Below are 56,995 nucleotides of genomic sequence, written 5' to 3'. Positions count from 1 at the left end.
ATCACCGTGGCCGCGCCGCTGGCCGTGCGCGAAGCCCGCGTGCTGCGCCGCGACCCCCACCGCACCGCCGCTGACGTGCAGGCCATCATCGGCAAGCAATTGAGCGAAGACGAGCGCCAGCAGCGCGCCGACTACGTGGTGCACAACGACGACGTGCAGCTGGTGCTGCCCCAGGTGCTGGCCCTCGATGCGCAGCTACGGGCGCTGGGGGCCAGCGGCCGGGTAGCTGGGGCCCCAGGCGCGGCTTTAGCGGATGATGGGGCTGCGCTCGAAGGGCCGGTCGCGGTCGAAAAGAAAGCGGTAGGTGGCGTGGGTTTTGCGGATTTTGGCGCCGATGGAACGCGTGGTCACCAGCATCCGCGGGTTGAAGTCGCCAATCCAGTTCATCTCAATATCGGTGTAGCCACCTGAGATGAACCGCTTTTGCGCATCCAGAATTAGCGCTGAGTCGAGGCCGGTGCCCTGATGGGCGGGTACTACGCCATAGATGATGCCGAGCATTTTCTTGTCGTGGCTGCGGCCGTAGCGCCACTGCTGCCACAGGAAGCGCACCTTGCCCAGCAGGTCGAGCCGGCGGCCTACGTGCTTGAAAATCTGGTTCAGCTCGGGCAAGCTAAGGAAGAAAGCTACTGGCTCGTCGTCGCAGTACGCGAAGGCTAACAGGCGCTCATCGAGCACCGGCTTCATCTCGCGCACCAAGTCACGGGCCTGGTCAAGGTTCATGGGCTTCACGCCCGCGTGGCGGCCCCAGGCCAGGTTGTACACGTGGTGGAAATCCTGGGCCAGCTTCTCAGGGTCGGCCTTGCGGCCGTAGTCGAAGCGGTAGCGCGCGTCGGCTTCAAACTTCTCCAGGCGCTGGGCAAAGCTGGGGTGCAGCTCCGTCAGCACTGGGCGGGCGCAGGTGTACTGCTTAAAATACACCTGAAACCCGTAATCCTCAAACAGTTGCTGGTAGTAAGGCGGGTGCCAGAACATGCCGTAGTTGGGCTCCCACTCAAAGCCGTCAATCAGCACGCCCCAAAACCGGTCGCGCTCGCCGAAGTTAATGGGGCCGTCCATGGCCTGCATGCCGCGGGCCGCCAGCCAGGCACGGCCCGCGTCGAAGAGGTGGCGGGCCGCCGCGGGGTCGTTGGGGGCCTCAAAAAAGCCCAGGCCACCGGTGGGCAGGTCGGGGTTTTTCACGTCCACGGCCTCGCGGTTGAGGAAGGCGGCCACTCGGCCCACGGCAATGCCCTCGGCATCGAGCAGCACCCAGCGGATGGCCTCGCCGGTGGCCAGGTTGGGGTTTTTCTGGGGGTCAAACACGACCTCAATTTCGTTGTCGAGCGGGCCGATGTACTGCGGGCGGTAGCCGTGCAGGCGCTGCGGTACCGCCAGAAACTGCCGGTGGCGGGCCGGCGAATTAACTTCGTGCAGGGTGTAGCTCATGAGGTAAAAGTAAAAGATGGGCCCGGGGCCCCAAGCAAAACGCCCACCCGGCCGGGGGGCCAAGTGGGCGTTTCAGTAACTGGTGGGAAGTAAAGGATTCGAACCTTCGACCTCTGGCGTGTGAAGCAAGCGCTCTAAACCAACTGAGCTAACCTCCCAGAAAAAACCGCCGGGGGGGCGGGGGGGGCCGCCGAAGCGGCCGGGGTGGGAGATACTGGGTTCGAACCAGTGACCCTCTGCTTGTAAGGCAGATGCTCTGAACCAGCTGAGCTAATCTCCCGGGATATTTTGTTTGGGACTGCAAAGATGGGGAATTTTATTTACCCGGCCCAAACCACAACGGCCCTGGGGCCCTATTCTGGGGCCAAAAAGCAGAAAAGGCTAGTCAACCAATTTATTTTCAGCCAGATAAATTTCACGATTTTTTTACTCAATCGGACTAAGAACGGGCCTCAAAACGTAATTCGCCCGCTTGCGTTCAAGGACCTGGCAATTCTGCCCACCTCCTTCCTTTCACCACCCATGGACACGCAACTCTTAAAAAATTACTCGGAAGCCGAAAAAACCGCCTATTTGAGCGCTATTGCCAGCCTAGCTACGGCCGACCGGCAGGCTTCGGACAACGAAACCCAGTTCTTGCAAGCCCTGGCCCAGCAGGCGGGCCTGTCGGACGGCGCGGCGCAGCAGGTGCTGGCGGCCTCCCAGGACTCGAATAACCAGACCATCCAGAGTAACCTGGACGTGCTAAAAAACAGTGATTTACGCTTCTCACTCATTACCGACCTCATCAGCTTCGCCCGCGCCGATGGCGCCTACTCTAACGACGAGGAGGCCATGGTGAGCAAGATGGCCGCGTACCTTGGCATCAACGCCGACCAGAAGCAGACCCTGGAAACGGTGGTGGACCAAGCCGCCAACGTGGCCCACGACCCGCAAGACCCAGCCAAAGAAGGCTTTTTTGACCGCATTGGCGATAAGCTTTCCGGCGTAGGCATCCCCAAAGGGGCCCTGATGGCGGGCCTGCTCGGCGTGGTCGCCCCGATGGTAATCTCGCGCATGGGCGGCAGCAATAATAATAACAGCAACCAATCGTCGGGCGGCGGCTTGCTGAGCAGCGTGATGGGCGGCAGCATGGGCGGCCTGCTGGGCGGTGCGACGCAAGGCGGCATGGGCGGCATGCTCGGCGGCCTGCTGGGCAGCGTGATGGGCGGCGGCCAAGGCAGCGGCCAGGGCTCGGCCATTGGTGGCGGCGGGCTGGGCTCGATGATGTCCGTTTTGGGCGGGTTGGGCGGCCAGCCTAACTCGCAGCCGGCCAGCGCAGGCGGCAGCGGCCTTGGCGGCCTGCTAAGCGGTGGCATGGGCAGCATGCTCGGCAACATCTTCGGCGGCAACCGCTAGGGCCTTTGGGGCCCCAGGCCCTAAAATTTTCTGACGTAAAAAAAGCGGCCGCCCCAATAGGAGCGGCCGCTTTTTTTGTTTTCCTGGGGCCCTACACGCCGGCTTTTACGAGGGTAGTGGTGGTGGTGCTGGCAAAAAAGCCGCCTTCCTTTTCTACTACTTCCACGAGACAGTAGTTTAATTCCTCCTTCGTGTCGAGGTACTCGTCGTAGCTGCTGGTTTCGATGAAGTACTGCACAGTTACCTCTTTGCCGTTGGGCGTGAGGGCGTTAAACTTCATTTGCACCTCCTGCGTCACGAGCGGGTGCGCCTGCACGGCGGCAATGGACCCATCGATGATGGCATGGAGCTGGGCGCTGGTGGTGCGCTGGTCGAAGACGAGCGTGAAGCCCACGCGGCGCGAGGTGCGCAGCGAGAGGTTATCCAACGGCTTGTCGATCATGCTCTTGTTGGGTACGGTGAGGTAGCTTTTTTCGGCTGTGCGCAGGCGGGTGCTGCGGAAGCCAATCTTTTCTACCGTACCGCTCACATTGCCGGCCGTCACGAGGTCGCCCACGCCGAAGGGCTGGTCGAGAAAAATGGTGAACGAGGCGAGCAAGTTTTCCAGGCTTTCCTTGGCGGCGAAAGCCACGGCCAGGCCCCCAATGCCCAGGCCCCCAATCAGGGCCGTCACGTTCACGCCAAATACCTGGCCCAGGGCCACCAGCAATCCAATAACGCCCACGAATACCTTGAGCAAATCTTTGGCAAAAGGCAGGAATTGGCTGTCGAGGCGGTTGGCCCCCACGGCTTTGAGAATGGCGCGGCGCTGCACTACCAGCAGCGCGAAATCGATGAGCCGCGTAATGCCCCACACCACGGCCACAATCACGCCCAGGTGAAACAGACTCAGCAGCGCCACCTTGGGCCAAGGATCAACGCTGGGCACGCCCTTGAGCGGCAGCGGATAGCGAATGAGGCCAAAGGCAATGTAAAACGTCACCAAAAACAGCAGGATGCTCAGGGGTTGGATGAGCAGGTCGTGCAGCTCCGTCTCGCTCACGCCGGCAGTGTAGCGCTTGGTAAGGCGAAAAAGCGCGGCGCTGACCAAGCGCGAGAGCAGCCGGTTCAGGCCTGCGCCCAGCACCAGCACCACCAGGGCCCACACGTAGTCGATCAGTTCGTTGCCAAACACCTCGCGGTGCAGAAAAGAAGGTATTTCCATACTTTATTTCGAAGCGAAAACTGTACCGCTGCTGGGCATTAGTACGGGCCAAGGCATGAGGCTGTTGGTTTTGGGAGCCGGCGAGGGCCCCGCAGCCGGGGCTTGCCCAGGCCTAGCCCGAATGTTATACCTGTTCATGCCTGAACCATATGGCAGAAGATATTGTATAAGGTTTATTCTAGATTAATAGAATAAATAGGCCCATTAAATTACTGCATGAAACCTCTTCTTTCGCGCGTTGAAGCGCAGCAGCTCGACCGCGCCGCGGCGATGCTAAAAGTACTCTCTCACCCCAAACGCCTGGCCATCGTCGACCTGCTCGGCAAAGGCAAGGGAAAAGACAACCAACTGTCCGTCACGGACATCTACCAAGCGCTGGACCTGCCGCAGGCCATTGCTTCGCAGCACCTCATCACCCTCAAAGACCGGGGCGTGCTGAAATCGACTAAAGTGGGCACCAAGATTTACTACTCGCTGGCCGTGCCTCAACTGCTGAAAGTTATCGATACGCTGGAAGACTACTCGGGCAAAGTTTAGCGCTACCCGCTCACTTTTCCACGCAAAAAGGCCACCCTTCGGGCGGCCTTTTTGCGTTTTACAAATTATTTTATGGAAGGCTGGCTAAGCGACCGGCTGGCGCTCAAGGTCGAAGAAGTTGCTGAGCAGTTCCATTAGCTGGCCGGCCTCGGCTTCGTCGCGCTGGCAGGCAGCCTTGAGGTGCAGCACCTGCTGCTTGAGCACTTTTTGCATCAGCGAGCGGGTCACTTCGTCGAGGAGCTTGCTTTCGGCGGGGGTGGCTTTTTTCTGGTAGCGGTCCAACTCTTCGAGGCGCAGCTGCTCCAGGCTGGCCTTCACCTTCTGGATGATGGGCGAAACCATCATTTCTTTGGCCCAGCTCTGCATGCCAGCGATGCTCTCGGCGATGATGGCGCGCACCTGGGGCACGGCGGCCAAGCGGGTTTCCAGGGCGGCGGAAGCTTTGCTCTGGATGGCGTCGACGTTGTAGACCAGCACGCCGGGCACCAGCTCCACGTCGGGGGCAATGCTGCGCGGCACGCTCAGGTCGATGAAGAACTTGAAGCTCAGCACGTCGAGGTGCTGCACCAGCTCGGGGGTAAAGAACGGCTCGCTGCGGTTGATGGACGAGATGATGACGTCGGCGTCGCGCAGGGCCCCGGTCAAGTCCTCGAAGTTGACCACTTTCAGGCCGCCGCACTCTTCGGCCAATGCATCGGCCTTGCTGCGGGTGCGGTTGCAGAGCGTGACGCCGGCGAAGGCCTTGCTGCCAGCCAGGTGGCGGCACACATCGGCCCCAATTTCACCGAGGCCCACCACCAGCACGCGGGGGTTGGCTACGTCGGCGGTCAGCTCCTCGGCCAGTTCCACAGTGGCGTAGCTCATCGACGCGGCTCCGTCGCGGAAGCGCGTTTCGGTTTGCACCCGCTTGTTGGTAAAGAAAATGGTGTGCAGCAAGCGGTGCAGGAAAGGGCCCGCAGCGTCGGCGTCAGCGGCCCACTGGTAGGCCATTTTCACCTGGTTGCTGATTTGCAAGTCGCCCACCACCTGCGCATCGAGGCCCATGGCCACGTCGAACAAGTGCTGCACGGCATCGTCGGCCACGGTCAGCAAGTCGAAATACGGCAGGAAGTTACTCACGTCGGGGCGGCCTTTTAGGGCCCCCAGCGCGAGGATGATTTCGCGGCTGCGGTCGTCGTCGGCCGCGTAGTATACTTCGGTGCGGTTGCAGGTGCTGAGCACGAGCAGGTCGGACAGACCCAATTCGTTGCGCAGCGCATTCAGAAAACGGCGACAAGCGGCTTCGTCCAAGGCCAGCAGCTCGCGGATGGCGAGGGGGGCTTTTTTGAACGAGAGGCTAACGGCCTTAAACGGGTGGGACATAAGCAAACCGGGAGGAGACCGGGCCACAAAATTACGGCTGGATTGACGAAGATTAAAACAGCTTAATTAGAGATACGGTTCGGAACCGGCAACGCATTTATTTACCAAAAGAGCCGCCGGATTTTCTGGTTGAACGGTCGCCGTACATTTGCACTATGCCCATACCCACCCCACCGGCAGCCCGATCCATTCTTGCGCCCCCCGCCGTGGCCGTCACCCCCCAAACACCCTTGGGGCCCCAGGCCGCAGCGCCCGCGCCCACGCCCGCCGCGGCCTGGGGCTTGCTGCTGGTACTGGCTGCCATTTGGGGCACGTCGTTCATCCTGATGAAGAAGGGGCTAGTGGTGTTTTCGGCCCTGGAGCTGGGGGCCTGCCGCGTGAGCGTGGCAGCATTACTGTTGCTGCCCTTTGCCCTGCGCCAAGTGGGGCGCGTCGAGCGCACTCGCTTCAAGTGGTTGGCATTGAGCGGCTTAGTAGGTACGCTGCTACCTGCGTTTCTGTTTGCCTACGCCGAAACGCGGCTGGCCTCTGGGCTGGCCGGCGTGCTCAATGCCCTCACGGCGGTATTTGCGCTGCTCGCGGGGGCCCTGCTGTTTGGGCAGCGCCTTACGGGGGCCCGCACGCTGGGCGTGGGCCTAGGCCTAGTGGGCACGGTGGTGCTGATGGGCCTGGGCGGGGCCGGCGCGGCCACCACTACCACCAGCGCGGGCAACGCCTGGTACGGCCTCTACATTGTGGCGGCTACTGCCGGCTACGGCCTGAGCGTAAACGTGATAAAATATAAATTAAGCGGCCTAACGCCTCTCACGGTCACGGCCATGCTCCTGCTACTCATTGGGGGCCCGGCGCTGGCTTACTTACTATTGGGTACCAGTTTTGTGCATAAGCTGGCGGTGGTGCCGGGGGCCTGGGCGGCGTTTGGCTACATTGCGCTGCTGGCCACCATGAGCACGGCGGTAGCCATGGTGCTGTTCAATAAGCTCCTCCAGCAGTCCACGGCGCTATTTGCCTCGTCCAGCACCTACCTCATCCCCATCGTGGCGCTGGGCCTGGGGGCCCTCGACGGCGAGGCCTTCAACCTGTGGCACGCGGCGGGCATGGCCATTATCCTGGCCGGCGTGTTCATCATCCACCGGGCGCGGTGAATCGGTGAGTGAGTGAATTGGTGAGTTAGTGAATGAAAATTTCTCTATTCACCAATTTACTCACTCACCGATTCACCACCTCACTCACTCACATAGGGCCACGCCTGGAAACGCGCCGGTTGGCCCGCGGCCCGGGCATTGCCGCGCACGTAGGCCAGGGCCCCAGTTAGCTCGGTGGTGGTGAGCAGCGGGACTTCGAGCCAGCCGGCTTGCCAGAACTCAGCTTCGGGTGGCAGCTTGGGGCGCACCAAGCGGCGGCAGGCGGCGGCGGTGCGCAGGTGCAGCAAATCCAGGGCTTTGGCGAACGACAGGCCGCTGCGGGCCGGCAGGTGCAGTACCAGGTGCGCGTGGTTGGGCAGTATGGCGAAGCCGTGCACAACGAAGCCGGTTTCCGCCAGCATCAGGATTTCGCCGGCCAGCGCTTCGGCTACCGGCTCACTTTCGAAGTAGCGCGGGCCGCAGGGGCCCTGGTCGAGCACGGCATCGAACCGGGCGAAGAACTGCTTCTGGGCCCGGTGGTGGTCGGCAGCCGGCTGGGCCCGCGCGGCGGCTAGCCCGCGGGCGGCGGCGGCCAGAATAGTGCCGTGCAGGCGCAGGGTGAGCAGGGCGGTTTCGCCGGGCGGCAGCATGGGGGCTAGGAGGCCACTGGGGCCCCGGCTTGCCCCAGCCGCGAGTGCTTGTGGCCGTAGCCGAAGTACACCACCAGCCCAATCAGCAGCCAAGCGAAGAACAGCACCCAGTTGCTGATGCCGAGCTGCGTCATCAGATAGAGGTTGATGAGCAGGCCCAGGGTGGGCAGCAGCGAGAGGCTTTTCTGGAACGACAGCACGGCCAGGCCCCCGCAAAACAGCAGGAACACGAGCATTGGGATTTGGTGGCGGAAGCCCTCGTAGCCCTCGCCGAAGCTGGCCATGTGAGCGAAGGTGCGTACCTCATCCTGGTTGTAGCGCCACAATAGGGCCCCACCGATAATCAGAATAATCATTACCAGCCACTTGCCGTTGATGTACGGCACCGTGAAGCGGGCCTCAGAGCGGCCGTAGGGGTCGATGATGAGGATGCCGCCGCAGACGAGCGCGAAGGCGAACAGCGTGCCGATGCTGGTGAGGTCCACCACCAGGTCCATGTTCAAGATCAGGGCCGGCACGCCCACGAAGATGCCCGTGACGATGGTGGCGAACGAGGGCGTGTGGAAGCGCGGGTGGATGCGGGTGAACACTTGGGGCAACAGGCCGTCGCGGGCCATGGTAAGCCAGATGCGCGGCTGCCCCAGCTGGAACACCAGCAGCACCGAGGCCATGGCAAACACGGCGCTCACGGCTACCAAGCCCGAGAGGCGCGGCAGGCCCACCCGGGCAAAAACGAACGAGAGCGGGTCGCCCACGCCCAGCTCCGTGTAGGACACCATGCCGGTGAGCACCAGCGTGATGACCACGTAGAGCACCGTGCAAATGATGAGGGCGTACATCATGGCCCGGGGCAGGTCGCGCTGCGGGTTTTTGCACTCCTCGGCCGTTGTAGAAATAGCGTCGAAGCCGATGTAGGCGAAAAATACCGCCGACACGCCCTTGAGCACGCCGCCCACCCCGTGGGGCGCAAACGGGTGCCAGTTGGCTGGCTTGATGTAGAATGCCCCCACGGCAATGACCACCGCCACCACAATCAACTTCAACACCACCAGCAGGTTAGAGGCGTACTTGCTCTCCTTGATACCGACGTAGACAAGTAGCGTAATGAGCACTGTGATGCCGAACGCCGGCACGTCGGCCACCAAGTGCCAATCGCCGAAAAGCACCGGGGCCGAGTTCCAGATTTTGTAGCCTTCGAGCTGGGCCGGTGTGGCCTGGGCCAGCGGCTGGTGGGCTTCCATGAGGGCCACCACGGCGGTGTAGCCCTGGTAGGCCCCCTGGGCCCCGGTGCTGAGGTAGGCCGGAATGTGCCACCCGATGCCGTCCATCAGCCCCGTGAAGTAGTCGGACCACGAGATGGCCACCACGATGTTGCCCACCGCGTACTCCATGATGAGGGCCCAGCCGATGATCCAGGCGGCCAGCTCGCCGAACGAGGCGTAGGCATAGGTGTAGGCCGAGCCGCTGACCGGGATGGTGGCCGCGAACTGGGCGTAGCACAGCGCCGAGAACGCGCAGGCCACGGCCGTGAACACGAAGAGCATCGACACGGCGGGGCCCCCGTCGAGGCTGGCCTTGCCGATGGTGCTGAAAATGCCGGCCCCGATGATGGCCGCAATGCCCAGCCCGGTGAGGTCGCGCACGGTGAGGTGGCGCTCCAGGCCACCGCCGGGCCCGTCGTGGTCGGCGGGCGGGTTTTGGAGGATGGCCGCGATGGTTTTGCGGCGGAAAAGGGAACTAGAGTCGGGCATTCGGCCAAGAAAAATTTGGAGCGGCAAAATAGCAAACGGCCAAGTTACGGGCTGGCCGCAGCTCTGCAGCCGCCTGGGCCCCAGGCCCGACGGCGGCCGGCCAGGGCTAGCCAACACTTGCACTATGGGCTAGCTTGACTAATTCACAGCTACTGAGCCATAGGAGAAAAAATTATATTGATAATCAGCATATTGATTCGTAAACACCTTATTTATAGTATTGTGATTTTTGAATATTTCATGAAAAATTAATCAACGGAAATGGAAATTGTCCTTCTAATTATTCGATTGTCCTACTATCAATATGTCAACGCATTCCACCCCACCTAAAACATTTTTTCCAAACCTCGACGGTCTCCGTACACTGGCATGCTTGGCCGTTTTCGGGTTTCATGCCTTCATTACCATCGGGCCCCAACACACGGTTATCCCCCGGGCCTTTTCCGTTTTGGTGCTGGGCGCGTTGGGCGTCAACTTTTTTTACGTCCTCTCCGGCTTTTTAATCACCTACTTGCTGCTGGAGGAAGAGCAGCAGCACCAGAGCGTTGACTTGCGCGCCTTTTACCGCCGCCGCGTACTGCGAATCTGGCCGCTGTTCTATGCGTGCGTGGCCTACGGTTTCCTGGTGGCGCCGCTGCTGATGCACCTGTTGCGCGTGCCTTACCACGAAACCGCCGGCTTGGCCCTGCACCTGGCCTTTTTGGGCAACCTGGACACGGTGTGGCGGGGCGGGCAGCCTACGTCGAGCGGGCTGGCGGTGCTGTGGTCGGTAGCCATCGAGGAGCAATTCTACCTGGTGTGGCCGGTGTTGCTCATGTTCTTGTTTCGGCGGTGGCGGCCCGGGGCCTTTTTGTTGGTCATTGCGGTCTGCCTCGCGTTCCGCTACCAGCACTACGCCAACGAAGCGCTGATTTACCGGCATTCCCTGGCCGTCATGTCCGACATGGCGATGGGCGGCGCGGCGGCGTGGGCCTGCTTCTCGTTCCCAGCGCTGCGGCAGCACATCGCCGGCTGGTCGCGCTGGACGGTGGCCGGCCTGTACGTGGCGGTGCTGGTCCTGATTGCGGCGCAAAGGGTGCTGCCCGTCACTCCGGGGGCCGTGGCCGTGCAGCGCATCACACGGTCGGCCCTGTTTGTGCTCGTCATTGTGGAGCAGAATTACGCGACGCACTCCTGGTTTAAGATCAAAAACAGCCGCTGGCTCACCTACTGGGGTACCTTCACGTACGGGTTTTACTGCCTGCACCCCATCGTGCTCGACTGGCTGGTTTTTGCTTCCGAGCACTTGCATTTGCCGCCTACGCTGCTCAATACCCTCGTGCGCGCAGCTGTTGGCCTGCTGCTGAGCGGTAGCCTGGCTTGGCTGAGCTTCACCTATTGGGAGCGCCCCTTTTTGAAAATGAAAAATCGGCGCCCGCCGGTGGCCGGCGCCACCACTGCCCCCCACGGCGACGCGCCGGCCGCGCCCCCCGGGCAAGAGGAGGCCAGCTTGCCGAACGGGGCGCAAGCCACGGTGCTGGCCGAAGTGGTGGCCGCGAGCTAAGCGAAGCGCACCGCCGAAAATGCGTAAATCCCGGCCGTGCGCGCGGACGGCCCCCACGCGGCGGGGCCCCCGCGATGGCCGCGCTGGTTTTGCGGCAAAATAAAGGATCGGTCGAAACGCAGGGGCGGCAAGCGGAGCGGGTTTGCGGGGCAAGAGGCAGGGCCTCGGGGCGGCTGGTGGCCCACCAGGGCCCCACCGCCGCTTCAGCGCAGTAGGCCGCGCGTCAGGCTGCTGCCTACGCTGCCGCCCACGCTCAGCACGGCCGAGCCGCTGCCAATCCGCACCGGCACGCCCACTGATAGGGTGCCGGTGCCACCGCCGTAGCCATTATACCCGTTATAATTTGGGTTATACGGCCCATTGCGCAGGGCCAGGGGCGCGAAGCCGGCATTGGCCGGCAGGGCGCCGCCCTCGGGGCCGTAGGGGGCCCCGGCGCCGTAGGCTGGCAGCCGGTACGGGGCAAAGGTATACTGCACAAAAGGCCGCGGCCGGCCGGTGGCACTCGTGCCCAGCTGGTAGCGCAGGTAGGGCTGCACCCCGTAGCCGTAGGCCGCAGGGGCAGCCAGCGGCAGGTAGCCGCCCGCTGCGTAGGCCCCCGCCAGAAAACGCCCCTTGCTGGGCGCCGCCGGGGCCGGCACTTCCAGCCCTATTCCGCTCGGTTGGGCATGGCCCGCGAAAGGCGTGAGCAACAGCGCAAGCGCCGCAATGCGGAAAGAAGGAGCCATAATGAGCAGGGGCAAGGGCGTGGGCAACACCGGTTCAACGCTGCCTAAGGTACAAGGTTTTGTAAGGATGGCCGGGCAAGCTATTGGGTAATTGTTGGGCCCCCGTGTGGAATTGGATAGGGCTCGGCATCAGTGGAGAAAGCTACTTTAACTTTCGTCCTATGGCAGCTCGCCGCACTACCGTTCACATCCCGCAGCCCTGCGCCGAGAGCTGGGCCGCCATGACGCCCCGGGGCCCCGGCCGCCACTGCGCCGCCTGCCAGCAAACGGTGGTGGACTTCACCCAGAAAACCAACGGCGAGATTCTGGCCATGCTAAAGCAGGCCACGGGCAACACCTGCGGCCGGTTCGCGGCGGGGCAGCTGGGCCGGCCCTTGCAGCCGCTGGCCGTAGGGGCCCCTAGCCGCTGGCGGGCCTGGCTGGCCGCCGCCGTAGCGGTGTGGGGGCTGCGGGAAGGCGTGGGGACGGTGGCCAGGGCGCAGGTGCCCACGGAGCTGCGGCCACTGCGGGCCCCAGCGACGGTACCAGCTACCACTGGGCCGTCGAAATACACTCACGTAATAAGTGGTGTCGTGACCGACTCGGCTACGCACGAGGGGGCCCCGGGCGTCTCCGTGATACTCATGGGCACCACGTTTGGCACCAGCACAGACGCCACCGGCCACTTCCGCTTGGAACTTCCAGATTCGTTGATTCGCAAAAGCAAGTGCATCATCGGGTTTAGCTGGGTTGGGTATGCCCGGCAAGAGCTGGCACTCAGCTCGTTTACGGAGCCGGTCGAAGTTGTATTACGACCCGACCAACAAGCACTCGGAGGAATTGTCGTCGTAGGCGATTACTCGCACAGACCCTGGCCCTGGCACCCGCGCCGCTTTTACTATTGGAGCAAATACTGGCTCACCCAAGCATTTCGCCAGAGCTAAACAGGCGGTTTCGGGCAAACTTTTCGGGCCCCAAAAGCCTTTTCCAGGGGTATGAAATTTCTGCCTTTTGCCCTGGGTTTGCTGCTGGTTTCCGCGTGTTCCACCTTTAAGCCCGTCCCTACTACCCGCTTCAACCCCACCGCCACCCGCGCCGAGCTGCCCCGCGAGGAGGCCGTGCACCCCAAAAACTCGCTGGAGTGGTGGTACCTCACCGGTCATCTCACCGATCAGGCTACGGGCGAGCAATTTGGCATCGAGTACGTGTTTTTCCACTTCAACCTGAAGGACGGCAAGGACGACTACCAGATGGTGAACGTGGCCCTGACCGACCCCGAAGGCCAGCAGTTCCGCTACGACTACAAGCTGGGCAAGATGCCGCGCCTGCTCACCGACTCGCTGCCCGTGCGCCTGCGCGAGCACAAAGGGAACGAGGTCTGGAAATTTGACGGGCAGGAGGGCAAGTACCAGCTACAAGCAGCCTTCACGGGCAAACAAAACGCGGGCTACGCCATCAACCTGAGCACGGTGCCCACCCGGCCCGCGGTGCTGCACGGCGGCGGCACGGGCTACGAGAACTACGGCGGCGGCATCACGGCCGGCTACTATTCCTACCCGCGCCTGGCCACCACCGGCACCCTTGTGGTGGGCGGCAAAACCCACCAGGTAACGGGCGAGCTGTGGTACGACCGGCAGTGGAATTGCACGGCCATCGTGAGCAAGGACATTGGCTGGGACTGGCTCAGCATCCAGCTCGACCAGCCCCGCGAGGAGCTTATGCTGAACACGCTGCGCAACCGCGCAACCGGCGAAAACCTCAACAACGGCACCTTCAGCGCCGACGGGGGCCGCAACCTGCACCTCTCAGGGCCCGACTTTCAGCTCACGCCCCTCACGTACTGGACCAGCCCGAAATCGAAGAAGAAGTACCCCGCCAAGTGGCGCGTGCAGGTGCCCGGCCAGGGCTACGACCTGACGGTGGAGCCCCTGGTGCCCAACCAGGAGCTGGCCCTGCGCTTCTTCCACGCTTTCACCATGTACTACTGGGAGGGCATGTGCCGCGTAACCGGCACCCACAACGGCCAACCCGTGACGGGCAACGCCTACGTGGAAATCACGAACCGATAGGTCATTTACCAGCTGTCCATCAACAGTTAACAGCCGTTCTGGGGCCCTAATTGGCCAGCAGAACGGCTGTTAACTGTTGATGGACAACTGTGTAGGCGGTGGTCTGAAACGAGGTGGTCCAGCAAATTGCCCGAAGGGCTTCGTTGGGCCACTCTCACTACGAAACAGCGGCTTCGAGCAATCGCAAGAGTGGTCCGACGACTGAAAAAGTCGCCGGACCACTCCGTTTTAAACCACCGCTAACTGTTAAATTACCTTATGGGCGTGGGGCCCCCAGCGAATCGGGGCGGGTGGTGCGCTCGTTGATGAGCTGGCGAGCCGTCACATCTTTTTCAACGGTGATGTAGCCGGGGCGCTTGACGGTGGTGCCGAGGATTTTGACGGTTGGGCGAATGGCAATCGTCACGCGGGTGGGCTGGCGGTTGCGGTCGGCGAGGCCGAGGGCGAAGTTGCCCACCGACTCCAGGCCGCCGTCGGCAATGGCCTTGCGCACGTCAGCGTTCACGGGCACCGTGGCGATGGCCGTGCTGTTGGGGCCCACCTCAATGCGCTGGGTGGTGGCGCCGGTGGCCACCTCGTTACCGTCTAGCAAAACCTTGTATTCCAATGTATTGAGGGCCGCTACGTCGTTGTTAGGATTTGTCACTTGCAAGTTCACGCGCATATTCAGGGGCAACGAACCGGTAGCGTAGGCGGCCACGATGCGGGCGCGGTCGCCCCCGCTCAGGTCAGCGGCCGAGCGCACGTTGGTCACGTCCACACCGCCAAGCGTGGCCTGCTCGATGGATTGCAGCTTGAACTCGCACTCCTTGAAGTTCTGGCCCTCCTCCTTTTGTTGGTTGAGGCCGGCGCAGCTGCTGACACATAGCCCAGCCCCGAGCAGCGCGGCGAACAAGCAGGGGCTCGAGAGCCGCAAAAGCAAAAAAGTAGCCACGAGAAAATGGGTGGGGAAAAAGAATAAGATGAAAAGAGAAAGCAGTCGAAAGCCAACAAAGAGGGCGTAAAAAAACGGCCTCTCCGAGCCGAAGAGGCCGTTCAACTTTAGGTAGTTACGCGCGAACAACCAGGCGCTCGTCGGGCGTGGCCTGGCGGCCACCGAAGCCGGCGGCCGCGGCCCCCAGCACCATGCCGATGAAGGCGAAGATGGCGGCCTTCGACAAGCCCGAGGCGGCGGCGTCGCCGGCCTCGCGGGCCTTGCGGGCGGCGGCGTCCTTGGTTTCTTTCAGCTTGGCCTGGGCCTGCTTGGCGGTGCTAATCCAGTTATCTACAACCTGCTCCGACTCGGCGCGGGTCTTGCCGGTGCGCTTCATCACCACGTTCACGGCGGCGTCACGGTCGGCGGCGTTGCCAATGTTGTCGGCTTTCGACGTCAGGTTGTCGATGAGTTGATCGAAGTTGTTACCGGCATCCTGGGGGTTGGCAGCGCTTTGCTCGGCTTCGGCTTTGGCGGTGCGGCCGGCGGCGCGGGCCTGGCCTTCGAGGGCCCCGGGCTGGAGGTCAGCCTTGCCGGTCTGGTTCAGCAGCAAGCGGGCTTCGCGCTTCACGTCGTTCAGGTCGATGCCCTGCTCTTTCAGCTCGCCCTTGATGGCGTCGCCGGCACCGGGGGCCACGGCGGCAATGCCGCTACCGGCAGCGGTGAGGGCCCGGCCAGCCACGCCGCCCACGCCGCTGATAATGCCGCCCACGGCCGTGGTGAGCAGGTAGAAGGTAAACAGCGTCACTAGGCCCCAGCTCAGCAGGCCGTGCAACAAGCCATCCACGCGGCGCGGGGCCCCGGCCAGGCGGCCGGCCACCATGCCGCCCACGTACAGGGCCACCAGCGTGCTGAGACCGTACCAGATGATGGCGCCCGTGCCGAGGCCACTCACCGGGTTTTGCTCCTGCATGGGGTCCACAGTGCTCAGGCCAATGCCGGCCCCGAGCAGGCCGAGGCCCAGTTGGGTAACGAGGGCCAGCAGCGCGCCAGCAAACACGGCGCCCCAGGAAATGCGCTTGTGCGGCGCGGCGTAGGCCGGGGCCAATTGGGTGGGATAATCAGGATTCATAATGAACAGTATGTGCAAACGTCAGGGGTTTGCTAATGAAAAAATCCACTTCGAAAGGGAAGTCCGATGAACTGGCCCCGCTTACGCTGACATCTCGGAATAGTTATTCATTTTCTTGATAAGCTCCACAATTACCGCAATAACTTGCCCCTCGGAGCGTTTGCCCGGATCCTACTTCGCCGGGCCCCAATCTTGGAAACGCGTTGCGCCCGGCCGCAGCACCGCCCGGCAGGCACGCGGTGCCCGGGCCGCGGCGGCGGCCGAATTTCTCCCGCTATTTTACTTATTATCGCTGGTTAATACTCACTGGTTCAGCACGATGCGGAACGTGGTGCCGCGGCCCAGCTCGCTCCACTTCACAAAGAGCTTGCCTTCGTGGTAGTTCTCGATGATGCGCTTGGCCAGGGCCAGGCCCAGCCCCCAGCCCCGGCGCTTGGTGGTGAAGCCGGGCAGGAACACGCTTTCGAGCTTGTTTTTGGGAATGCCCTTGCCCGTGTCGGTGATGTCGACGGCCACTTGGCGGCCGGGCGCGGCGCGGCGGTACCAGCTGCGGCGCACCCGCACGCGGCGCAGGTGCAGCGTGATGGCCCCGCGGCCCTCCATGGCGTCCACGGCGTTCTTGCAAATGTTCTCCACCACCCAGTCAAACAGCGGCACGTTCACGCGGGCCGGCGTGTCGAGTGGCAGGTCGGTTTCGATGGTGAACTTCACCTTTTTCGACACCCGGCTCTGGAGGTAATCGATGGCGTTGCGCGTCACTTGCAGCAAGTTTTCGTCGTTGAGCACCGGCACTGAGCCGATGTTGGAAAACCGCTCGGTGATGATTTCCAGCCGCCGGATGTCCTTGCCCAGCTCCTCCACAATGGGCTCGTTGGCGAAGCGCGCCGACTCGCGCAGGTAGCTCTGCCAGCCCACCAGGCTGCTGAGCGGCGTGCCCAGCTGGTGGGCCGTTTCCTTGGCCAGGCCCACCCACACGCGGTTTTGCTCCGAGCGCTTCGAGTAGCTGAAGGCGAAGTAGGCCATCACGGCCAGCGAGGTGATGACGCCGAGCTGCACCAGCGGGTAGGTGCGCAGCTGAGCCAGCAGGTGCGAGTCGTTGTAGTAGATGTAGTCGCGGGCCCCGGCGGCGTACTCCACCACAATGGGCGGGTGGCGCTCCTTCATCAGGGCCAGCTCGCGGTGCAGGCGCGCCACCGAATCGGCGGGGGCCAGGTGGCGCGGAATGTCCACGTTGCGGGCCCCACCGATGACGCCCGCGTCGTTGGTGAAGATGATGGGAATCGTCTTGTTGACGTTGATAATCTGCTCCTGCACGAAGATGAGGCCACTCTCCTCTTCCGAGTTCACGATGTAGCGCTGGGCCTTGGCATACAGCTCAATCTGCTCTTGCTCGCGCCGGGCCACCTGCCGCACCAAGATGTTGGTGTACACCACCGTGGCCGCCCCGATGAGCAGGGCCCCCACGGCCACCAATATCTTCACGCGGGATTTCTGGTCGTAAATCGTAATCATTCAGGGGGTTGAATTGGCCGTTGGGCGGCGGCAATGGGCGGGCGCGGTGCCGGCTTTTTCGCCGGCAGCCCGCTAATCGTAGCCAAAGATCAGGGCCCCCAGGTGTGTTTTTCAGCGATTATCGGGCAGCTGGCGGAAAAGCCAGCAGCCCGGCCCGGGGCCCTACCCCACCAGCACGGCCTCGCTGCGGGCAATTTCGGCCATGATTTCGTACACCGCCTCGGGCGTTTCGGCGTCCACGAGGCGGGTGCGCCAGGCCTTGGCGCCCTCCAGGCCGCGGAAGTAGTGGGCGTAGTGGCGGCGCATTTCAAAGATGCCCACCCGGGGCCCCTTCCACTCCACGCTGCGGTCGAAGTGCATCTGGCACATGGCCACCCGCTCTTCCAGCGTGGGCGGGGCCAGCAGGGTGCCGGTGGCCACGTAGTGCTTGATTTCGCGGAAGATCCAGGGGTAGCCGATGCTGGCGCGGCCCACCATCACACCGTCCACGCCGTAGCGGTTTTTGTACTCCAGCGCCTTTTCGGGCGTTGTAATGTCGCCGTTGCCGAAAATGGGGATATGGATGCGCGGGTTGTCCTTAATGCGGGCAATCAGGCGCCAATCGGCCTCACCCTTGTAGAGCTGCACCCGCGTGCGGCCGTGCACCGTGAGGGCCGCGATGCCGATGTCTTGCAGGCGCTCGGCCACGTCCTCCACGTTTTTGGTGCCCTCGTCCCAGCCCAGGCGCGTTTTCACCGTCACCGGCAAGTGGGTGTTGCGGATAACGGCGGCCGTCATCTCCACCATCTTCGGAATGTCGCGCAGCAGGGCCGCGCCGGCGCCGCGGCAGGCCACCTGCTTCACCGGGCAGCCGTAGTTGATGTCGATGAGGTCGGGGCCCGCCTCGGTGCTGATGGCGGCGCACTCGCCCATCGTTTCCACGTCGGAGCCAAAAAGCTGGATGCCGATGGGTCGCTCGTAATCAAACACGTCCAGCTTCTTGCGGCTCTTGGCCGCGGCCCGGATGAGGCCCTCCGACGAGATGAACTCGGTGTACATCAGGTCGGCCCCATTGGCCTTGCACACGGCGCGGAAGGGCGGGTCGCTCACGTCCTCCATGGGCGCGAGCAGCAGCGGAAAATCAGGAAGCTGGATATTGGGACCGATGTTGACCACGGGAATAAGGGGATTAAGTTAGGACGTCATGCTTCGGCTGCGCTCAGCATGACGTCCTTAGTAGCTTGCTTTAAAGCAAGCCTAAATTAAATCTGGGGTAAATTTACGACCTCCCGAACTTGCCCGCCGCCATGAAAGGTTTCCCCGCCCGCCCCATGCACCCGCTTTTGCAAATCCTGGTGCTGGTGGGCCTGGCCTTCGCCGGCCTGTGCCTGGGCAGCTTCGTGGCCCTGCTGCTCATCACGCAGGTATTCGGCTACTCGCTGGCCGCCTTCGGGCAAATCAGCGCCAACCCTGCCGGCAGCCCCCAGGGCTGGGCCGCGCTGATGCTTTTGCAGGGCTGCTCGCTGGCGGGCCTGGGGGCCGGCGCGGCCCTCATGCCGGCCGTGGTAGGGGCCCCGTGGGCCGGCTACTTCGCGCCGCGCCGCCTGGGCAGCGCGGGCTGGCCAGTGGCCGCAGGGGCCCTCATTTTGGTGCTCATTCCGCTCATGTCGGTGCTGGTGGCGTGGAACGCGGACGTGCACTTCCCCGCGTTCCTGCACGGCTTTGAGGTATGGGCCCGCGCCAGTGAAGACCAGGCCGGGGCCCTCACCAAGTTCCTGACGCAGTTTGGCACCGTGGGCCGGCTGCTGGTGGGCGTGCTGGTGATTGCCGTGGTGCCGGCCGTGGCCGAGGAACTGGTGTTCCGGGGCGTGATGCAGCAGAACCTGGTGCGCTGGTTTGGCTCGCGGCACGCGGGCGTGTGGGCGGCGGCGGCCATTTTCAGCGCCATCCACTTCCAGTTTTTTGGGTTTGTGCCGCGCTTCGTGCTGGGGCTCGTGCTGGGCTACTTATACGAGTGGAGTGGCAACATCCTGGTGCCCATGGCCGCGCACTTTACCAACAACGCCTTCCAGCTGGTGCTGCTGTACCTGGTGCAGCGCGGGGCCTTTGGCTGGAACACGGCCTTCGACCCGGATAGCACCGACGCCCTGCCCTGGCCGCTGGCCCTGGTCTCGGCCGTGCTGGCGGGCGGGCTGCTGTGGGGCCTGCGCCAGCGCATGGGGGCCCCGCGCGCGATGCGCACCGTCAGCCGCCAGGGCGTGGCCGTGGGCCCGGGCCAACCCATGCCGTAATTTGGCGTCCTCTCCCCCGCCCTTCTTTCACTCCTGCTGTTGAACCCCGACCTGCCCCCCGCCGACGCCCTGCCCCCCGCCACCAAGCGCGCCCCCAGCAACCTGCGCCTGCGCGTCATCTGGGGCACCATCGCGGCGGCGCTGCTCATCGGCTGCACCTACGGGGGCCCTATTTCATTCGGGCTGTTCTTCGCGGCGGTGCAGGCGGTGATGCTCAAGGAGTTCTACCGGATTACGCGGGCTGCCGGATACGCGCCAGCCAAGTGGATTGGCATTGTGGCAAGCGTTGTCTTGTTCGCAATCGTTCACGCTTGGCTAGCGCTACCCCATTATTGGCACGCCTCAGCCAACAATACGACGCTTGTGATAGGGGGCGTGGACGTTCGGGTTGGAGATGGGGCGACACTTGAGCATCAAATCATATTCTCAAACTGGCTCGCAGCTGGAGCACTCACTGCAATTGGGTGTTTGGCATTTGTCGTGATGGTCTTGCTCTTGCTACGTGAAATGCGGCAATGGCCAAAACACGATAACCCGTTTGGCAACGCTGCAATGACGTTTTGGGGCCTCCTATACGTCAGTTTGCCGATGGCTTTGCTGCAATTTCTGGCCTTTGCACAACCGCTTCTACACGGCATCCGGCATTACGACCCGCACCACGTTTTCTGCCTCATCATCCTCGTGTGGGCGGCCGATACCGGGGCGTACATCGCCGGCAAAAACTTTGGCAAGCACAAGCTGGCGCCTAGCATTTCGCCGGGCAAAACGTGGGAGGGCTGGGCCGGCGGGGCTTTGCTGGCGCTGGCCACGGGCTGGGCGTTCGGGCAGTTTGTGCCGGATATTCCGCTGACGCACCGGCTGGTAGCGGCGGGCGTGGTGGCGGTGTTTGGGCCCCTGGGTGACCTGGCCGAGTCGATGCTTAAGCGCAGCGCGGGGGTGAAGGACTCGGGCACGTTTTTGCCCGGCCACGGCGGGTTGCTCGACCGCTTCGACGCCTTCCTGTTGGTGCTGCCGGTGCTGGTGCTGCTACAATTGCTGGCGGGATAATTGCGGAGCGGCGGCAAAGAATACAAAACTAACAATTGTTCGTATAACGGGGCAAAATCAATACCTTTGCGCCGCTAAAACGTATTTGCTTTATCCCACCTAACAACTCCCATTAACCTCATTATCAACCATGGCTGCCCACACCGTTTATAAAGAACCTGCCCCGCTCACCGACCGCGAAAACCCGCTGGAATCGATGATGTCCCGTTTCAACGTCGCCGCCGATATCCTCGGCCTCGACGAGGAAACCTACAACGTGCTCAAAGCCGCGGACAAGCAGGTCATCGTGCACATCCCCGTGACGATGGACAACGGCAAGGTGCGCGTGTTTGAGGGCTACCGCGTGATTCACAACACTATCCTGGGGCCCTCGAAAGGTGGCATCCGGTACGATAAAAACGTGTACCTCGACGAGGTAAAGGCCCTGGCGGCTTGGATGACCTGGAAGTGCGCCGTGGTGGACATTCCCTACGGCGGGGCCAAGGGTGGCATCATCTGCGACCCGACCACGATGAGCGCCGGCGAGATTGAGCGCATGACCCGCGGCTACACGCTGGCCCTCAAGGACGTGTTTGGCCCCGACCGCGACATTCCGGCCCCCGACATGGGCACGGGGCCCCGCGAAATGGCCTGGCTGATGGATGAATTCTCCAAGACCGTGGGCATGACCTCCCCGGCCGTTGTGACGGGCAAACCCCTGGTGCTGGGCGGTTCGCTGGGCCGCACCGAGGCTACCGGCCGCGGCGTAATGGTGTCGTGCCTGGCCGCAATGGCCAAGCTGGGCATGGAAATCGAGGATACCTCGGTGGCCATTCAGGGCTTCGGCAACGTGGGCTCGTGGACGGCCAAGCTGATGTTTGACAAAGGCTTGAAAATCAAGGCTGTGTCGGATATTTCGGGTGCTTACTGGAATGCCGACGGCATCAACATCGACGAGGCCATTGCCTACAAAAATGCCCACGGCGGCCGCCTCGAAGGCTTCGCGGGAGCCGTGTCGATGGACGCCGAGGAGTTGCTGACCGCGCCCGTGGACGTGCTGGTGCCCGCCGCCATCGAGAACGTTATCACGGAGCACAACGCCGGCCAGATCCAGGCCAAGCTGATCGTGGAGGGCGCCAACGGCCCTACTTCGGCCTCGGCCGACCCCATCATTTACGAAAAAGGTATTTCGGTGGTACCCGACATTCTGGCCAACTCGGGCGGTGTGACGGTGAGCTACTTCGAATGGGTACAGAACAAGCAGGGCTTCAAGTGGACCGAGCAGATGGTGACCGAACGCGCCGACCGCATCATGACCGACGCCTTTGAGAAAGTGTACCAAACCAGCCTGAAATACAACATCTCGCTGCGCATCGCGGCCTACGTGGTGGCCATTGATAAGGTGGCCCAGACCTACAAGTTCCGCGGCGGTTTCTAAATCGCTGATTTTGACTGATTAACCGTAATTTCACTGATTTATCGGTCAATTTTATTAGTTGCTGTTCCGCGAGCTGTAATTGATTGTTTTTCGTTGTAAGGAAAGGCACGGGCCGCTTGGTCCGTGCTTTTTCTGTTTCTAACCGTAATTTGTCCCGGCTGCCATTCCCAGCCGCTCTATTTTTTGTACTGGTCAGCCCCGCTGGAATCAGCGGAACCCCGGTTAATCAGTCAAAATCAGCGATTTATGAAAGTACACAAAGAAGGCCGCCGCATCCTGTTCGTAACCATTTTGGTGCTGCTGGCCCTGAATTTGGCCCTCTACCAGTTCAACCGAGGGGCGGTGCTCTTCAACCGCATTTTCGCCGGGGTTTCGGTGGTGGCGTTTTTGGCGCTGCTTCAGTTTTTCCGCAGCCCGTTCCGCCACCTTTTCACCCACGAAGACCTGCTGCTGGCCCCGGCCGACGGCAAGGTGGTGGTGATTGAGGACGTGTACGAGCCCGAGTATTTCGATGATATGCGCAAGCAGATCAGCGTGTTCATGTCGCCCATCAATGTACACGTGACGCGCAACCCGATTTCGGGCATGGTGAAGTACTTCAAGTACCATCCCGGCAACTACTTGGTGGCCTGGCACCCCAAAAGCAGCACCCAAAACGAGCGCACCACCGTGGTGGTGGAAAGCGACGCGGGGCCCCTGGTGCTCTTCCGGCAGATTGCGGGGGCCATGGCTCGCCGCATTGTGTGGTACGTGAACGAGGGCGACGAGGTGAACCAGGGCGAGGAGTTCGGCTTCATCAAGTTCGGCTCACGCGTGGACCTGTTCGTGCCCATCGACGCTGATGTAAAGGTGGAGCTAGGCCAGAAAGTAAAAGGTGGCGAAACCGTAATCTGCCAGTTGAAGGTCTGAACCGCAGATTAAGTGGATTTAGCGGATAAGAACGGATTCTTGACCGCAGATTATGCAGATTTAACGGATAAGAACGGATTCTTTAGGGGTCGTTCTTATCCGTTTTCTGCTTTTATGGGTCTATGCTTTGCAATTCGTTTGCTTAGGAATCAGTAGACGGGGTGGGTTTTTACGAAGCGCTTGTATTGGAGGGAGGGGGCCCCAAAGTTGATGAGCAGGCCGATGGGCAGGCGGTAGGCTTCGAGGTAGTTGATAATTTGGGCGTGGTGGGTGGGCGTGAGTTCGTGTAGCGCTTTCAGCTCCAGCAAAACGGTTTCTTCAATCAGGAAATCAACGCGGCGCGAGCCGACTTCTTGTTGCCGGTAGTAGATCGGCATTTCCAACTCGCGCTGGGCATTGATACCGCCCTGAGCCAACTCCACAGACAGCGCCCGCTGATAAACAACCTCTTGAAAACCCGTACCTAACACGCGATGCACCCGCATGGCGCAGCCAATCACCTTACCCGTCAACTCCTTATAATCCTCTAATTTAACAGTAGCCTTTTCCATCGATAACAAGTAGAATAAAATAGTAAATGGACCAAACAAAAAATCAAATATAGACGCAAATAGCAACTAGAAAATCATAAAGAAGGCATCAAAGTAGGGCCCCAAGGAATCCGTTCTTATCCGTTAAATCCACTTAATCTGCGGTTCAGACAAGCAAGTGCGGCACGAACTCCGATAGGTTGGTAATCAGGCCTGCGTCGCGCCGGAATCCGATGGCGCAGGCCTCGCCGGCCCAGAATACGCCGGCCTGGTAGCGGCGGCCCTGGGCATCGTTGGGCAGCTCGGCCCAGCGTTGGTAGAGCATGGGCTGGTTGCCAAATTCGCCGGGCACTTCGGCGGCGGGGCGGCCGGCGGGGCCCACTTCGGTTACGTTTTGGCCTTCGCGGCCCAGCAGTGGCTTGCGCACGTGGTGGCCGGATAGGGGCCCCAGGCTGGCTTCGAGCAGCAGCGGGTGGTGGGGAAATACTTCCCAGAGGCGCGCCAGCAAGGCCTTGCTCTGGAACAGCAGCGCGTAGGCGGGGTTGGCAATAACGACGTCGCGGGTGAGCAACAGGTGGGTAAGGTCGGTGGTGAGGGCCGGCTCTTCATCGGCCAGAATTTCCCAGGGCACGAGCTTAAATAGGAAGTCGAACCGCTGCCACTGCCCGGGCACGGTTTCGGCCCACACGCCGCGGTCAGCGCCATCCACTGATACCTTCATATCGTCAACTGAGCACACATAGGTATCGGCGAAGCCCGCGGTGCGGGCGGCTTCGGCCAGCACGCCGCAGTTGGCCTCGTCCTCGGCGCTGCCGGGCAGGTGCACGAGCAGCAGGGTGGCCTGGCGGTCGTTGTTGAGGGCGCGCCAGTGGCGGAACTGGTCTTCGAGGCCCTCGAACAGGCCGTTGGCTTGGCGGTCGTCGCCCGACTGGCCGGCGGCCACCAGGCTGGCCCACTGCACTACCGCGGCTTCGGGCAGGCCGGTGGCCGTGTCGGCGTTAAACTCTAGCAGCTTGGGGCCCTCAGCGGTCAGGGCCAGGTCGAAGCGGCCGTAGAGGTGCCAGTGGCGCTCGTCGTTCCAGGAATGGCGCACGGCCTCCCATAGGTTGGGCGCGATGGCCAGCTGCTGCAAAAAAGCGTCGGGAATAGGGTCGGGAATCGCGGCCACCAGCATGTCGTACAGCGTGTCGGCGGCCTGGAGCAGCGTGTCGGCGTCGGCCTCGGCAAGCTGCACGGCTTCGCGGGCTACGTAGTGCTGGCAGGCATCTTCCAGGGCCCAATCCCAGCCCAGGGCGCGCACGGCGGGCGATACATCGCCGGTGAGGGAAAGGAGATTAATCATTTTTGGTTGAGCGTATTATCATCATAATAGAACGTAATGCTTCGCTGCGCTTTGCATAACGTTCTATTAATTAACTGCGTCTAAACCAGGGGCCCCAGCGGCATCACCCCCCAAACCCGCGGAAGCCGCCACGGCTGCCGAAGCTGCTGCTGCGGCCGGCTGGGGCGCTGCTACGGAAGCTGGGCCGCGGCGAGGCACGCACCGTCGAGCCGCTTTCGCGAATGCCGGCGTTGGCCGAGGTGCGGCCCCCGCCGAAGCCGCGGCCGAAAAAGCCGCGGCCCTGGTCCTGCCGCTCACGGGCCACGTTGGCACGCCAGCCCTGGTTTTGCTGGAGCAGGCCGGGGTTGGCGTAGTAGCCGGGGTTGGGCGTGGTGTAGCGGCCGGCCATGTAGCCGATGCCGCTCCACATCAACACGTTCATCAGGCCCGAGCTTTGGGCGCGGTTCTCGGGGTTCTGGCGGCTGTAGTCCTGCATCTGGCGTTGCAGGGCTTGGCCCTGAAGCGTGTCCACCTTGCCGTCGAAGTGGTGCAGCACGGCGGCTACCTCCTCCTTGCCAGCGGGGCGCTCGGCGGTGATTTTCCACTCGCCGGGCTGCACCTCGGTCATTTCCGTGACGACGCCCTGGCTATAAGTTTGACCGCTCCAACTGCCGTCGGCGCCGTTGTTGTCGGCGCGGCGGCCGTCATCGCCCGAGCAGGCGGGCAAGCTGAGGCCAAGGCTGCCGGCGGCGGCCACCAGCAGCACGTTGCGGCGCCAGTCGCCGAGGGAGTGAAAGTGTTTTTTCATGGCGGTGGCTGAGAAAGGAACCGGCACCGAAGGTATTGCATGCGGCCCAAAAACCGCCGCGTTGACCTTAGCAGGGGCCCCGTCAGCGCCCGTGGCAGCGGGTGCAAGGCAGCGGCCACTCACGCTGCCCGACAAGGCTTTTTTATTCGCCGCTCGCCCTGGCCGGCCTCGCGGCGGGGCCCTGCTGCTGCCAGGTGTGCACGGGCAGCAAGGCTGGCTCGCGCATTGCGGCGGCAGAATAAAGCGGGGCCACAACCCCGGTTCGGCGGGCCCGTAAAAGGAAGCCGCGGGCCCCGCTGGCCGCTCGAATCGATTCTTCTACCCGTTTTGCCCTAACCCTATGGCTTCCGACGACCTCGACATCCAACTCGAAAAGATTCTCCCCGAAGACCTCGTGCGCACCTTTGAGAGTGCCTACCACGTGTTTCAAGGCAAAACCGAGCACATGGACGACCTGCTGCAAAACGGCGGCATCCTGCTGCGCAAAGCCGCCAAGAAGTTCACCTCCACGCAGCTGATTCTGGGCATTGCTGCCGTGGCCGCCGTGGCCGTGGTGCTCATCAGCCGCAACGACGACTAAGCAGCGCCCCGCTGCCAACAAGGCGCGGGCCCCGGTGGGGCCCGCGCCTTTTTTGTAGGGCCCCGGCCAGGCGTGTGGGGCCCCGGACGGACGCGGACAATTTGGTACGCGCGCCGTTTGCTTAACTTGCCGGCTATGAAAAACCTGCTGCTGGCCGCTGGCTTGCTGACCCTGGCCGCGCCTTCCCTGCCCATCATTTCCGTGCCTACTCACCTACCCGCGCCCGCCCCGGCCGCCGACCCGAATACCACCGACGAGGTGCCCCAGGACAACAAGCTCGTCATTTACCAGATGATGACGCGGCTCTTTGGCAATAAAGTAGCCCTGAATAAACCCTACGGCACCCTAGCCGAAAACGGCTGTGGCAAGTTCAACGACATCACCGACAAAGCTTTGGAGGAGATTAAGACCCTGGGGGTGAGCCACGTGTGGTACACCGGCGTGATTGAGCACGCCACCATGACGGATTTTTCTGCCCAGGGCATTCCGGCCGACGACGCCGACGTGGTGAAGGGCCGCGCCGGCTCGCCCTACGCCATCAAGGATTACTACGACGTGGCCCCCGACCTGGCCGTGGCTCCCAAAAACCGCATGGCCGAGTACGAGGCCCTCATCCGGCGCACCCACGCCCACGGCCTGAAGGTGCTGATGGACTTCGTGCCCAACCACGTGGCCCGCTCCTATAAGTCGGACGCCAAGCCCGCGGGCGTGGTAGACCTGGGCGCCACCGACGACAAAACCCAGGCCTTTGGGCCCCAGAACAACTTCTACTACCTGCCCGGCCAGCCCTTTGTGGTGCCCGCCGGCTACAACCCCCTGGGGCCCCTGAAAGGCCCGCGCGAAGACGGCAAGTACGCCGAAAACCCCGCCAAGGCCACCGGCAACGACGTGTTTTCGGCTGCGCCCAGTGTGAACGACTGGTTTGAAACCGTGAAGCTGAACTACGGCGTGGACTACCAGCACGGCCGCGCCCTGCACTTCAGCCCCGTGCCCGACACGTGGAAGAAAATGCGCGACATCCTCGTGTTCTGGGCCCAGAAAGACGTGGACGGCTTCCGCTGCGACATGGTGGAGATGGTGCCTGTTGAGTTCTGGGCCTACGTTATTCCAGAGCTGAAAAAGGTGAAGCCCGGCCTTGTCTTCATCGGCGAAGCCTACAACAATAAGGAGTACAAAACCTACCTCGAGAAGGGCCACTTTGACTACCTGTACGATAAAGTTGGCCTCTACGATGGCCTGCGCCGGCTGATGCGCAACGAGGGCAGCACCGACGATCTCACGCACGTGTGGCAGCAGGAAAGCCGCGGCTTCTCGTCGCACATGCTGCGCTTTTTGGAAAACCACGATGAGCAACGCATTGCCAGCAAGGACTTTGCTACTGACCCGCTGCGCGCCGTGCCGGCCATGACCGTGACGGCCACCCTGGCTTCGGGGCCCGTAATGCTCTACTTCGGGCAGGAAGTGGGCGAACCCGGCCGGGGCAGCGAGGGCTTCAGCAGCGAAGACGGCCGCACCACCATTTTCGACTACTGGGGCGTGCCCGAGCACCAGAAATGGCTGAACCAAGGCAAGTGCGACGGCGGCAAGCTGAGCGCGGAGCAGCAGAAGCTGCGCGACTTTTATAAGCGGCTACTGACATTATCCAGCACCAGCGACGCCATCCGCCGGGGCAAATTTTACGAATTGCAGGACGCCAACAACCTGGGCAAGCAGTACAACCAGCGCCACCTCTACGCCTACCTGCGCTACACCGGCCAGCAGCAGCTACTGGTGGTGGTCAACTTCAGCCCCGACAAGGCCTATCGGCCGGCCCTCACCATTCCGGCTGCCGCATTCCAGGCCATGGGCATCTCCAGCACTGCCCAGGCCGTGTATGCCTACACCGATTTGCTGAACGAAGGCGAGCCTTTGCAAGCCCTAAACGAAGTGTTGGAGCCCCTTTCGGCCCACATCTACGAGATAAAGCGCAAATAGCGCGGCCTGTAGCGCGGATTTTGTAGTCCGCGCTACACTCTATCCGGCAATAATTGCTTCTGCTACTTGGCGGCCGGTGGCCAGCGCCGCGTTCAGCGACGGGTAGGCGGCCCAGTCGCCGCAGCGGTAGAGGCCCTCGGCCAGCCGCAGGGGCTGCTGCACCGGCTGGCCGGCGGGGTAGGCCGGCAGGGCGTGTGCGATGCGGTAGGAGCGCAGGTGACGCCACTGCCGGGCGCTGGGCCCAAACCAGGCAATTAGCTCCTCGTGCAGGCGCCCAGCCAGCGCCGCCTCCGAGAGGCCGGTGTCGCCGTGGGTGCTCACCGACACCAGGGCCTGGCCGGCCGGGGCGTAGGCCGGCGCCACGTCGGCGGGGAAGCTCACGTTGTGGGCCAGGGCCCCCGTGCCGCGTTGAGGCGCAGCAGGCCGTCGCCGCGGCCGGGCGAGGGGCCCTCGGCCACAAAATAGGTATTGGTGGTGAGGCGGCTGCCGGCGCTGGGGGCCCCAGCGCCGGGCAGCAGGCGCGCCAGGGCGGGGCCATCCACTGCCAGCGCCACGGCGGCGGTGGCCAGCGTTTCGCCCGAGGCTAGGCGCACGTAGGGGCCCTCCAAGGCTGCCACGGCGGTGTTTAGCTGAATGGTACCGGCGGGCAGGCGGGCAGCCAACTGCTCGGGTAGCTGCTGCATGCCCAGGGCCGGCACCGCGGCCTCCCCGCGCACAAACTGCTGGAACACAAACTCAAAGAAGTTGCTGGCCGTGCCCAGGCCCCGGTCGAGGAACACGCCGCCGAAGAAGGGCCGGAAGAAGTTGTCAATCATAGATTCGCTCCAGCCGTAGCGCCGCAGGAAGCCCAGCGTGTCGGTGCCCGGGCGGGCCAGCAGCTCGGCGGGCGTGTGCTGCTGCACGTGGAGCACCAGGCGGAGGATGCGCAGCTTATCGGCCAGGCCGCCGATGGGCGAGGCCAGCGCCGAAAGCGCCGCCAGCGGCCGCTGCAACGGGTTCTGCAAAGTGGTTTCGGTGCCGTTGGGCAGCCGGATGACAGCTCCCGAGCGGAACGCCCGCAGGCTTAGGGCCCCGTAGTCGAACATGCGCCGGGCCTCGGGGTAATCCGTCAGCAGCACCTGGAAGCCCCGGTCGAGGCGGAAGCCGTCGGGCGTGGCGTCGGTGCGCACGCGGCCCCCCACGGCATCGGCCGCATCGAGCACGCGCACGGCGCGGCCAGCGCGGTGCAGCCAGGTGGCACAGGCCAGGCCGGCCATGCCGGCCCCGACGATAACAATGGGAGCAGAAGAGTCAGCAGTCATGGCCCCGGTAACTCCAAATCGGTGCCCAAGGTTGGCGCAAGCGGCGTGTCAACCTTGGGCCCCGGGCCAACCTAAGGGCCCCAGGCTAGGCCGGGACCCCAGGTTGGCGCGGGGCCCCTACGTTGCAGGCAGCTTCCAGCACTTGGAGGCAGCGTGGTTACGGTGTGAATCCGCGTGCTGGGGCTGATGCAGCGGCTGAAGGCTGGACGCAGGCCTTAGCCCGCTGCAAAAACCTGCTGGTGCTAACGCTGGACAAATGACGGCGCTGGAGCTTGGCGAACAGCATACCCTCAGCCGTAAAGGCTGACGCCGAATTCGCGCTTATACTCCTGAATCTGTTCGTAGCTTAAGTCGCGGTACAGCAGAAAGGTAGGGCCGTCACGGCGGTGCTCTTTCACCTTCACTCTCCGCAAGTACCAGTGGTGCAGCTCGGTCCGCAGAGTCTGCTGGGCCTGCTCCGTGAGCACGGCAAACTGATAGGTTGGGCCGTCATTAATTTGAATGAAATTATCCGTTCCGCTCGCCCGGGTGCGTGGCGCAAGCGGTTCCCCTTTGAAGCCCTGGTAAGTCAGAAAAACGGCAGTTGTGGGATCTAAGGGGTAACTAGTTGGCTGGCTGTCGATTGCTAAGATTATTTCGTCATCAAAACAAAGCAACTGCCCAGCAGCAACCGTAGTGGGCCAAGCCTTTTTCATCATGGCCACGGCCGCCAACCACAAAAAAAACGCGCTTACCCCAGCTGATTGGGCCCCCAAGCCGAACGCTACCAACGGGTAATACACGAGCAAAATACCCAAGCCAGCCCACCGCAACCAACTATACTCCGCTGGGTAAACACGGCTGAGCGTTAATACTAGCCGAGGCGCAGCGGGACCTAAAACAGCTTGGGCATTTTGTGCTCCTTCCACTTCTTGCGGGTCTTCATGGTCCAGAATTCGGCCACGCCGCCTCTCTCCAGGCTGAGCTGCCAGGCCCCCATCTGCTGGCCCAGGCGGTAGTCGGTGGCCTGGTCCTGGGGGTACTGCTTCTGGATAAGGGCATAGTCGGCCGGGGCAATATCTTGGCCCACAGTGCCGTGGCAGCGCAGGCACAAGGTGTTATTCAGCACGATGGGGCGCTGGTAAAAGAACACTTCCGGCGACTCGCGGTGCAGGGTGCGGGTGGTATCGGTCTGCATTTCGGCGGCCAGCAAGATGGCGCGGTGGGCGGGGTCGCGGGGACGGGTGCTTACGCGGCGAGCGGTGGCGTGCAGCACCCGGGCCAGCGAATCGACGGCGGGGTAGGTTTCGGGGCGGCACAGGGGCAGGGCCCCGGCCACGCCGCCGGTGGCCAGCGCGCGGGCCAGGGTGCGGCGCAACAGCGTGTCGGCGGTGGCCGTGAGCGAGTCGCCGGCCCAGCGGGTGGCGTGCAGCAGGTCGGCGGGCATGATGCGCTTCACCACCCAGTTCTCGGCCTCGATGCCGATGCGCTTGTGGTCCTTGAGGTGTTCAATCTGGTCGGGGCGGCAGGCGGCGGCGGCCAGCAGCCCCAGCCCCAGGGCCCCGCGCAAGGCGCGGTGGCCAAAAGCAAGCGAAACGAAAGTAGCCATAGCGAGCGGGCAATATACCCCAGCAACCCGCCGTTGGCAGGCTTGTTTGGCCGGGGGCCCTACCCGGGCCCCTACCTTTGCCGTATGCGCTTCCTTCTCCGCGTTTTGCCCTTGCTGGTGCTGGCCGCGGCCTGCACCAAAATTGCTTTCTCCCCGCGCCTCGACTTCGTGGGGGCCACCCGTTTCGTCAGCGTCTCGCGCATCGTCACCACGGCCACCGTCACGGCCGACTCGCTGGCCAGCAAGATTTACGCCCAGGCCGCCGACCTTAAAAACGACCCCGACCTGATGCGCCTGCGCATTACCCTCAACTCGAAGCCCACCCGCACGCCCGTGCTGTACCCGGTGCCCATCAATTCGTACCAGGCGTCCGACACGCCCCCCGACCCCGAGCTGGTGTACCTCGACTCGCTGCTGGCCCCGGGCACTAAGGACATTGCCTTCACCAACCTGTTCTCGGGCCGCACCGCCTCGGGCGTTGATACGTGGGAGTATACCGTGACCGACGCCGAGGGCTCGACTGCCAGCCGTGCCTACCGCCTGTCGCTGCGCCGCACCGATTCCCTCACGGCCGTGGTGCATAGCTACCGCGCCTACTTTGGCGCCGTGCCCGTGGGGCAGCCGGGCACGCCGCTCACGGCCGCCCAAAACCAGGCCCTGGCCTACGTGAACCTGCGCCAGGGGCTGGCCCTGCCGCACTTCGCCGTATCCGCCACCAACCCTACCAGGGCCGCCAACCGGGCCCTGGTGGACCTAGTATGCACCAGCCAGGGCACCACGCTGCGGCTGGTGTCCACCATGTCGGGCACCCTCGCCACCGCGGCGTGGGGCCCCAACACGCACGCCACGGCCCTGCGCGCGACTACCCTCACGGCCACCGATTTTATTCTTCTTAATACAAATGCTTTACTGGCCTCCACGTTTACCGCTGGCACCGTGGTAGGTGGCGACCCGTTGCGCACCGACGCGCTGGTGAAGGGCGCGGTTATTGCCTTCCAGACCGCTGCTGTAGGCAATTCCGGCCAGAAGTACGGGGCCCTGCTCATCGCCGACCTCGTGCGCACACCGGCCACCGTCATCATCTGCCAGGTACTGGTGCAGAAGTAATTACCGCACCCTAATACGCACAATGGGGCCCCCGGCAAGTTGCTGGGGGCCCCATTGTGTAGCTAGCTAAGGCGGGTTTAGAAAATCAAGCCCGCCGTGATGCTGGTCGTGAAGCGGGTGTTGCTAACCGCCGCCACTGGCTGCTGGCCGCTATCGAGGGTGTAGGGCGAGTAGTAGCGGTTGAAGGTGGTGTATACCCCGGACGCATCGACGAAGAAGCTCTTTTGCCGGATGCCCAGGCCCACGGTGTAGAAGTTCTGGGCGCTGCTATTGCCGGCGCTGGTGGTTTTGTAGGGGTCGCCGTAGGTAGCGAAGCCCAGGCGCGCCCGGAAAATATCGAACCGGCCCTCGGCTCCTAGCCGGAAGTTGACCGTGTTGCGGTAAGTATCCTGAATGAGTTGGTTTTGCGCGGCAAACGAGCTGTTGTCGCCGTTGGCGCCGTTCGGGTCGTTGTTGATGCGCGCCTGGCCGTAGCCCACGTATTCCACATCGCCAGTCAGGAAGCCGTACTTGCCAATGACGACCGCCACGCCCCCGTTGGCCCGGAACGGCGTGGTGATGGTATAGTCATAGGCCCCCGGTACAGTGCTGTTGAACACGTTGCTGATGATGTTACCCGTCTGGCCCTGGGGCGTGAAGTTGGTGTTCAGCGACGTGCTGTACGTATCGGTCATGCGCATAAAGGTGGGCGACTGCACCGAGGCCCCCAGGCGCACGGCATTTGCCACCCGGTAAATCAGGCCCAGCCGGCCGTTGATGCCAGTGCCGGTGGTGCGCAATTCGTCGTGCAGCAGCAAATTAGTGAACGGCGTAGCTGCACTGTTTTCCTCCTCCAAAAAGTCGCGCGACTGCCGGTAGTTGCTGCTCACAACGCCCACGCCCACGCCGATGTAGAGCTTGTCGCGGTAGTTGCCACCGTAACCCAGGTCGAACTGCGACATCGAGCCCGACGACACAATCCGCTCGCCCTGCGCAATGTTGCCAATCCGGTTGCGCGTGCCGATGGAGTCGGCCGGCGCGTTGGGGTTGTTCTGGTTGCGCCGGCTCACCAGCTGGTCGGTGAGGTAGCCCGCGTAGGCCAGCCCGTCGATGTTGGTGTATTGATTGTTGTTGAATTGGCTGTTGACGTTCCCAAACTGCCCGGGGTCGCCCTCGCGCAGGTACTGGAAAAACGAACGGTTATCGGTCACGCTCCCCGAATAATTTGAAGCCACGTTATAGTCGGCCAGCCGCGTGAAGCCCAGCGCAAACGCACCGCCGCGCCAGTAGCTCTGGTCGTTGTCGGGGCGGCGGGTGGCCAGCACCAGCCCGATGCTGGGCACGTTCACACTGTTGGCGTTGTCGCCCACCTTGCCGCTGCCGTCGAGCGAGCTGTTGCTGCTCCCGATGCCCACGCCCACGCCCACGTGCGCTTCCGATTTCTGGTAAAAGCCCAGGCCCGCGGGGTTGCTGGTAAGGTTGCCAAAGTCGGCGCCCAGCGCCACATTGGCCCCCGCAATGCCCTGGGTGCGGGCGGGGCCCCCAAACTGAAGCCGCGAGTAGCGCAGGGCATCGTCGGGGCCCTGGGCATAGGCGTGGCCGGCCTGCCCCACTGCGAGGGCCAGGCAAAGCCATAAAATCCGTTTTTTCATGGTTGGATAAAAATAAAAAGCGAGCCGGCCGTTGGGCCGGCTCGCAAAGAAAAACGCTTAAATGGTGAGCTGTTTACCGGCCTCGGCCGCCACCGCTGCGGCCACCGCCGCCGCTGCCACCACCAAACCCGCCGCCGCCACCGCCGCCAAAGCTGCCACGCGAGCCGCCGTTGTTGGAGGGCTGCGAAAACTGTGGCCGCTCAAACGAGCGCTGCTGCTGCTGTTGTTGTTGCTGAGGCTGCTGGTACGAGCGCTGCTGCGGCTGCTCGAACGAGCGTTGGCGCGGCTGGTTGTAGTTGCCGCTAGCCGCTTGCCCTTGGGCGCCGTTGGCCCCGCTGGGCGCATTAAACATGTCGCGAAAGAAGCCGTGACGCTGACCCTGCTGGGCCTGACCGCCCATCTGCGGCTGGCCCTGGGGCTGGCCGGCGGGCCGCTCAAAGCTGCCTCCCCGGGCCCCCCGGTCCATGTTGGAAGGCGCAGCGTACTGGCCCGCATTGCCACCATTCGAACGGTCGAAGCGGCCGCCACCCGTCGGTGCATTACCGCTTGTGGTGATGCCGCCCGGGGTTGTGCCAGGGTTGCCCATCGTGCCCCGGCCGCCACCCATTGCTGGATTGTTGCTGGGCGTAGTGCCTCCGTTGGGCACGGCGCGGCGGGTACCGTAGGCTGCGGCCGAGCGTTCGCCGCGGGGCCCCACCAGTACCGTGTTGCCGTTGCCGCCGTTGTAGTCGGTACGGCCACCGGCGTTGCCCGTGTAAATCACGTTGCGGCGGTAGCCGCCGTAACCACCGCCGTAGCCGTAGCCGCCGTACCCGCCATAACCCAGGCCATACCCACCGTAGCCACCTAACCCGTAGCCACCTAAGCCGTACCCACCGTAGCCGAAGGGGCTGTAAAAAGGATCGTAGCCGTAGCCACCGAATCCGCCGTAGCCAAAGGGCCGGCCGAAGCCGAAGCCAATGCTCAGGCCCGAGCCGTAGCCAAAGCCGAAGGGGCTATAAAAAGAACTGTAGGGCGACAGGCCGCCGTAGCCGCCATAACCGAGGCCACCACCATAGCCCAGGCCCCCGCCGTAGCCGCCGCCGTATGCATACGGGTCGGCACCGCCGTAGCCCAGCGAGGTGTAGGGGCTGTTGGGGGTGTAGCCGCCCATGCCGGGGCCCGTGTAGGGCTGGTTGAACAGCGACGTGTTGGGGCCATAGCTATCGGCTGCGCTGGCGTCGTAGTACTGGTCCGAGCCCGAGGTGTTAGCCGCGGCGGTGCCACCGTTGTAATCGGGGTTGGTAGCCTCGTCGGTGCCAGCGGCCGGGGCCCCAGCCGCGCTGATGTAGCCCTGCGACGGCGCCTGCTGCACCGGCGTGTAGCGCTGCACCGGCGCGGAGGCGATGGCCGTGGTGTGGTCCTTGGAGGAATAATACACCCCGTCGTTCTCCGACGTGGTGACGGCCGTGGTGCCGGCGCACCCACCCAGCGCAAGAAGCGCCAAAGCAGGCAGATAAGCGGTGAGCGGGGTTTTCATGAGCGAGTAGAAAAAGACGAAATAGACTAGATGTAAAGTAACAACTCCGCAGGCGAAATCCTAGTGAAAACGCCCCGGTTTGGGACTCGTTCTCAACGGTTAATCTCCGAAAGAGTTGGCTGAATCCGGCCAGCGTATTTCCGGGAGGTTAGAGGGCCCTACGGGTATGTAGTTTAATAACGTAATTTGACCCCGAAACGGTGCCCTTTGATGAGGTCAAATGTTGTACCACTTCTCGGACCCGTTTCGGTTACCCTCTTAGATGCCGATTATGAGCAAAAAGTTGCCCACCCGTGCCGAAGATTATTCGCTCTGGTACAATGACTTAGTGAAACGCGCCGGCCTGGCCGAGAATTCGGCCGTGCGCGGCTGCATGGTTATCAAGCCCTACGGCTACGCCATTTGGGAGAAAATGCAGCGCCAATTGGACGATATGTTCAAGCGCACCGGCCACGAAAACGCCTATTTCCCGCTCTTCGTCCCCAAAAGCCTGTTCGAGGCCGAGGAGAAAAACGCCGAGGGCTTCGCCAAAGAGTGCGCCGTGGTGACGCACTACCGCCTCCAAACCGACCCCGACCGCCCCGGCAAATTGCGCGTGGACCCCGCCGCCAAGCTCGAAGAAGAGCTCGTGGTGCGCCCCACCTCGGAGGCCATCATCTGGAGCACCTACAAGAACTGGATCCAGAGCTACCGCGACCTGCCGCTGCTCATCAACCAGTGGGCCAACGTAGTGCGCTGGGAAATGCGCACCCGCCTGTTCCTGCGCACCGCCGAGTTTTTGTGGCAGGAAGGGCACACCGCCCACGCCACCGCCGAGGAAGCCGTGGCCGAAACCCGCCAGATGCTCGACGTGTACGCCGAGTTTGCCGAAGAGCACATGGCCTTGCCCGTGGTGAAGGGCGTGAAAACCGACAACGAACGCTTCGCCGGCGCGGAGGATACCTATTGCATTGAGGCGCTGATGCAGGACGGCAAGGCGCTGCAAGCCGGCACGAGCCACTTCCTGGGCCAGAACTTCGCCAAGGCCTTCGATGTGCAGTTTGCCACCAAAGACGGCGCCCGCGAGTACGTGTGGGGCACGAGCTGGGGCGTGAGCACCCGCCTGATGGGGGCCCTGGTAATGGCCCACTCCGACGACGAAGGCCTGGTGCTGCCGCCCAAGCTGGCCCCGATCCAGGTGGTCATCGTGCCAATCTACAAAACCGGCGAGCTGGATGCGCTGATGGAGCGCATCCGGCCCATCCAGCAGGGGCTGATTGCGCGCGGCATTTCGGTGAAAGTGGACGCCCGCGACACCGAGCGCCCCGGCTTCAAGTTTGCCGAGTGGGAACTGAAGGGCGTGCCCGTGCGCTTGGCAGTGGGGGCCCGCGACCTCGACGCCGGCACCGTGGAAGTGGCCCGCCGCGACACCAAGCAGAAAATGACCCTGCCGTTGGCCGACATTGTGGCCGCCGTGGACCAGCTGCTGAACGACATCCAGGCCAACATCTACCAAAAGGCCCGCACCTACCGCGACCAGCACCTGACCCGCGTGGACAGCTACGATGCATTCAAGCAAGTGCTCGATGAGAAGGGCGGCTTCGTGCTGGCCCACTACGACGGCACCTCCGAAACCGAGGAGCGCATCAAGGAGGAAACCAAGGCCACCGTGCGCTGCCTGGCCCTGGCCGAGCCCGACGAAGACGGCATTTGCATGGTGACGGGGGCCCCTAGCCCACGTCGCGCCTACTTTGCCCGCGCCTACTAGCCAGCACTTTAATCAAGCTTAGACACCTGCGAAGGGCCGGTTCCGAAACGCTGTTTCGGGGCTGGCCCTTTATCGTTTTATTTTCTTTGGCCGAAATCAATTATATTATCCTTACAATTATTTATATTTCGGAACCTTAACCATTTCTGCTTTTATACCCCTTCTGAAGTTATGCGCAAACCTCTACTCTGCTTCTTGTTGCTGGGGCCCCTGGCCGGCTACGCCCAAACCACTACTACCGCCGCGCCCCTCATCGCCATTGCCACGCCGGCCCCGGCCGCCACCGTGCTGCCCACGCGCACCGATGCCAACCGCCGGCTCGTGAAAATGAAGGACACCATTCAGCCGCTCGTGGGCGAGTTGGCGGCCTTCAAAAACCGCCCGCTGGTAGCGCACATCCTGGCCGAGTCGACCGACGAGTTCCTGCAAATCATGGGCGGGCGGCCCACTGAGGAAGCCTACTTCCAGGTGCTCGACAGCAGCCTGGCAGCCCTCACGCCCCTCACCTCCGGCACCGCCGACCGGGCCGAAGTAGCCGAGTACTACGAAGACCTGCTGGACATTGTGGGCATCACGTCCTCGGGCGGGCGCCTCAACGCCTTCCAAACGCGCACCAAGGCCAAAGCCGCCCCGGCCCAGTAGGGCCCCCGGCCCACCAGATCCGCGCACGCCCGGGCTGCCATCTGGCGGTCCGGGCGTACCTTTTGGTGGTCCAACGCCCATCCGCCATGCTCACCATCGCCCTGCTTCTGCTGTTCGGCCTGCTGTTTTTAGCCGCCGAAGTTATATTCATTCCCGGCACCACGGTGGTGGGATTTGTGGGGTTTGCGCTGCTGGCCTGGGGCGTGTGGCTGAGCTACTACGACCTGGGCACGCCCGCCGGGCACTATGCCCTGGCAGGCGTGGGGGCCCTGGCGGGCATGGTGCTCTACCTCGGCCTGCGGCCCAAAAACCTGGCCCGGGCCGCGCTGCTCGAAGTAAACGAAGGCTCGGTGCGCGACGTGCGCCGCGCCGACGTGCCCGCCGGCACGGTGGGCCAGACGCTGTCGGCGCTGCGGCCGGCCGGCACGGTGCTATTTGGCCAGGAGCGGCGCGAGGCCGTGACGCGCGGCGAGTTCGTGGAAGCGGGCCGCACGGTGCGGGTACTCGGCATCGAGCAGAACCGCATCGTGGTGGAAGGCGCGTAGGGCCCCGGGCGGCAGCGCCCAAGTCTGCCTCACCTTCCCAATTCTACTCTACCTTACGGCCATGAATTACCCCTTTCTGCCCCTCATCATCGCGGCGGTGGCGCTGCTGATGCTGCTGTATTTTTTCCCCGTCAGCCTCTGGATCACGGCCATATTTTCCGGCGTACGGGTGAGCCTGCTGCAACTGGCCTTCATGCGGGTGCGCAAAGTGCCGCCGTCGCTGATCGTTAACTCCCTGATTACCTCTACCAAAGCGGGCCTGCGGCTGACAGCCGACGAGCTGGAAACGCACTACCTAGCCGGCGGCAACGTGCCCAGCGTCATCAAGGCCCTCATTTCGGCCGACAAGGCCAACATTCCGCTCGACTTCAAGCAGGCCACGGCCATCGACCTGGCCGGCCGCAACGTGTTCGAGGCCGTCACAACGAGCGTGAACCCCAAGGTAATCAACACGCCCAACGTGGCCGCCGTGGCCCAGGACGGCATCCAGCTCATCGTCATTGCCCGCGTCACGGTGCGGGCCAACATCTCGCAGCTCGTGGGTGGCGCCGGCGAGGAAACCATCCTGGCCCGCGTGGGCGAGGGCATCGTGACGAGCATTGGCTCGTCGGTTTCGCACAAGGAAGTACTGGAAAACCCCGACAAGATTTCTAAACTGGTGTTGCACAAGGGCTTGGATGCCGGCACAGCCTTCGAAATCCTCAGCATCGACATTGCCGACATCGACATCGGCGAGAACATCGGCGCCAAGCTCCAGACCGACCAGGCTAGCGCCGACCTGCGCGTGGCCGAGGCCCGCGCCGAAGAGCGCCGCGCCATGGCCGTGGCCATGGAGCAGGAATACCGCGCCAAAACCCAGGAAGCCAAAGCCAAAGTGGTGGAGGCCGAAGCCGAAATCCCGCGCGCCATTGCCGAAGCCTTCCGCAGCGGTAACCTCGGCATCATGGACTACTACAAGATGCGCAACGTGCAGGCCGACACTGAGATGCGCGACTCCATCGCCAACCCCACCGGCGGCAGCGGCAGCGTGAAACCGGGCCGCGAAGAAGGCCGGCAATCGTAGGCAATAAAGCGTTAAAGCACTGTCATCCTGAGCATAGCGAAGGATCTGGGGGCCCTGGAACAGCACGCAGTAATTATTTAATGCGTGCTGTTCCAGTGGCCCCAGATCCTTCGCTATGCTCAGGATGACAGTGCTTTAACAAGATCAAGACTCAGCCCCACACTTTGGTGCCCTCGGTGCAGTTGCGGCACATTTCTACCTGGTCGCGGCCTTTGAGCAGGGCTTGGCGGAAACCCTGGTACTTCTTGCCCTGCCAGAGGCTGGTAAAAGACTGGTTTTTGAGGTCACCGAGGCGGTATTCGGCGTCTTTGTCGAAGCAGCAGGGCACCACGAGGCCGTCCCAGGTGATGACGCAGGAGTGCCACATCTTCCAGCAGTGGTTGAGGAGGCGGTTTTTCAGGCTCCAGGTGCCGTTGTGGTTGTTCTCGTAGCGCGAGTAGTAGTCGATGGTGGGGATGAGGGGCGAACCGTGCTGGTAGTCGTAAATCTGCGCGGTTTTGAACCACACGTCGTCCACGCCCATGGCCTCGGCCAGGGCCCGGGCGTCGGCAATCTGGTGCTCGTTGGGGCCCACCACCAAGAACTGAAAGATGACGCGCGGCGTACTGGATTTCAGCTCTTTGCGCCAGCGCACGATGTTGCGCGTGCCTTCAAGCACCTTTTCCAGCTTACCACCCACGCGGTACTGCTGGTAAACCTCCTGGGTGGTGCCGTCGAGCGAGATGATGAGCCGGTCCAGGCCGCTTTCCACGGTGCGGCGGGCGTTCTGGTCGGTCAGGTAGTGGGCGTTGGTGCTGGTGGCGGTGTAGATGCCCTTGCTCGCCGCGTACTGCACCAGCTCTAGGAAATGCGGGTGCAGGTAGGGCTCGCCCTGGAAGTAGAAAATTAGGTACCACAGCCGGCTGGCCACCTCGTCAATCGTCTTCTTGAACAGGTCGTCGGCCAGCATGCCCGTGGGCCGCGTGAACGAGCGCAAGCCGCTGGGGCACTCCGGGCAGCGCAGGTTGCAACTGGTGGTTGGCTCGAAGCTCAGGGCCAGGGGCAGGCCCCGGTGGCGGGCTCGGCCGGTGGCCTTGCTCAGCAGGTAGGAGCCCACCACCTGGGCCGCGTTCCAGAGGCGCAGCGGGGTGGTTTTGGACAGCACGTTGAGGCCATCGGCGAGGAGCGGGTGCATGGGCCAGGGGGTAAACCGCGGGGCCCGGGGCCCCACTGATAAAAAAAGACGACGAAAGCGCGGGGCTTCCGTCGTCCTGGCAAAGTTACGCGCCGCGGCTGCGGGGCCCCGGGGCCCTATTTCGCCGGCTCGAGGGCACTGGTGTAGGTGCTGGCCTTGCCAAACGCCTGGTTGATTTCGTCGATGGCGGCGCGGCTGCTCAGGCGCTTGGGCTTGGTGTTCAGGAAGGTACCATCCTCGCCAATGAGGAAGTAGGCCGGTACGTCCTGTACCGCGTAGGCCTTGGCGACGGGCGAGCGGAAGCCGCCTCCGGGGATGCGCGCCTGCACGCCGGGCAGGTTTTTGGACTTCACCAGCTGCCGCCAGGCCATTTCGTTCTCATCAAGCGCGATGTTGATGAACACAATGTTCTTGTTCTCGAAGCGGTGAATCAGGTCCTGGGCGTACACCAAGTCGCGGAGGCACAGGCCGTTGGTCGATTTCCAGAAGTTGAGGTACACCAGCTTGCCCGCGTAGTTGCGCAGGCTCACCGAGTCGCCGGCCACGGTGGGCAGCCGGAAATTGGGGGCCGGGGCCCCAATGGCGAAATCTTTGTGCTGGTTGAAATCGGCCAGCAGCGTGGGGTAAAACTTGTTTTGCGGGTCGGCGGCGTGGTACTCGGCCAGCATGGCCGCCGAGCGCTTCACGTGGCCGAAGCGGAACGACTCCTCCAGCACCCGCCCCTGGATAATGGCCTGGATGGGCCCCGTGAGCTCCTTGCCGGCCAGCGCAAACGAGTAATTATAGAAGTCAGGGTCGGTGCGCTGGTGGCTGGCCGCGGCGGCCGCGTAGTGCAGGTAGTTCACCAGAAACTCGTGGTACAGCTCGCTCTGCGCCGCATCGGGGTTGTTGATGAGGGCCGGGTCCCTCAGGAAGTCGTAATAGGTCGGCGTCATTTTCAGGCGGCCCTCGGTGCTTACCACTTGCTCGCGCAAATCCTGAAAGGTGAGGCGGTCGTTGGCGTAGGCGTAGTTAATCTCCGCCTTGGCATATTTATAAAACTCACCGGTGAAAGCTTGCTTCGCGGCCCGGTCCTCCAAAAACTCTTCTTCGCGCTTGCGGCGGTACTCCAGAAACGACAAGAAAGGCGCTTCGTAGAGCTGCACGTTGTCGGGCAGCACCTGAAACCCGTCGTTTTCCACAAATTGCTGGTCCACTTCGGACAGGTAGCTGTTGGCGTTGGCAGCTTGTAGGCGGTGGCGCTGCTCGTCGGTGGCGCTGCCGCCGCGGGCCTTCGCCGACGTGCCGGTGGGCGTGTTGGCCTTGAACTTGAGCGAGTTGGTCATGTCGCCGTTCTTGAAGCGCACGTCCAGGTCAGTGCCCGCGTCGAGGAACAGGGCGGCTACGTCGTCGCCGTACACCAGGTCGGCCTTGGTGGCCCCGTTTACGGGAATAGATAGCCGGAATTCGCCCTTGCCGCTGAGGGCCGCGCGCACGATGCGGGGCTTGGCGTCGAGCGGGTTATCGCGCAGCGACACGGCCACCGAGTCGTCGTCGGGGCTGCTCACCCGCCCCGTCAGCACGGCGGTACCGGGGCCCGAAGCGGCGGCCTCCGGCTCTGCCTGCTGGGCCTGGCCCAGCAAGGGGCTTAGTAGCAGCGGCAGCGCCAGCAACCGGTAAAACGTTGAAGTAAAAATATTGAACATAGCCAAGATAACGAGCAATCCTATAGAGAGCATTTGCCAGAAACAAATCCACACGGCCAAGTATGTATTTCCTGGGAAAACCCTATTCACAAACCGAAGATACGGGCCCTGGTTATATAAAATACAATTTCCCGCCTTGGCCTGTTTTTTCTTGTTTCTATACTCGACTGGTCATCTTTTCGTTATAATCCAATCACCCCACCACGGGCCCGGCCCCGGTTAGCCGAACAAGCCGTCCAATACTTCGTCGAGGCGGCCCACCGGGCGCACGCGCAAGCCCGGGCGCAGGGCCCCCAGGTTCTTGCCGTTGAACTGCGAGACGTACATCTCGCGGAAGCCCAGCTTTTCGGCTTCGGCCAGGCGCTGGTCGAGGCGGCTCACGGCTCGGATTTCGCCGCTCAGGCCCACCTCGGCGGCTAGGCAGATATCGCCCGCGATGGGCACGTCGTGCAACGACGACACCACGGCCGCGCACACCGCCGCGTCGAGGGCCGGGTCGTCGAGGCGCAGACCGCCGGCAATGTTCAGGAACACGTCGTGCTGGCCTAAGCGCAGGCCGCTGCGCTTTTCCAGCACGGCCAGCAGCATCTGCAGGCGCTTGGCGTCGAAGCCGGTGCTGCTGCGCTGCGGCGTGCCGTAGGTGGCGGGCGTGACGAGGGCTTGCACTTCCACCAGCAGCGGGCGGTTGCCTTCCAGCGTGGCGCCGATGGCCATGCCGCTCAGGCTCTCGCCGCGCTGCGAGAGCAGAATTTCGGATGGGTTGCTGACCTGGCGTAGGCCATCGCCCTGCATCTCGTAGATGCCCAGCTCGGAGGTGCTGCCGAAGCGGTTTTTGGTGGTGCGCAGGATGCGGTAGCTCAGGTGCCGGTCGCCCTCAAATTGCAGCACGGTATCGACCATGTGCTCCAGGATTTTGGGGCCCGCAATGCTACCGTCTTTGGTAATGTGGCCGATGAGCAGCACCGGTACGCTGGTTTCCTTAGCGTACTTCAGCAGCTCGGCGGTGCACTCGCGCACCTGACTCACGCTGCCCGCTCCGCTCTCGACCAGCGTGGAGTGCATGGTCTGGATGGAGTCGATGACGACCAGGTTGGGCTTCACCTGGTCAATCTGCCGGAAGATGTTCTGGGTGTTGGTTTCGGTGAGGATGTAGCAGCCCGGGTGCTGGCCGTCGGCCAGGCGCTCGGCGCGCATCTTTATCTGGGCCTCACTTTCCTCGCCACTCACGTACAGCACCCGCAACTGCCGCAGGCCCAGCGCAATCTGGAGCATTAGCGTGCTCTTGCCAATGCCTGGCTCGCCGCCGATGAGCACGATGGAGCCCGGCACCAGGCCCCCACCCAGCACGCGGTTCAGCTCGCCGTCGGGGGTGAGGATACGGGGCTCGTCTTCGGCAATGATATCGCCGAGCGGCACCGACTTGGCGGTTCTCGTGGCGCTGCCGCCGGGCACGGTGTTGGCGGGCTTCCACTGGCCTGTGGTGGTGGCCACGGTTTCCTTCTGGACGACTTCCTCGACGTAGGTGTTCCACTCGCCGCAGGCCGGGCAGCGGCCAATCCATTTGGCCGACTGCGCGCCGCAGCTCTGGCAGAAAAATACAGTTCTTGCTTTAGCCATTTTTGCTAATTATTTCAGCAAGGATAAGGCGGAAAACGCCGGAAAAGTTGCCCGGGGCCCTACTTCTTGCCAGCGTAGGCCACGCGGTAAATCACGCCGTTATCGTCGTCGCTCACCAGCAGCGAGCCGTCGTTGGCTTGCACTAGCCCGCAGGGCCGGCCGAACTCCGACTTGTCACCTTCCACCAAAAAGCTGGTCACGAAGTCCTCGAACTTCTCGGGCTGGCCCTGGGCGTTAAAGTGCACGCGCACAATCTTGTAACCCGAAGGCTGGGCGCGGTTCCAGGAGCCGTGCATGGTCACGAAAGCATCGTTCTTGTACTCCTTTGGGAACTGGTGCCCCCGGTTGAACACCAGGCCCAGCGGCGCCGAGTGCGCTTTGTAGAGCAGCAGCGGGCGCACGGTTTTGGCGTCGAACGCCTCGAAACTCTCGCCGCTCTTGGGCTTGTTGGCGGGGTAGTGCTTGCCGTCGGCGATGATGGACGGCCAGCCGTAGTTGGCGCCGGGCTTGATCTGGTTCAGCTCCTCCTGCTGGTCCTCGTCGCCGAGCCAGTCGATGCCGTGGTCCATGCCGAACAGCTCCTTCGTGACGGGGTGCCAGTCGAAGCCGATGGTGTTGCGCAGGCCGTGGGCCACCACCTCGCGGCCCGAGCCGTCGGTATTGATGCGCATGATGGTGGCGTTCTCGGGGTTGTCCTCGTCGCAGGCGTTGCAGGTGCTGCCCACCGAGAGGTACAGGTTGCCGTCGGGTCCGAAGTGGAGTACGCGGTTGGCGTGCTGGCCGGCGTCGGGCAGGTCGTGGTACAGCTCCTTCAACTCGCTCAAACTGCCGTCGGGCCGCACGTCGGCCACGTAAATCTCACGGATGGCGGTGAAGTACATCTTATTGTCTTTCAGGGCCAAGCCGTGCAGGTGCGGCTTCTGGGCCACCTGGCGCATCACCTCGGCCTTGCCGTCGTGGTTGGCGTCGCGCACCAGCGTCACGGTGCCCTTCACGCGGTTGGTCACGTAGAGGTCGCCGTTGGGGGCCTGGGCCAGCATGCGGGGCATGTCGAGGCCCTCGGCGTACTTGGTGACGGTGAAGCCGGCGGGCGCTTTCAGGGCCCCCACGCGGGCGTCGGTGGCGGGCAGCTTGTTGGGCAAGTAAATGTTGCCCGTCATGTGGAACGGGGTAGCGGCGGGCGGCACGTTTTGGGCGGTGGCGGCGAACGAAGCGAGGAGGGCGGCGGCGGCGAAGGCAGGGCGGCGAAGGGACATAACTGGGTAAAGTTTGGAGTAACCGCTTCCCGTAACCCTACATAGCGGCGCAGGGTTGCGTCCGGGGCCCTACCCGGCCGCCACGGTGCGCCGGATGCCCAGCTTTTTCATGCGGGCTTCCAGCGTTTTGGGGTTGATGTCGAGCAACAGGGCCGCGCCCAGGGGCCCGCTCACGCGGCCGCTGGTGCGGCCCAGGGCGGCCAGAATGTGGTCGCGCTCCTGCTCGCGCAGGGTTTTTAACGGTTGGTCGGCCGGGGCTTCAGGGGCATCGGCGGGGGTGGGCGCGCCGGTGGGGGCCCCGGCGGCGGGCAGGCCGGCAAACTCCAGGTAGGGCCCCTGGCTGACGATGAGGGCGCGCTCGACCAGGTGCTCCAGCTCGCGCACGTTGCCGGGCCAGGCGTAGGCTTGCAGGGCGGCCAGGTCGGCGGGGCGAATGGGGCGCAGGGGCTTGGCCAGGCGCTGGCTCAGGCGCTGCACCGAGTGGCGCAGCAGGGGCCCCACGTCTTCGGGCCGGGTGCGCAGGGGCGGCAGCGTGATGGGAAACACGTTGAGGCGGTAGTAGAGGTCGGCGCGGAAGCGGCCGGCGGCCACCTCGTCGGCCAGCACGCGGTTGGTGGCGGCCACCACGCGGGCATCGGTGGTGAGCACGCGGCTGCCGCCCACGCGCTCAAACTCCTTTTCCTGGAGCACGCGCAGCAGCTTGGCCTGCAAATCGAGCGGCAGTTCGCCAATCTCATCCAGGAAAATGGTGCCGCCGTCGGCCAGCTCAAACTTGCCGATGCGCCGCTCCGAGGCCCCGGTGAAGGCCCCTTTCTCGTGGCCAAATAGCTCGCTCTCAATGAGCTGGGCGGGCAGGGCGGCGCAGTTGAGCTTGATGAGGGCGCGGCTGCGGCGCGGCGAGGCATTGTGCAGGGCCCGGGCCACCAGCTCCTTGCCAGTGCCGGTTTCGCCGCTCACCAGCACGGTGGTATCGGTGGGGGCCACCTGGGTAATGCGCACCTGCACTGTGTGCAAGGCCTCGCTGGGCCCAATCAGCTCGTCGAACGTGGCCGTGGTGTTGATTTCGTCGATGAGGTAGGTGCGCTCCTGCTCCACCTGGGCCTTCAGGGCCTCAATTTGCTCGAAGGCAAAGAGGTTGTCGAGCGCCAGGGCCACCTGGGGCACCAGGCCCTCCACGGTGACCAGGTTATCGGCGCTGAAGGCATGGGCATCGGAGCTGGCCAGCGTGAGCACGGCGGCCCCGTCGGGGCGCTGCCACAGCGGTACCAGCAGCAGGGCCCGCACGCCGTAGGCCTCGTACACGTGGCGCATGGCCGGGTGGCGCACGGCCAGGGCCTTGAACTCGTCGCCCAAGTACAAGTGGCCACCCGGCGCCAGCGGATCGAGCTGCGCGTACAGGAAAACGGGGTCGGGGTGTCTTATATCCCGGTGGCGGTCGGGGTCCAGCGTTGCAAAGGGCGCGGCCACGCCCGCGCGCCGAAATTCGGCGAAGCCCTCGGAGGCATCGGGCTGCCCCGCCCGCTGCACCCGAATGCCGAAATACTCGAATGGCACCACCCGGCCGAGTTCCTCGGCCACGGCCCGGAACAGCGGCTCGCGCTGCTTGATGCTGAGCAGGGCGTTGCCGATGTTAAGCTGCAAGCTGCGCTCCTGCTCGCGGCGGGCCACGTCTTCAAAGGCCAGGGTGTTGGCCACGGCCACGGCCACCAACGAGCCAATTTTTTCCAGCAGGCCTTCGTCGGCCGCCGTGAGGACCGGCTTGCGGCGGGCGGCCAGCGTGAGGGCCCCCGTGAGACGCCCCCCCAGCCGCAGCGGCACCAGCGTAAGGTAGCGAATGCCTTGCCGGTACATGCGCTGAAACGGCTCAAAATCAGGGTATTTGTCCAGGTAACTACTTAGCTCGATGCGCTGCAGCCGCGCGCTGGTCATGGCATCTTCAAAGGGCGAGCCCGCGATGGGCGTGAAATGGGCCGGTGGCGCGGGCAGGTCGGGGCCCGGTTCTTCGGCGTAGGAGTAGTCGCGCCAGAAGAGCCGCTTGTTTTGCACGGCGGCGTCGAACACGCTGATACCGATGATGTCGAACGGAAAGATGAGCCGCAGCTTGGTGGTCACCGTCTTGAACAGCGTTTCCTTATCGCGGGTGGTAGCAATGGTTTCGTTGAGGTGCAGCAGCAGGGTTTCGTCGGGGCTGGTCATTCCTGATATAGCAGGACCGTTATGTGAGCAATTCCTGTTATATCAGGAACACGGTTGCGGGGGCCCTATGTTTTAAGTCGGGTCTATTTTAATTAATAAACAGGCTTTATGGGCCCCTGAGGCACTTTTTATTCCTTGCTGAAGCTGGTGCGGGGAGCCTTTTTTGGCGTGGCACAAGCTTGGCTAAAGCGGCGGCAACACTTTACCGCACTTGCTATATGTTTTCACGATTTCAACCCGCGGGTTTGGGCCGGTCGCCGCTGTTGCTGGGGGCCGCCCTGCTGTTGGCCGGCCCAGCGCTGGCGCAAAACCAGCCTGGCCTGCCCGCCTCGGCCCAAGCCATCGGCCTGGCCAGCGACTCGCTGACGCTGGGCGGCACCGTGCAGGCCGTGCTGGACGCCAACCCCGGCCTCACGAACCTCACCGAGCTGGCCAACGCCGCCAGTGGCCGCCTGGCCCAGTCGCAGGCAGGCTTCCTGCCGCAGATAACGGGCACGGCCACCTATACCCGCCTCGACCCCGTGTCGAAAGTGGCCTTTGGCAACGACGTTCTGTCGTTCGTACCCAACAACAACTTCGACGCCCACCTGACGGCCCAGTACGAGCTGCTGGACTTCGGCAAGCGCAGCGCAGCCACAAACCTGTCGCGCTCGCAAGTGCAAACCGCCCAGGACAACGTGGTGGTGGCCCGGCGCGACCTGGCGTTCAACGCGGCGCAGGTGTACTACAACATCCTGTTTGCCCGCGAAAGCATTCAGGTGCAGGACGCGCAGATTGCCTCGCTGGTGGCCCACCGCAACGAGATGCAGAAGCGGGTGGAAGCCGGCGTGAGCACCAAGTTCGACGTGACCACTACCGACGTGCGCATCACGCAGGCCCAGAACACCAAGCTCGACCTGCAAAACCAGCTCCGCAACCAGCAGGTGCAGCTGGCCCGCCTGCTGCACAAGCCCCAACAGGCCGACGTGCCCGTGAAGGGCCGCCTGGGCTACGAGCCGCAGCCCGTGGACCTGGAGGCCGAGCTGGCCAAAGCCGCCCAGAACCGCCCCGAAGTGAAGCTTTCAAAAGATGCCGAGGCGACGGCTGAATTGCAGTCCAAGCTCATCGAGCACAGCAACATGCCCAGCCTGGGCGTGGGGGCCCAGGTGGGCGGCAAAAACGGCTACATCCTGCCCAACGTGGCCATTACCGACATCCGCTTCAATACGGTGGGCGTGGCCCAGCTCTCGGTGCCGATTTACGACGGCGGCAAAAACCGCAAGCAGCGCGTGGAGGCCGTGGCCAACTACCGCAGCGCCGTGGCCCGCACCCAGGACACGCAGGAGCAAATCCGGTCCGATGTGCGCCAGGCCGTCAACAACATGGAGTTCAGCAAGGCCCGCTACGACAACGCGCTCCAGCAAGTGGCGCAGGCCACCGACGCCCTCACCCGCGCCCAGGGCCGCTACCGCTACGGCGTGGGCCAAAACCTCGACGTGCTCGACGCCGAAACCCAGCTGGCGCAGTCGCGCCTGGCCCGGGCCCAGGCCATGTACAACTACACCCTCGGCCAGTACCAGCTGCGCCGCGCCACCGGCGAGCAAATCTGGCAATAACCATTAGTAAATGTGGGAAATGTGGCGAATGAAAGAATGTGGAAATAGCCAATGCCTTTGCCGAGGCCCATTGCAGCGATGATGGTTACACCGTGCTCATTTCCACATTTTTAATTTCCAAATTTTCACATCTCCCGTTAAAAAATGACCCTCACCTCCATCCTCTGCCCGCTTGACTTTTCGGCCGCGACGCCGGGGCTGGTGGCTTACGCCGCGGCTCTGGCCGCTGCCACTGGGGCCGAGCTGCGCCTGCTGCACGTGCGCGAGCCGCAGGACGCCGCCCCGCCCGCCGGGGCCGACCGCCTGGTTAGCCTGCGCCTGGCCGCCGAGCAAGCCGGGGCCACCCACGTGAGCACGGGCACGGTGCAGGGCGAGGCGGCCCCCGAAATAGTGGCCGAAGCCGGCCGCCGCCACGCCGACTTAATTGTTATTGGGGCCCACGGCCAAACCGGCCTCACCCGCTTTTTGATGGGCAACACCGCCGAGGTGGTGCTGCGCACCGCGCCCTGCCCCACGCTGCTGGTGCGGGCCCCCGCCGCCTAGCTTGGGGCCCCGGGGCCCTACCCAACCTTTTACACAACAGCCTTTTCCGCACCGTTTAACGTTTATCCCCAATGGCTACCTCCACCGCTCCCCAAGATACTTTTGCGCCCGACGCGGCCCCCGAGGCCGTTGCTGAGCCCCTCGAGGCCCCCAAGCGCCGCAACCCCCTCGTACTGATCGTCCTGGTCGTGGTGCTGCTGGCCGGTGCCTTTTTTGGCTGGACGCGCTACCAGTTTTCGCAGGCCCACGAAAGCACCGACGACGCCGCCGTAGAAGGCGACGTGTACCCCGTTATTCCCCGCGTTGGGGGCCCGGTCATCAAAGTATATGTTAATGATAACCAGCTGGTGAAGCAGGGCGATACGCTCGTCACCATCGACAAATCGGACTACCAGCAGCGCGTGAACGCCATGGAGGCGGCCCTCGTGGCGGCCCAGGCCCAGGTAGTGGCCGCCCGCGCCGGGGTGGGCACGGCCCAGGCCAACGTGCGCACCGCCCAAACCACCATCGGCGTGAGCGCGGCCAGCCGGGCGCGCTTGCAGCAGGACCTGGCGCGCAGCGTGAAGCTCCGCAAGGACGACATCATCCCGCAGAGCGACTACGACGCCGTAGCGGCCAACCTGAAAATGACCGCCGCCCAGCAAAGCACCGCCCAGGACCAGGTATCGGTGGCCCGCCAGCAGGTGGTGGCCGCCCAGCAGCAAATTACCGTGGCCCAGGCCGTGGTGAAGCAGCGCCAGTCGGACCTCGACAATGCCAAGCTCCAGCTCAGCTACACCACGCTCGTGGCGCCCGCCAACGGCATTGTGAGCAAGAAAAACGTGCAGCCCGGCCAGGTGGTGGGCCCCGGCCAGCAGCTCATCGGCTTGGTATCGAGCGGCAAAACCTGGGTTATCGCCAACTTCAAGGAAACCCAACTCGAAGACATGCAGGTGAACCAGAAGGCTAAAATTGAAGTGGACGCCTACCCCAACGAAGAGTTTGAGGGCCACATCGAGTCGCTGTCGGCCGCCACGGGGGCCCGCTTCGCCCTGCTGCCCCCCGACAACGCCAGCGGCAACTTCGTGAAGGTGACCCAGCGCGTGCCCGTCAAAATCGTGCTCGACAAGGAAGACCCCAAGCATCCGCTACGCGCCGGCATGAGCGTAAACGCCATCGTGGCGGTGAAGTAATTTTTCAGGGTAGGAGGGTGTGCGGGTAGGTGGTCAGGAAGGGCTGCTAGCAATTTTGGCCGGCAGTTCTTTCTTCACTTTCTCCCGAGCAGTTTTTTCGGCTTTTCCTAAAATAACCATTACAGCGCGGGCCTCGCTGAGCAGCTCGTCCAGTTTTCCTTTGGGCAGGTTGCCAGCTTCGCTCAGCAGCTCCAGCCAAAGCACGGATTCGTCGGCTTCTTCCAGCGCAATGTGGAGCTTGGCCGCAAACTCCCGGGTGGAACGGGCACGGCAAGCGGCCCGGTAATTGGCCGCCACTGACGTGCCCGACCGCACCAGTTGCGCACCCGCCGCCCGGCACGAGGGCGTGGGAGGCAGGCGGTCCACCAGCTTCATCACCCGCAGGGCGAATGCTTTCGTGCGCTGCCGGAATTCTTCCGCAAAGTCGAAGTTGGATTGGCCACTCATCATAGTTTCTGCCGGCTAAGGGCGAAAGAAACGCAGCAGCCAGCCAACCACCCGGCGTCCCCTGAACGCTCCGCCAAAAAAACCTTCCTACCCACCTACCCCCACACCCTCCTACCCCGAATATGGAAACCGGATTTACCAAGTGGATCATCGTCGTGACGGTGGTTCTCTGCGTGTTGCTGGAGCTGATTGACACCAGCATCGTGAACGTGGCCCTGACCCAGATGATGGGCAACCTCTCGGCCACGCAGCAGGAAGTGAGCTGGGTGGTGGCGTCCTACGCCATTGCCAACGTGATTGTGATTCCGATGACCGGCTTTCTGGCCGAGCAGTTCGGGCGACGCAACTACTTCCTCACCTCGGTCATCATTTTCACCCTGGCCTCGGTGGCCTGCGGGCAGAGCACCAACATTTGGGAGCTGGTGGCCTTCCGCTTCATCCAGGGCGTGGGCGGCGGGGCCCTCATGGCCACCTCGCAGTCCATCCTGGTCGATACGTTTCCGCCCAAGCAGCTGGCCCTGGGCCAGGCCCTGTTCGGCATGGGCGTCATCATCGGGCCCACCGTGGGGCCCACGCTCGGCGGTTACATCGTGGACAGCAGCCTCGGCTGGCCCTGGATTTTTTTCGTGAACGTGCCGGTGGGCATCCTGGCCAGCATCTTCACCTTCTTGTTTATCCGCGACCCCGAGCGCATCCGCAATGCTGTTCCGACGCCCCTGCGCAAGATTGACTGGGCCGGCATTGGGCTGCTGATCCTGGGCGTGGGCTCGCTGCAATACGTGCTGGAGCAGGGCGAAACCGAGGACTGGTTCGACAGCGGCGTCATCTTGCTGTTCACCGTGCTGTCCGCCGTGGGCATCATCGGCTTCATCTGGCGTGAGCTCACGGCCACCCGGCCCATTGTGGATTTGCGGGTGCTCACCAAGAGCCGCAACCTGGCGGTGGGGGCCTTCCTCTCGTTCGTGCTCGGGTTCGGGCTGTTTGCCTCGGTGTTTGTGCTGCCCATTTTCACGCAGCGCATCCTGGGCTTCTCGGCCGCCCAAACGGGCCTGCTGCTGCTGCCGGGGGCCCTGGCCTCGGGCTTCATGATGCCGGTCATCGGCAAGTCGCTGCAAAGCGGGGTGCCTCAGAAGCTGCTGCTGGCCATGGGCTTCACCATCTTCTTCGGCTTCACGTTTTGGATGAGCGCCAAGATTTCGCCCACCGCTGGCACTAGCGACTTCTTCTGGCCCCTGATTGTGCGCGGCGTGGGCCTGGGCCTCATCTTCCTGCCCATCACCACCATGAGCCTGGCCGGCCTGGCGGGCAAGGACGCGGGCCAGGCCGCGGGCCTCACCGGCATGATTCGCCAGCTCGGCGGCTCGTTTGGGGTGGCCATCGTGGGCACTTACCTCGAGCGCAGCATCGCCGGCACCCGCGTGGGCCTGCTGCCCAACATCTCGCTCTACAACCCCGAAACGGTGCAGCGCATCCAGGCCTTCACCCAAAACTTCATCAACCGCGGCTTCCCCGCCGAGCAAGCCCGCCGCCAGGCCTACGCCGCCCTCGAAGGCGTGCTGATGAAGCAGGTGTCCATCATCACTTACTCGCAGGTATTCACCACGTTGGGCTTTTTCTTCCTGGCCTGCCTGCCGCTCATCCTGCTAATTAAACGCGCCAAGGCCGGCGAAAAGATGGACCTCAACGCCGCTCACTAAAAATTGTGGCCCGCAATTTGCCTACCCTATTATTACGTGGCTTGATTAGGTGACGATTCACTTAAGATATGAAAAGGGCTTCCCGCATTTAGCGGGAAGCCCTTTGTGTGTGCGGTGGGGCGCCCCTACTGGTACTGGATGTAAAGCGGTACCGGGTTCAGCTCGGTTAGCACTTCTTTGGGCGTCATCAGGTGCGAGCCCTTGGGCTTGATGTCGTACTCGTAGAAGAGCTTAAAGCCGGCGTACTGCACGGGCTGCTTCTCCACGTAGGCCTTGAACGAGTCCTTTTTGAGGGTGGGGTTGCCCCAGCCGTCCATGTCCATCACTACCTGCACACGGGGGTCGAGCTTGATGTTTTTGTAATTCGTGAGCATGCCCTGCGTGAAGCGGTGCACCATCAGAATCTTAGGCGGCAGGTGGTTTTCGCTCACGATGCGGGCCAGGAAGTTGATGGCGTAGTTCACGTCCTTGGCGTCGTAGGTGCCGATTTTTTTGCCCGGCCGTACGCCCTTGGTCTGCATCGCAAACTCGGGGTCGATGCCCAGGTGAATGGTCGGGTCCTTGAGGTACTCCTCCAGCTTGGGCAGCTCGTGGGGCAAATCGCTCAGGCCCACCTGCACGTCCATGAACAGCAGGGCGTTTTTCTCCTTGGCCCAGGCCCGGGTTTCCTCAATCGTGCTTTTCGAGTTCATCAGGCGGTACTTGCCGTCGGAGCCGGCCGCGCCCTGGGCCGTGATGGTGACACTGTGCAGCGCCGGCATCACGGGCAGGCTGGGGTCGGCAGCTTGCCACTCGGCCAGCACCTTATCAAACTTGCGCATCATCTGGGCCTTGGGCTCGCGGCCCAAAATGCCCATGCCCTTCGAGCGGATGTTGCCATAAAACGCCACGATGCGGTGGCCCGGCAGAATGGCCCCCGGCAGCTGCCCCATTTTGCGGGCAATGCTGTCGGCCTTCACCGAATCGCGCTGCATGGCCAGGCGCTTGATTTTGATGGTATCAACAACGGCTGGCGTCACGGCGGCAGCCTCGGTCGCCGCTTTTTCGCCCTCGATGGGACGGTTCTGGCAGGCGGGTAAGGCTGCGGCGGCCAGTAGAGCGCAGGCGGCCAGCGGGCCGAAAACTTTAGATGAAAACACTGAACAAAAATCGGTTAGGAGGGCAAAAGACGCTTCAAAGGTAAGCGCGTTTTGCGCTCCGGCGGCGGGCGGCGGCGGGGCCCTACCTAATCCCACCAGTTTCAAAACTGCCTTCAATGGCTCCTAGGGCCCTTTCCAATAGTTTGGCACGGTTTTGAAACCTAGGACCCTTGTCTACCCGCCGGAAGTAACACCGCCCGGCCATTCGCGTGTACTATTCTTTCGCCTTATTCCGAAGGCCCCGCTGCCAGCGCTGCGGGGCCTTCTTGTATATATAAACTCCTGGCCCTAGCGCGCGCCCAGGGCCCCGGGGCCGCTCAGGCCCTGGGCCAGGCCCACGAGGCGCACCAGCTCGGCGCGGTAACCGTCGGCGTCGGGGCCCGGCTGCCGGCGGCCAGCGCGGCGGTGGCGGCCCAGGTGGCGCCGCCGGCCTGCGGGCTCTGGCGCAGCAGCAGGCCAAACTGGGCCACGGCGGCGGCAAACCGGAAGTCGGCCGAGGCCTGCGCCAGGGGCCCGGCGGCGCCGTTCAGCACCTGCGACAGCAGCTGGCTGGTGCGGCCCTGGGGCTGCTTGTAGCGCAGTTTCACGGTCAGCACGTCGTTGGCAATGAACTGTTGCATGGTGACGGGCGGCGCCGGGGCGGGCTGGTACTTCAGCTTATCTACCAGGGGCTGCGGGGCCCCACGGGCACTAGCTCGTAGAGGGCCGTGACGGTGTGGCCCGCGCCCAGCTCGCCGGCGTCTTTGCGGTCGTTGTTGAAGTCTTCGGCGGCCAGCAGGCGGTTTTCGTAGCCCACGAGGCGGTAGTGGGCCACGCGGGCGGGGTTGAACTCAACCTGCAATTTCACGTCCTTGGCCACGGTGAAGAGCGTGCCGCCGAACTGCGCCACCAGCACGCGCTGGGCCTCGGCGAGGTTGTCTAGGTAGGCGTAGTTGCCGTTGCCTTTGTCGGCCAGGGTTTCCATGCGGGCGTCGCGCAAGTTGCCGCGCCCGCAGCCCAGCACCGTGAGGAACACACCGCTTTCGCGCTCGTTCACAACCAGTTGTTCCATGGCGGCGTCCGAGCTTTCGCCCACGTTGAAGTCGCCGTCGGTAGCTAAAATTACGCGGTTGTTCCCCTCCTTTTGGAAGTATTGGCGGGCCGTGGCGTAGGCCAGGCGCAGGCCCGCGCCGCCGGCCGTGGAGCCGCCTGCCTCCAGCCGGTCGATGGCCCCGAGGATGGCCTCGGGCTGGTTGCCGGGCGTGGGCGGCAGCACCAGGCCAGCGGCCCCGGCGTAGGCCACCAGGGCCACGCGGTCTTGGGGCCGCAACTGGCGCACGAGCAGCCGCAGGCCGGCCTGCACCAGGCCGAGGCGGTCGGGGCCCTGCATCGAGCCCGACACATCGACCAAAAAGACCAGGTTGGCGGGTGGCAAAGCGCTGGTTTTCACGCTCGGCCGGATACCAATGCGCGCCAGCTGGTGCGCGGGGTTCCAGGGGCACACGGCCAGCTCGGTGCTGATGCGCACGGGGTCGGGCGAGGCAGTGGGCGGCGCGGGGTAGTCATAGTGGAAGTAGTTCAGCATTTCCTCCACCCGCACGGCGTCGGCCGGGGGCAGCTGGCCTTCGGTGAGGAAGCGGCGCACGTTGGCATAGCTGGCGTTGTCGACGTCGAGGGCGAAGGTGCTGAGCGGCTCTTTCTGAACGGCTTGGAACGCGTTTTCCGCCACGTGGGCGTATGTGTCGCCGACGCCGGCTTCGGGCCGGGCGGGGTAAGGCAGCGGGGCCCCAGGAAAAAAGCTGGCGGTGGCAGGGCTGCGCTGAACAGCTACCCCGGCCACCCGGCCTTGCAGGGCCCCCGCAGTGCCATAGCCCGTCACCACCACCTCATCAAGCGCTTTAGTGTCGGGCTTCAGTACCACGTTCAGCACCACGTCCTGGCCCACGCGCCGCTGCTGGGTGACGTAGCCTACGGAGCTGAACACCAGCGTGGCTCGCGTGGCGCGTGGCACCAGCAGCAGGTAGTGGCCCTGGGCGTCGGTGCTGGCGCCGCGCGTAGTTCCTTTGATAAGCACCGTGGCGCCGGGCAGGGGCCCCCGGTCGTCGCGCACGGTGCCGCTGATGGCCAAGCCGCGGGCCGTGGTGGTGTCGAGCAGCACGATGCCGCGGGGGCGGATGACGGGGGCCGGCAGGGGGGCCGGCTCCTGGGCGCGGGCGGGGCCCCCAGGGCCAGGGGCAGCAGCAACAGCAGTAGTTTTTTCATGGCGGTGAAGGAGTTAGGTGGTAAATGCTGCCGAAGAGATGCGGCCCCGCCCCGGATTGCACATGCGCTGGCCAAAAAATTTAGGGGCCCCGGGCTACCTTGTCGCTGCCGATGTTTTTCCGCCGCTCCCCGCCCGCTGCCGCCGCGCCCCTCTCCGATCAGGAGCTGCTGGCCCGCTACCGCCTACGCGGCGACGTGGCCGACCTCGGCGAGCTGTTCGACCGGCACTTGCCGATGGTGTTTGCCACCTGCCGGCGCTACCTGGCCCCGCCCGACGAGGACGCCCAGGACGCCAGCATGCAGCTCTTTGAGTACCTGGTGGGGGCCCTGCAAAAGCACGCGCCCGACAATTTTCCTGCCTGGCTGCACGCCACCGCCCGCAACCACTGCCTGATGCAGCTGCGCGCCCGCCAGCGCGCTGGCCCCAGCGCGGGGCCCCTGGTAGTGAGCTTTCCCGACGCGGCCGATGTGGAATTGGCCGCCGCCCGGCATCTTCCCGACGCCGCGGCCGCCGACGAAGCCGCGGCCACCACCGAAACCACGCTACAAGCCCTGGAACATGCCCTCACGCAACTCCCCGACGGCCAGCGCCGCTGCCTGGAGCTGTTTTTTCTCGAAAATAAATCGTACCACGAAGTGGCCGGGGCCCTGGGCCTCGACATCGGCCAAGTGAAAAGCCACCTGCAAAACGGCAAGCGCACGCTGCGCCGCCTCCTCACCGACGACCCGGCCCCGGCCGCCGCTCCTGCCCATGCCCCCCGCCGCTGACCTGTTACACGCGGCTTTATCCGCCGCCCCCGGCCCCCACACTCAAACAGGCCAGGGCCAGGTATTTGCGAAACATAAAAACAGGTTTGGAAGAAGGGAGAAAGAAACCGGCAAGCAAAAGCCCGTTGCTCAGCGCGAA

Annotated in this window: 48 protein-coding genes, 2 tRNA genes and 2 pseudogenes (1 of these 52 cut by a window edge); 23 read left to right on the top strand and 29 right to left on the bottom strand. The window is 63.5% G+C overall.

Going from position 1 to position 56,995, the window contains the following annotated elements:
• A pseudogene (coaE, locus tag BEN49_RS25950) lies at positions 1–141 on the top strand (dephospho-CoA kinase) (its annotated part extends 387 nt beyond the left edge of the window); the annotation flags it as partial.
• 105 nt (positions 142–246) lie between these two features.
• Here coaE and BEN49_RS19765 read toward each other — a convergent pair.
• From BEN49_RS19765 to BEN49_RS19755, 3 genes are all read right to left on the bottom strand, one after another.
• On the bottom strand, positions 247–1,428 hold the full coding sequence (locus tag BEN49_RS19765) for a hypothetical protein (protein ID WP_070746174.1): 1,182 nt from the start codon (positions 1,426–1,428) through the stop codon (positions 247–249).
• Between the two features lie 80 nt (positions 1,429–1,508).
• Positions 1,509–1,586 (bottom strand) — tRNA-Val (locus BEN49_RS19760).
• 47 nt (positions 1,587–1,633) lie between these two features.
• A tRNA-Val gene (locus tag BEN49_RS19755) sits at positions 1,634–1,708 on the bottom strand.
• Positions 1,709–1,950: 242 nt separating this feature from the next.
• Between BEN49_RS19755 and BEN49_RS19750 the strand changes: the two genes are divergently transcribed.
• A complete protein-coding gene (locus BEN49_RS19750) occupies positions 1,951–2,826 on the top strand; it encodes a TerB family tellurite resistance protein (protein WP_070746173.1) in 876 nt (291 codons plus the stop codon).
• Positions 2,827–2,917: 91 nt separating this feature from the next.
• Here BEN49_RS19750 and BEN49_RS19745 read toward each other — a convergent pair whose 3' ends face one another.
• Complete coding sequence (locus BEN49_RS19745; protein WP_070746147.1) at positions 2,918–4,030, bottom strand: mechanosensitive ion channel family protein; 1,113 nt, start codon at positions 4,028–4,030, stop codon at positions 2,918–2,920.
• Positions 4,031–4,246: 216 nt separating this feature from the next.
• Here BEN49_RS19745 and BEN49_RS19740 point away from each other — a divergent pair, with 216 nt between their 5' ends.
• Complete coding sequence (locus BEN49_RS19740) at positions 4,247–4,567, top strand: ArsR/SmtB family transcription factor (protein WP_068237743.1); 321 nt, start codon at positions 4,247–4,249, stop codon at positions 4,565–4,567.
• A gap of 84 nt (positions 4,568–4,651) precedes the next feature.
• Here the strand turns inward: BEN49_RS19740 and hemA are convergent, their stop codons facing one another.
• Entirely contained in the window at positions 4,652–5,929 is a 1,278-nt protein-coding gene (gene hemA / locus BEN49_RS19735) for a glutamyl-tRNA reductase (RefSeq protein WP_070746146.1), read from the bottom strand.
• 206 nt (positions 5,930–6,135) lie between these two features.
• On the opposite strand from hemA, the gene BEN49_RS19730 reads away from it, so the two are divergent.
• Complete coding sequence (locus BEN49_RS19730; protein WP_239692023.1) at positions 6,136–7,074, top strand: DMT family transporter; 939 nt, start codon at positions 6,136–6,138, stop codon at positions 7,072–7,074.
• Positions 7,075–7,154: 80 nt separating this feature from the next.
• Here BEN49_RS19730 and BEN49_RS19725 read toward each other — a convergent pair whose 3' ends face one another.
• Together BEN49_RS19725 and BEN49_RS19720 are read right to left on the bottom strand one after the other, a co-directional pair.
• A complete protein-coding gene (locus tag BEN49_RS19725) occupies positions 7,155–7,703 on the bottom strand; it encodes a hypothetical protein (protein ID WP_070746145.1) in 549 nt (182 codons plus the stop codon).
• Positions 7,704–7,708: 5 nt separating this feature from the next.
• Positions 7,709–9,454 carry an amino acid permease gene (locus BEN49_RS19720; protein WP_070746144.1) on the bottom strand — a complete coding sequence of 582 codons (1,746 nt, stop codon included), beginning with the start codon at positions 9,452–9,454 and terminating at the stop codon, positions 7,709–7,711.
• Positions 9,455–9,758: 304 nt separating this feature from the next.
• Between BEN49_RS19720 and BEN49_RS19715 the strand changes: the two genes are divergently transcribed.
• Positions 9,759–10,997 (top strand): acyltransferase family protein, encoded by a 1,239-nt coding sequence (locus BEN49_RS19715; RefSeq protein ID WP_083326274.1) that lies wholly within the window; start codon positions 9,759–9,761, stop codon positions 10,995–10,997.
• Positions 10,998–11,200: 203 nt separating this feature from the next.
• Here BEN49_RS19715 and BEN49_RS19710 read toward each other — a convergent pair whose 3' ends face one another.
• Positions 11,201–11,722, bottom strand: coding sequence for a hypothetical protein (locus BEN49_RS19710; protein ID WP_125917041.1), 522 nt, complete (start codon positions 11,720–11,722; stop codon positions 11,201–11,203).
• 161 nt (positions 11,723–11,883) lie between these two features.
• On the opposite strand from BEN49_RS19710, the gene BEN49_RS19705 reads away from it, so the two are divergent.
• Both BEN49_RS19705 and BEN49_RS19700 read left to right on the top strand, forming a co-directional pair.
• Positions 11,884–12,645, top strand: a complete 762-nt coding sequence (locus BEN49_RS19705) for a carboxypeptidase-like regulatory domain-containing protein (RefSeq protein WP_070746141.1) — start codon at positions 11,884–11,886, stop codon at positions 12,643–12,645.
• 51 nt (positions 12,646–12,696) lie between these two features.
• Positions 12,697–13,770 (top strand): lipocalin-like domain-containing protein, encoded by a 1,074-nt coding sequence (locus tag BEN49_RS19700; protein ID WP_070746140.1) that lies wholly within the window; start codon positions 12,697–12,699, stop codon positions 13,768–13,770.
• 256 nt (positions 13,771–14,026) lie between these two features.
• On the opposite strand, the gene BEN49_RS19695 is transcribed toward BEN49_RS19700, so the two are convergent.
• The 4 genes from BEN49_RS19695 to dusB all read right to left on the bottom strand — a co-directional run bounded on the left by BEN49_RS19695 (position 14,027) and on the right by dusB (position 18,482).
• Complete coding sequence (locus BEN49_RS19695) at positions 14,027–14,704, bottom strand: LEA type 2 family protein (RefSeq protein WP_125917039.1); 678 nt, start codon at positions 14,702–14,704, stop codon at positions 14,027–14,029.
• Positions 14,705–14,819: 115 nt separating this feature from the next.
• Positions 14,820–15,815 (bottom strand): hypothetical protein, encoded by a 996-nt coding sequence (locus tag BEN49_RS28375; protein WP_158023017.1) that lies wholly within the window; start codon positions 15,813–15,815, stop codon positions 14,820–14,822.
• A gap of 303 nt (positions 15,816–16,118) precedes the next feature.
• Positions 16,119–17,327, bottom strand: a complete 1,209-nt coding sequence (locus tag BEN49_RS19685; protein ID WP_070746138.1) for an ATP-binding protein — start codon at positions 17,325–17,327, stop codon at positions 16,119–16,121.
• Positions 17,328–17,489: 162 nt separating this feature from the next.
• On the bottom strand, positions 17,490–18,482 hold the full coding sequence (gene dusB / locus BEN49_RS19680) for a tRNA dihydrouridine synthase DusB (RefSeq protein WP_070746137.1): 993 nt from the start codon (positions 18,480–18,482) through the stop codon (positions 17,490–17,492).
• Positions 18,483–18,613: 131 nt separating this feature from the next.
• On the opposite strand from dusB, the gene BEN49_RS19675 reads away from it, so the two are divergent.
• The 4 genes from BEN49_RS19675 (at position 18,614) to BEN49_RS19660 (ending at position 22,970) form a co-directional block, all read left to right on the top strand.
• Positions 18,614–19,597 (top strand): CPBP family intramembrane glutamic endopeptidase, encoded by a 984-nt coding sequence (locus tag BEN49_RS19675; RefSeq protein ID WP_070746170.1) that lies wholly within the window; start codon positions 18,614–18,616, stop codon positions 19,595–19,597.
• 39 nt (positions 19,598–19,636) lie between these two features.
• On the top strand, positions 19,637–20,644 hold the full coding sequence (locus BEN49_RS25945) for a phosphatidate cytidylyltransferase (RefSeq protein ID WP_158023016.1): 1,008 nt from the start codon (positions 19,637–19,639) through the stop codon (positions 20,642–20,644).
• Positions 20,645–20,774: 130 nt separating this feature from the next.
• Positions 20,775–22,061, top strand: coding sequence for a Glu/Leu/Phe/Val family dehydrogenase (locus BEN49_RS19665; RefSeq protein WP_070746136.1), 1,287 nt, complete (start codon positions 20,775–20,777; stop codon positions 22,059–22,061).
• Between the two features lie 246 nt (positions 22,062–22,307).
• Positions 22,308–22,970 (top strand): phosphatidylserine decarboxylase family protein, encoded by a 663-nt coding sequence (locus tag BEN49_RS19660; protein ID WP_070746135.1) that lies wholly within the window; start codon positions 22,308–22,310, stop codon positions 22,968–22,970.
• Between the two features lie 149 nt (positions 22,971–23,119).
• On the opposite strand, the gene BEN49_RS19655 is transcribed toward BEN49_RS19660, so the two are convergent.
• The 3 genes from BEN49_RS19655 to BEN49_RS19645 all read right to left on the bottom strand — a co-directional run bounded on the left by BEN49_RS19655 (position 23,120) and on the right by BEN49_RS19645 (position 25,629).
• Positions 23,120–23,521: a GxxExxY protein gene (locus BEN49_RS19655; protein WP_070746134.1), complete on the bottom strand. Its 402-nt coding sequence runs from the start codon at positions 23,519–23,521 to the stop codon at positions 23,120–23,122.
• Positions 23,522–23,666: 145 nt separating this feature from the next.
• Positions 23,667–24,842, bottom strand: coding sequence for a glutathionylspermidine synthase family protein (locus tag BEN49_RS19650; protein ID WP_070746133.1), 1,176 nt, complete (start codon positions 24,840–24,842; stop codon positions 23,667–23,669).
• A 103-nt stretch (positions 24,843–24,945) separates the two neighbouring features.
• Positions 24,946–25,629: a Cj0371 family chemotaxis-regulating polar lipoprotein gene (locus tag BEN49_RS19645; RefSeq protein ID WP_070746132.1), complete on the bottom strand. Its 684-nt coding sequence runs from the start codon at positions 25,627–25,629 to the stop codon at positions 24,946–24,948.
• A gap of 340 nt (positions 25,630–25,969) precedes the next feature.
• On the opposite strand from BEN49_RS19645, the gene BEN49_RS19640 reads away from it, so the two are divergent.
• Both BEN49_RS19640 and BEN49_RS19635 read left to right on the top strand, forming a co-directional pair.
• On the top strand, positions 25,970–26,209 hold the full coding sequence (locus BEN49_RS19640; protein WP_070746131.1) for a hypothetical protein: 240 nt from the start codon (positions 25,970–25,972) through the stop codon (positions 26,207–26,209).
• A 135-nt stretch (positions 26,210–26,344) separates the two neighbouring features.
• A complete protein-coding gene (locus BEN49_RS19635; protein ID WP_070746130.1) occupies positions 26,345–28,183 on the top strand; it encodes an alpha-amylase family protein in 1,839 nt (612 codons plus the stop codon).
• A 39-nt stretch (positions 28,184–28,222) separates the two neighbouring features.
• Here the strand turns inward: BEN49_RS19635 and BEN49_RS30665 are convergent, their stop codons facing one another.
• From BEN49_RS30665 to BEN49_RS28370, 4 genes are all read right to left on the bottom strand, one after another.
• The gene (locus BEN49_RS30665; protein WP_317040481.1) at positions 28,223–28,564 is read right to left on the bottom strand and encodes a hypothetical protein; all 342 of its coding nucleotides are present in this window, start codon (positions 28,562–28,564) and stop codon (positions 28,223–28,225) included.
• A complete protein-coding gene (locus BEN49_RS19630; protein WP_317040480.1) occupies positions 28,561–29,484 on the bottom strand; it encodes an FAD-dependent oxidoreductase in 924 nt (307 codons plus the stop codon). The genes BEN49_RS30665 and BEN49_RS19630 overlap by 4 nt, the downstream gene beginning before the upstream one ends.
• 290 nt (positions 29,485–29,774) lie before the next feature.
• Positions 29,775–30,266: a hypothetical protein gene (locus BEN49_RS19625; RefSeq protein ID WP_125917037.1), complete on the bottom strand. Its 492-nt coding sequence runs from the start codon at positions 30,264–30,266 to the stop codon at positions 29,775–29,777.
• Positions 30,267–30,358: 92 nt separating this feature from the next.
• Complete coding sequence (locus BEN49_RS28370; RefSeq protein ID WP_070746128.1) at positions 30,359–31,072, bottom strand: c-type heme family protein; 714 nt, start codon at positions 31,070–31,072, stop codon at positions 30,359–30,361.
• Positions 31,073–31,156: 84 nt separating this feature from the next.
• Between BEN49_RS28370 and BEN49_RS28365 the strand changes: the two genes are divergently transcribed.
• Positions 31,157–32,179 carry a hypothetical protein gene (locus BEN49_RS28365; RefSeq protein ID WP_070746127.1) on the top strand — a complete coding sequence of 341 codons (1,023 nt, stop codon included), beginning with the start codon at positions 31,157–31,159 and terminating at the stop codon, positions 32,177–32,179.
• 77 nt (positions 32,180–32,256) lie between these two features.
• Here the strand turns inward: BEN49_RS28365 and BEN49_RS19610 are convergent, their stop codons facing one another.
• Together BEN49_RS19610 and BEN49_RS28715 are read right to left on the bottom strand one after the other, a co-directional pair.
• On the bottom strand, positions 32,257–33,810 hold the full coding sequence (locus BEN49_RS19610; protein ID WP_070746126.1) for an OmpP1/FadL family transporter: 1,554 nt from the start codon (positions 33,808–33,810) through the stop codon (positions 32,257–32,259).
• Between the two features lie 73 nt (positions 33,811–33,883).
• Complete coding sequence (locus tag BEN49_RS28715; RefSeq protein WP_070746125.1) at positions 33,884–35,329, bottom strand: hypothetical protein; 1,446 nt, start codon at positions 35,327–35,329, stop codon at positions 33,884–33,886.
• A 271-nt stretch (positions 35,330–35,600) separates the two neighbouring features.
• Between BEN49_RS28715 and proS the strand changes: the two genes are divergently transcribed.
• The 4 genes from proS (at position 35,601) to floA (ending at position 39,326) form a co-directional block, all read left to right on the top strand.
• Entirely contained in the window at positions 35,601–37,076 is a 1,476-nt protein-coding gene (gene proS / locus BEN49_RS19600) for a proline--tRNA ligase (protein WP_070746124.1), read from the top strand.
• A gap of 171 nt (positions 37,077–37,247) precedes the next feature.
• On the top strand, positions 37,248–37,718 hold the full coding sequence (locus BEN49_RS19595; protein WP_125917035.1) for a DUF4844 domain-containing protein: 471 nt from the start codon (positions 37,248–37,250) through the stop codon (positions 37,716–37,718).
• Positions 37,719–37,804: 86 nt separating this feature from the next.
• Entirely contained in the window at positions 37,805–38,263 is a 459-nt protein-coding gene (locus tag BEN49_RS19590) for an NfeD family protein (protein WP_070746122.1), read from the top strand.
• 61 nt (positions 38,264–38,324) lie between these two features.
• Positions 38,325–39,326, top strand: a complete 1,002-nt coding sequence (floA, locus tag BEN49_RS19585; protein ID WP_070746121.1) for a flotillin-like protein FloA — start codon at positions 38,325–38,327, stop codon at positions 39,324–39,326.
• 151 nt (positions 39,327–39,477) lie between these two features.
• Here floA and BEN49_RS19580 read toward each other — a convergent pair whose 3' ends face one another.
• The 5 genes from BEN49_RS19580 to BEN49_RS19560 all read right to left on the bottom strand — a co-directional run bounded on the left by BEN49_RS19580 (position 39,478) and on the right by BEN49_RS19560 (position 47,254).
• On the bottom strand, positions 39,478–40,500 hold the full coding sequence (locus BEN49_RS19580; RefSeq protein WP_070746120.1) for an SPASM domain-containing protein: 1,023 nt from the start codon (positions 40,498–40,500) through the stop codon (positions 39,478–39,480).
• Positions 40,501–40,616: 116 nt separating this feature from the next.
• A complete protein-coding gene (locus BEN49_RS19575) occupies positions 40,617–42,185 on the bottom strand; it encodes a TlpA family protein disulfide reductase (protein WP_070746119.1) in 1,569 nt (522 codons plus the stop codon).
• Positions 42,186–42,404: 219 nt separating this feature from the next.
• Positions 42,405–43,802 carry a DNA repair protein RadA gene (gene radA, locus BEN49_RS19570; protein ID WP_070746118.1) on the bottom strand — a complete coding sequence of 466 codons (1,398 nt, stop codon included), beginning with the start codon at positions 43,800–43,802 and terminating at the stop codon, positions 42,405–42,407.
• Between the two features lie 59 nt (positions 43,803–43,861).
• Positions 43,862–45,058, bottom strand: coding sequence for a PQQ-dependent sugar dehydrogenase (locus tag BEN49_RS19565; RefSeq protein WP_070746117.1), 1,197 nt, complete (start codon positions 45,056–45,058; stop codon positions 43,862–43,864).
• A gap of 69 nt (positions 45,059–45,127) precedes the next feature.
• Complete coding sequence (locus tag BEN49_RS19560; RefSeq protein WP_070746116.1) at positions 45,128–47,254, bottom strand: sigma-54-dependent Fis family transcriptional regulator; 2,127 nt, start codon at positions 47,252–47,254, stop codon at positions 45,128–45,130.
• Positions 47,255–47,472: 218 nt separating this feature from the next.
• Here BEN49_RS19560 and BEN49_RS19555 point away from each other — a divergent pair, with 218 nt between their 5' ends.
• From BEN49_RS19555 to BEN49_RS19545, 3 genes are all read left to right on the top strand, one after another.
• The gene (locus BEN49_RS19555) at positions 47,473–48,849 is read left to right on the top strand and encodes a TolC family protein (RefSeq protein WP_094123195.1); all 1,377 of its coding nucleotides are present in this window, start codon (positions 47,473–47,475) and stop codon (positions 48,847–48,849) included.
• A 144-nt stretch (positions 48,850–48,993) separates the two neighbouring features.
• A complete protein-coding gene (locus BEN49_RS19550; RefSeq protein WP_070746114.1) occupies positions 48,994–49,392 on the top strand; it encodes a universal stress protein in 399 nt (132 codons plus the stop codon).
• 71 nt (positions 49,393–49,463) lie between these two features.
• Complete coding sequence (locus BEN49_RS19545; protein WP_070746113.1) at positions 49,464–50,564, top strand: HlyD family secretion protein; 1,101 nt, start codon at positions 49,464–49,466, stop codon at positions 50,562–50,564.
• A 33-nt stretch (positions 50,565–50,597) separates the two neighbouring features.
• On the opposite strand, the gene BEN49_RS19540 is transcribed toward BEN49_RS19545, so the two are convergent.
• Positions 50,598–51,014 (bottom strand): four helix bundle protein, encoded by a 417-nt coding sequence (locus BEN49_RS19540; RefSeq protein ID WP_239692022.1) that lies wholly within the window; start codon positions 51,012–51,014, stop codon positions 50,598–50,600.
• A 119-nt stretch (positions 51,015–51,133) separates the two neighbouring features.
• Between BEN49_RS19540 and BEN49_RS19535 the strand changes: the two genes are divergently transcribed.
• A complete protein-coding gene (locus tag BEN49_RS19535; RefSeq protein WP_070746112.1) occupies positions 51,134–52,708 on the top strand; it encodes a DHA2 family efflux MFS transporter permease subunit in 1,575 nt (524 codons plus the stop codon).
• Between the two features lie 125 nt (positions 52,709–52,833).
• Here the strand turns inward: BEN49_RS19535 and BEN49_RS19530 are convergent, their stop codons facing one another.
• Positions 52,834–53,847: a hypothetical protein gene (locus BEN49_RS19530; RefSeq protein ID WP_239692021.1), complete on the bottom strand. Its 1,014-nt coding sequence runs from the start codon at positions 53,845–53,847 to the stop codon at positions 52,834–52,836.
• Positions 53,848–54,164: 317 nt separating this feature from the next.
• Positions 54,165–55,900, bottom strand: a pseudogene (locus BEN49_RS19525) (vWA domain-containing protein).
• A 299-nt stretch (positions 55,901–56,199) separates the two neighbouring features.
• On the opposite strand from BEN49_RS19525, the gene BEN49_RS19520 reads away from it, so the two are divergent.
• Entirely contained in the window at positions 56,200–56,856 is a 657-nt protein-coding gene (locus tag BEN49_RS19520; RefSeq protein ID WP_070746111.1) for an RNA polymerase sigma factor, read from the top strand.
• The last annotated feature ends 139 nt before the right edge of the window (positions 56,857–56,995 follow it).

Origin of the sequence: Hymenobacter coccineus (assembly GCF_001816125.1) — a bacterium.
Lineage (GTDB): Bacteria > Bacteroidota > Bacteroidia > Cytophagales > Hymenobacteraceae > Hymenobacter > Hymenobacter coccineus.
Note: the sequence above shows the minus strand (reverse complement) of the source record. Positions and strands in the feature narration are given on the sequence as shown.

Coding starts and splice junctions, on each gene's coding strand:
- BEN49_RS19765 (WP_070746174.1), bottom strand. CDS start 1,428: ATGAGCTACACCCTGCACGAAGTTAATTCGCCGGCCCGCCACCGGCAG.
- BEN49_RS19750 (WP_070746173.1), top strand. CDS start 1,951: ATGGACACGCAACTCTTAAAAAATTACTCGGAAGCCGAAAAAACCGCC.
- BEN49_RS19745 (WP_070746147.1), bottom strand. CDS start 4,030: ATGGAAATACCTTCTTTTCTGCACCGCGAGGTGTTTGGCAACGAACTG.
- BEN49_RS19740 (WP_068237743.1), top strand. CDS start 4,247: ATGAAACCTCTTCTTTCGCGCGTTGAAGCGCAGCAGCTCGACCGCGCC.
- hemA (WP_070746146.1), bottom strand. CDS start 5,929: ATGTCCCACCCGTTTAAGGCCGTTAGCCTCTCGTTCAAAAAAGCCCCC.
- BEN49_RS19725 (WP_070746145.1), bottom strand. CDS start 7,703: ATGCTGCCGCCCGGCGAAACCGCCCTGCTCACCCTGCGCCTGCACGGC.
- BEN49_RS19720 (WP_070746144.1), bottom strand. CDS start 9,454: ATGCCCGACTCTAGTTCCCTTTTCCGCCGCAAAACCATCGCGGCCATC.
- BEN49_RS19715 (WP_083326274.1), top strand. CDS start 9,759: ATGTCAACGCATTCCACCCCACCTAAAACATTTTTTCCAAACCTCGAC.
- BEN49_RS19710 (WP_125917041.1), bottom strand. CDS start 11,722: ATGGCTCCTTCTTTCCGCATTGCGGCGCTTGCGCTGTTGCTCACGCCT.
- BEN49_RS19705 (WP_070746141.1), top strand. CDS start 11,884: ATGGCAGCTCGCCGCACTACCGTTCACATCCCGCAGCCCTGCGCCGAG.
- BEN49_RS19700 (WP_070746140.1), top strand. CDS start 12,697: ATGAAATTTCTGCCTTTTGCCCTGGGTTTGCTGCTGGTTTCCGCGTGT.
- BEN49_RS28375 (WP_158023017.1), bottom strand. CDS start 15,815: ATGAATCCTGATTATCCCACCCAATTGGCCCCGGCCTACGCCGCGCCG.
- BEN49_RS19685 (WP_070746138.1), bottom strand. CDS start 17,327: ATGATTACGATTTACGACCAGAAATCCCGCGTGAAGATATTGGTGGCC.
- BEN49_RS19675 (WP_070746170.1), top strand. CDS start 18,614: ATGAAAGGTTTCCCCGCCCGCCCCATGCACCCGCTTTTGCAAATCCTG.
- BEN49_RS19665 (WP_070746136.1), top strand. CDS start 20,775: ATGGCTGCCCACACCGTTTATAAAGAACCTGCCCCGCTCACCGACCGC.
- BEN49_RS19660 (WP_070746135.1), top strand. CDS start 22,308: ATGAAAGTACACAAAGAAGGCCGCCGCATCCTGTTCGTAACCATTTTG.
- BEN49_RS19655 (WP_070746134.1), bottom strand. CDS start 23,521: ATGGAAAAGGCTACTGTTAAATTAGAGGATTATAAGGAGTTGACGGGT.
- BEN49_RS19650 (WP_070746133.1), bottom strand. CDS start 24,842: ATGATTAATCTCCTTTCCCTCACCGGCGATGTATCGCCCGCCGTGCGC.
- BEN49_RS19645 (WP_070746132.1), bottom strand. CDS start 25,629: ATGAAAAAACACTTTCACTCCCTCGGCGACTGGCGCCGCAACGTGCTG.
- BEN49_RS19640 (WP_070746131.1), top strand. CDS start 25,970: ATGGCTTCCGACGACCTCGACATCCAACTCGAAAAGATTCTCCCCGAA.
- BEN49_RS19635 (WP_070746130.1), top strand. CDS start 26,345: ATGAAAAACCTGCTGCTGGCCGCTGGCTTGCTGACCCTGGCCGCGCCT.
- BEN49_RS19630 (WP_317040480.1), bottom strand. CDS start 29,484: ATGACTGCTGACTCTTCTGCTCCCATTGTTATCGTCGGGGCCGGCATG.
- BEN49_RS28370 (WP_070746128.1), bottom strand. CDS start 31,072: ATGGCTACTTTCGTTTCGCTTGCTTTTGGCCACCGCGCCTTGCGCGGG.
- BEN49_RS28365 (WP_070746127.1), top strand. CDS start 31,157: ATGCGCTTCCTTCTCCGCGTTTTGCCCTTGCTGGTGCTGGCCGCGGCC.
- BEN49_RS19610 (WP_070746126.1), bottom strand. CDS start 33,810: ATGAAAAAACGGATTTTATGGCTTTGCCTGGCCCTCGCAGTGGGGCAG.
- BEN49_RS28715 (WP_070746125.1), bottom strand. CDS start 35,329: ATGAAAACCCCGCTCACCGCTTATCTGCCTGCTTTGGCGCTTCTTGCG.
- proS (WP_070746124.1), top strand. CDS start 35,601: ATGAGCAAAAAGTTGCCCACCCGTGCCGAAGATTATTCGCTCTGGTAC.
- BEN49_RS19595 (WP_125917035.1), top strand. CDS start 37,248: ATGCGCAAACCTCTACTCTGCTTCTTGTTGCTGGGGCCCCTGGCCGGC.
- BEN49_RS19590 (WP_070746122.1), top strand. CDS start 37,805: ATGCTCACCATCGCCCTGCTTCTGCTGTTCGGCCTGCTGTTTTTAGCC.
- floA (WP_070746121.1), top strand. CDS start 38,325: ATGAATTACCCCTTTCTGCCCCTCATCATCGCGGCGGTGGCGCTGCTG.
- BEN49_RS19580 (WP_070746120.1), bottom strand. CDS start 40,500: ATGCACCCGCTCCTCGCCGATGGCCTCAACGTGCTGTCCAAAACCACC.
- BEN49_RS19575 (WP_070746119.1), bottom strand. CDS start 42,185: ATGTTCAATATTTTTACTTCAACGTTTTACCGGTTGCTGGCGCTGCCG.
- radA (WP_070746118.1), bottom strand. CDS start 43,802: ATGGCTAAAGCAAGAACTGTATTTTTCTGCCAGAGCTGCGGCGCGCAG.
- BEN49_RS19565 (WP_070746117.1), bottom strand. CDS start 45,058: ATGTCCCTTCGCCGCCCTGCCTTCGCCGCCGCCGCCCTCCTCGCTTCG.
- BEN49_RS19560 (WP_070746116.1), bottom strand. CDS start 47,254: ATGACCAGCCCCGACGAAACCCTGCTGCTGCACCTCAACGAAACCATT.
- BEN49_RS19555 (WP_094123195.1), top strand. CDS start 47,473: ATGTTTTCACGATTTCAACCCGCGGGTTTGGGCCGGTCGCCGCTGTTG.
- BEN49_RS19550 (WP_070746114.1), top strand. CDS start 48,994: ATGACCCTCACCTCCATCCTCTGCCCGCTTGACTTTTCGGCCGCGACG.
- BEN49_RS19545 (WP_070746113.1), top strand. CDS start 49,464: ATGGCTACCTCCACCGCTCCCCAAGATACTTTTGCGCCCGACGCGGCC.
- BEN49_RS19540 (WP_239692022.1), bottom strand. CDS start 51,014: ATGATGAGTGGCCAATCCAACTTCGACTTTGCGGAAGAATTCCGGCAG.
- BEN49_RS19535 (WP_070746112.1), top strand. CDS start 51,134: ATGGAAACCGGATTTACCAAGTGGATCATCGTCGTGACGGTGGTTCTC.
- BEN49_RS19520 (WP_070746111.1), top strand. CDS start 56,200: ATGTTTTTCCGCCGCTCCCCGCCCGCTGCCGCCGCGCCCCTCTCCGAT.